Raw genomic sequence first — 57,671 nt, 5'->3', positions numbered from 1 at the left:
TTTCAACTAAATCCCTAGTTAGTTCATCAAATTTTGCTCTAGTAAGTGTCATTTCTAAGTGTAAAGGTCCAGCTTGTCCCATTGTGATAAATGGTAATGAAATTTGCGTAGAAGTCACACCAGAAAGTTCTTTTTTAGCTTTTTCAGCTGCATCTTTTAAGCGTTGTTCTGCCATTTTGTCTTTGGATAAGTCAACGCCATTTTCTCTCTTGAATTCTTGAACCAAGTATTCCATAACTTTGTGGTCAAAGTCATCTCCACCTAGTAAGTTGTCTCCTGCTGTCGATAACACTTCAAATGTACCATCCGCTAAGTGAAGAATAGATACGTCAAATGTTCCTCCACCTAAGTCAAATACTAGTACAGTTTGTTCTTTTTCAAGCTTATCGATACCATATGCTAATGCTGCAGCGGTTGGTTCGTTAATGATACGCATAACTTCTAAACCAGCAATTTTACCTGCATCTTTAGTCGCTTGTCTTTGAGCATCATTAAAGTAAGCTGGTACAGTGATAACAGCTTTTTTAACTTGTGCACCAAGGTAGTCTTCTGCAGTTTTCTTTAAGTTTTGTAGAATCATTGCAGAGATTTCTTGAGGGGTATATTGCTTTCCGTTGATGTTAACACGGTAATTGCCTTCACCCATGTGTCTCTTAATTGAAGATACTGTGTTTGGATTAGTTATAACTTGACGTTTTGCTACTTCACCAACTGAGATTTCTTCCCCTTTAAATGCCACTACTGATGGGGTTGTTCTAGAGCCATCCGCATTTGGGATTACTTTAGCTTCTCCACCTTCCATAATGGATACTACTGAGTTTGTTGTTCCTAAATCGATACCGATAATTTTATTAGTTGTTGCCATTTTCATCACTCCATTCGTTAACTTTGACCATGGCAGGTCTGATAATTCGTTCTTTATACATATAACCGGTTTGTGTTACTTGTACACAAATGCCGTTTGGTTTGTCTTTGTCATTTACCTTATCAATTGCATGATGGTAGTTTGGATCAAATGGTTGATTGAGTGCATCAATCACTTTTAAGCCCTCTTCTTCCAGGATTTGGAACAGTTGGTCATTAATCATTTTAAATCCGATGAGGTAATTTCTTAGTAAGTCATTATCCACTTCCATTCCAGTGACTATTTTAAGTTGGTCAATTGGATTGATTAAAGCTTCAATAACCTTTTGTGAAGCATATTTACGTTCGTTAATGCGTTCTTGATGTGTACGTTTCTTGAAGTTCTCTAATTCAGCACGTTCTCTTAAGAAGTTGTCTTTCAGTTCCTCTTTTTCGGCAGTTAACACTTCAATATCTTTCATCAGTTTTTCTATTTGATCTTTCAATTTTACTTTCTCACTTTTCTTTTTTTCTTTTGACTCTTCAATCTCTACATCCTTTTTGATGTCATCCATACTATTACACCTCTTTATTTTTTATATAATTTCGCGATATTCTTCGCTACATACTCCATGAGTGGTATCACTTTTGAGTAATCCATTCTGGTAGGTCCAATAATCGCAATGGTTCCTTGATCCTCATCAGATACATAATACGGCACTGAGATTATCGTGCACGTATCGGTTGGCATAAATGAAGCTTCACGTCCGATTTTGATCGATAGTTTGTTTGTATGTCCAATGAGTTTGACTAATTCTTTACGGTCAAGCATGTACATCAATTCTTTAATTTGATTGACATCTTGAAACTCTGGTTGAAGTAACATTTGTCCCATGCCTGTTAAGTAGACGTTTTGATCAGCCATGTGTTTAAAAGCGTTCACAAAGGTATCGACAAGTCGTTCTTGGTAATCCATGTATTCAATAATGTTCTCTTCCGTGTAAGCGTTCTTTAAGATACGTTTAGCGTCTTTTACCAATTGGTTTTCTAATAAATCATTTAAAGATGCAATGATTCGTTTAAAATCATCTAAAGACAATTGGTCAGGAATTGAGACTGTTTCGCTTTGAACGTGTCCCTTATCCGTTACAATCAGTACAACCGCTTCGGATGTTGTTAACGGGATAAAATCCACTTTTTTGATTCTAGCAAACATATCGTTCGGTCCTAAAACCATGGATGTGTAATTGGTTAATTCTGAAAGTAGGTTAATCGCTTCTTTAACAGCATATTCTCGATTGTTTTCGTACTCTGAAAACAATTGATCAATCATTGGGAATATTTGCTTAATCTCATCATCTCGCGTGACTAGGTTTTCTACATAATATCTATAGCCCATGTTTGAAGGGATTCTTCCACTAGATGTGTGTGTTTTTTCTAAAAAGCCTAATTCTTCAAGTTTGGCCATATCATATCTAAGGGTGGCTGAACTAAAATTCAGATAGGGTTTATCCGTTAGTGCCTTACTCCCTACTGGGACACCATCCGAAACATAAGCTTCAATAATGGCTTTTAAAATGAGTTTTTGTCTATTTGATAACACAACATCACCTCTTATTAGCACTTACTATCTTTTAGTGCCAACTTTATTTTATCTTATGATTTTAGCACTGTCAAGTCAAATGTGCTAAAAAACAAAAAAAGGCTTTCGCCTTTAGTATTATTTGTTATTTTGAAAGTACTTTTTTGACATAATCGTTGTCTTTTTTTTCTTGGTTTAGCGTTGTTGGTTCATCGTGTCCGGGTAGTATTTTGGTTAGACCTGGTAGTTCCATAAATAGTTTTTTAATCGATTTATTTAAAAGCGCCGTGGAACCACCTATCAAATCCGTTCTACCTACAGAGCCTTTAAATAAAGTGTCTCCAGTATAAAGCATATTTCTATGTAAAAAGCATAACCCGCCTTTAGTATGACCTGGCGTATGAATCACCTTAATCGATTCATCTAAGAAAGCAATCGAATCCTTGTCTTCTACGAAATGAATGTCTAAGTTGTTTTTTTCAAATGTTCTTTTTAACTTGATGTCTTTTGAGCCATTTTGGTCATCATTAAACATTAAATCATAATCTTGTTTATGCATATAGATAGGGACTTTAAACTCATGAATGAGTGCTGTATGATCAATATGACCATGTGTTAATAAAATGGCTTTTAATTGATACCCATTCAAGGCTTGTTGAATTAAAGACAAGCTATGGCTTGGGTCAATTAGAATGGCCTGGTCGAATTTTTTAATGATGTATACATGGGATAAATCACCATTGCCTTTTAATATCATATTTACCTCTAAGTAGAAAAAAAACTATTCTTAGAATAGCTTATTTCTTTTCTCTGTGTACAGTATAAGTACGTGATTTTGGGCAGTACTTTTTCATTTCAAGACGAGTCGGTGTGGTTTTCTTATTTTTAGTTGTATAGTAGTTTTCTTCGCCACATTCTGTACAAACTAACTTGACTAGTTCACGCATGTATAAATCCCTCCAGACATTTCATTTAAAAGTATATCAAACTACGATATAAATATCAAGCATTTTTGATTTATATGATTTTGATTCCGAACTTTAATGCCTTTATAGCCTAACTAAGCCATTACTATAAGTGCTTTACAAAATCTATTTTAACCTCTTTTTTGAGGATATCTTTGTTTGAATAGAACGAACCATCAAACCCATTAAACTCATAACCATTCTTTCTTAAAAAGCATATAGCAGGATAATTTGTCGATGAAACTTCAACAAAAATGGCTCTAGCACCTTTCTTTTTGGCCACAACTTCGATGTGACCTAGTAGTTCAGTGGCATATTTCTTTCTTCTTACTTTGGCATCGACCCATAAGTTTGGAATAACATAGCGGTTATTGATTGTATCCATAGAACCTTCAATGACTGCCATTAAGTTTTTCTTTTCTAACATACCAAATACATCTGAAACGATTAAGTGACTTGCGAAAAGAATAGATTTAAACTTTTTTTCTTGAGCAAATAAGTACTTCTTTTTGTCGATGGACATGCTAATATTCTTTTTGCTTTTTACTTTGATATGATAGTAGTATTTCGTTTTATAACGAGATTCTAAAGGGTAATTTTGATACTCTTGTCTACTTAGTTCTTCTATCTTCATACAATCAGCTCCAATATTGATTTAAACATATTATCGTATAAAAATAAAGGGGTTTTCAGTCTTTTGATTTTATCAAGTCTAATCTCTAAAAAAAATAAATCAGTATGATATAATAAAAATTGGTGATATTATGCAAAGACTAGAGACAAGACCAATCAAAATTGGCAAATTAATAATGGGTGGCAACAATCATGTTTACATCCAAAGTATGACAACGACCTATACTAAGGATGTTGATGCAACCGTAGATCAAATATTAAGACTAGAAAAAGCCGGTTGCGAAATCGTTAGAGTGGCCGTATTAGACAAAGTGGACGCTAAGGCCCTAGGGGAAATTAAGAAACGAATTCATATTCCTTTGGTCGCAGACATTCATTTTGACTATAAACTGGCTTTAGAAGCTATTGAACAGGGTGTTGATAAAATCCGCCTAAATCCAGGAAACATCAAGGACCGCTCAAAAGTTGAGCTGGTTGTTGAAGCATGTAAAGCAAAAAAAGTTCCTATTCGCATTGGTGTTAATAGTGGCTCATTACCTGATAACTTAGAACCAACTGCAGAAAACATGATTAAAGTAGCTAAAGGGCATGTTGAAATCCTTGAATCTATGGACTTTTTTGACATTGCATTATCCTTAAAAGCAACTGATATGAACTTAATGATCGATACGTACCGCTTAGCTGCAAAAACTTTCCCATACCCACTTCACTTAGGGGTCACTGAAGCTGGTACTGCTTTTAGTGGCGCAATTAAAAGCGCAATGGGCATCGGTATCCTTTTACACGAAGGTATCGGTAACACCATTAGAGTATCTTTAACAGATAATCCTGAAATTGAAATTCGTGCAGCAAAAGAAATCTTAAAAAATCTAAACTTAAGAAATGATATACCCAACCTAATTAGCTGCCCTACTTGTGGGAGAATTCAATACGATATGATCGACATCGCAAAACGCATAGAAACCTACTTACAAGGCGTTAACAAGAAAATCAATGTTGCAATCATGGGGTGTAAAGTAAACGGCCCAGGCGAAGCAAAACACGCAGATATAGGGGTTGCAGGTGGCAAGGGTGAAGCAGTTATCTTTAAACACGGTCAAATCTTAAAGAAAATCAAAGAAGACGAAGTCTACGATGAACTTGTCAAAATGATTGATGAATACGAAGTATAACCATTTATTGTGAGTCCGAAAGGATTCACTTTTTTGTATAACAAAAAAGCATTCGCGGTTGCGAATGCTTTAATTTATTAACGTTGTCCTTTATCGTAAGGCACTCCTGAAGCTTTAGGTGCTCTCGATCGCTTAGACGAGAATATTAAAACGATTAGTGTGGCCAAATAAGGTAAAATTTTATAATACGTTTGATTAATGCCCAAGTTATTTAGGAATGGAATAAGTGGAATGGAATATGCAAATGTTCTTAAGAATGCGAAGAACAATGCTGCAAATAAAATTCTAAGTGGTTTCCATTGTCCAAAGATCATAACCGCTAAAGCTAAAAACCCGAACCCTGCAACCCCTGTATGTCCACTGATGTTGCTATCAATGACCCCAACAGAGTAGAAATACCCACCAATACCACCTAATAAACCTGATAAACCAACACCATAATATCTCATTCTAGATACACTGATACCGACGGATTCAACTGCATGCGGATGTTCACCAGTTGCACGTAATCTCAAACCAAATTTGGTCTTATAAAGAATGATTGTTGCAGCAACCAGTATCAATATGCCTATATATACTGTTAAATAAGTGTTTTGGAAGAACAAGTCTCCAATAACAGGAATGTCTCCTAATAGAGGCACTTTTCGAATATATAAAGCGATGTCGGTTGTTACACCATCTGAGTTAAACTTCATTTTTGAGAAAAGCAATATGATTGCAGGAATCAACATATTCATCGATGTCCCTGTAATCGTTTGGTTCGCTTTCATGTTCACTGCAGCGTATGATAACAACATTGAATATATAATACCGCCAAGCCCCGCAATAATCATTGCGACTAGTAATAATAATTGTGGATTAATCCCAGAAGTTTGAAGACTTCTAATTAATAGTGCACCAATGAATGCGCCAACCAACATAATCCCCTCAAGGGCAATGTTAATGACACCACTGCGTTCGCTAAACATACCACCTAAAGCAACAAGTAAAAGTGGAATAGCTACTGGCAACATGTTTTGAACGATGTAATATAGTGTATCCATAATTACTCAGCCTCCTTTGTATTAACAGGCGCTTTTTCAACAACTTCTTCTTTCTTTGCCGACAATTTTTTAACAATGAATTGACTTAATAATAGGGCAAATGCTGAGAAGTAAATAATCACTGAGATTACCACATCAATGATTTCAACTTTAAAGCCAACTAAGTTCGCTAAAGTACCCCCTCTTTGAAGGTGTGAAACAAAGATGGATGAGAATATAATGCCTATTGGATGTGAATTACCCAGTAAGGCAACGGCAATACCATTAAATCCGTTTGCAGCAATAACGTTGATTGGTTCATAAGTCATTGAACTACCAGCAATTGCACTTGGTGAAAGTATGAATAATGCACCACCAAGTCCGGCTAGTCCGCCAGCAATCATCATTGTTAATACTGTGTTTCTCTTATAGTTAATCCCTGCATATTGGCTAGCATTCTTGTTATAACCAGTCGCCTTAAGTTCATAACCAAAAGTCGTGTATTGCATAATAATGTATAAGGTAATTGCTACCAATAATGCGATTATTAACCCAATATTTAAGTTTGAGTTAGCAAATCCAAGTGTTTGAAGTTTGACAGAATCTGGTAAATAACGCGTTCTTGTCATGATTGGATTGTACATTTTTGAGTTGCCTTGTACCCACATATCCACTAAATACATACCAATATAGTTAAGCATAATGGATGAAATAACTTCATTAACGTTAAGGAATGCTTTAAGAATCCCTGGGATAGCTCCCATTAGAGCCCCACCTAAGATACCAGCAAGTAGAGCGACTATCCAGTGAATGCTTGGTGGTAGATCTATCATGAAACCAACATAAATGGCGAAGAATAACCCCATTGTATATTGTCCAGAAGCACCAATATTAAATAACCCCATCTTAAAGGCAAATCCAACCGCTAACCCGGTCATTAGAATAGGTGTAGCGAAGTATAGTACGTCTGAAAATCTAGTAAATCCACCAAATATCATTTCTGTGAATCCATAGAAAGCATCTGCTGGATTAGCAAATAGCATTACCACTAAACCAAAGAGTAATCCAACTAATATAGCCAACAATGCGCCACCAAAACCAGAGCCCATCACAGATATCAACCATTTTTTCGGTTCGAATTTGATTTTCTTAATGTCCATGAGATACACCTACATTTCTTTTGGCACCTGACATGTATAATCCTAACTCTTCAAATGTAGTTTGCTTAGGATTTAACTCACCAACGATCTCTCCTTCATACATAACAAGGATACGATCGCTTAAGTTCATGACTTCTTCAAGTTCTAAGGAAACCAATAATACAGCCTTACCTTCGTCTCTTGCATTTACGATTTGCTTATGGATGAATTCGATTGCACCAACATCCAATCCACGAGTAGGTTGGACAGCGATTAATAATTCACAATCTTTTTCAACTTCTCTAGCAATAATCGCTTTTTGTTGATTACCACCAGACATTTGACGGGTAATGGTGTCAGCTCCTAAGCTACTTCTTACGTCATATTGCTTAATTAATCTTTCAGCATATTCTCTGATTGGTTTTCTTCTCATAAAACCTTTATTTTGAAACTCTTTTTGCCAATATGTCTGTAAGATTAAGTTTTTCTCTAAAGTGTAATCTAGTACTAATCCGTGTTTGTGTCTATCCTCCGGAATGTGACTCATACCAGATTTTGAACGATTACGGATGGATTGTTTGGTTATGTCTTTGTTAGAAAGCATAATAGAACCACTAAGTGTTTTTTCTAAGCCTGTTAAAGCATAAACTAATTCAGTTTGGCCATTGCCTTCAATACCAGCAATACACACAATTTCGCCAGCTTTTACATCGAAAGAAACATTAGATACACTGTGTTTTGTACTGTGCTTAGATGCTACTGAAATGTTATTCACATCTAAAATCACTTCTTTTGGTGCTGCAGGTTTTTTAGATACACTCAAATTGACGTCTCTACCGACCATCATTTTGGAAAGTTCTAGTTTATTTGTTTTGGAAATTTCTACTGTACCTTTGTATTTACCTTTTTGTAAAACTGTACAACGGTCAGCTACTTCCATGATTTCGTTTAATTTATGAGTAATAAATAGAATTGACTTTCCCTCTTTTGCAAATTGCTTCATGATTTTCATCAAGTCTTCAATTTCTTGAGGCGTAAGTACCGCAGTTGGTTCGTCAAAAATCAAGATTTCATTATCACGGTATAGCATTTTTAGGATTTCAACTTTTTGTTGCATACCTACTGTGATGTCTTCGATTTTTGCATCCGGATCAACGAGTAATCCATATTTTTGACTTAAGTCTACGATTTTCTTTCGAGCTTCTTTCATATCAAGAAAACCTTTAGTTGTAGGTTCAACCCCTAATACAATGTTTTCAAGTACACTAAACACTTCTACAAGTTTGAAGTGTTGATGAACCATCCCAATACCATAGTTATTGGCGTCTGTTGGGTTTTTAATGGAGATTAATTCACCATTTTTTTTAATCTCGCCTTTTTCAGGATGATAAAGACCAAATAAAACACTCATCAAAGTAGATTTACCGGCGCCATTTTCCCCTAATAATGCATGAATCTCACCTTTTTTTAATTGGAGTGTTACATCATCATTCGCAATGATTCCAGGAAACTCCTTGGTGATATTAAGCATTTCAATAATATAGTTATTCATCTTTATTCACCGCCTATTTGTATATATTATACAACATAAAATTAAAAATTAAGAGAGATTGATTATCATCTCTCTTAAAATTGATTTAGTTTATTTTTACTTTAATTACTGAACAATAACAGTAACGTTATTTAGATTAAGTCCTTCTTCTAATTCGTCAGCTGTAGCATAACCAGTTTCAGCAGCAACTTCAATTGTACGAATTGGAGTGATTGTGCCAGCAACTAATTTAGCAAATACAACGTCGTATTGTGCTTTGTTGAAAGATGTGAATCTGTCAAATGCATTACCATTTGCATCACCAATAACGATAGTAGGTAGACCTACACCACCGTTAGCGGCATTGAAATAAGTAGTTTTGCCAGAATATGTTGCCCATGTGTCATTATAGATTGCTTCTAATACTTGAACAACTGAAGATGCTAAGCCTTTAGTAGCTGATGTGATAACAGTTGCGCTGTCATATCTTTGGTCAACGTCAACACCGATAACTTTCTTGTTAGTTTCAGCTGCTGCAGCCATTACTGACTTACCAACTGATCCACCACACGCGAAAATTACTTCAGTCATACCTTGATACATAGCTTTAGCAGTTGCTTTGTTAGTGTCGGTTTCATCAAAGTTACCAGTGTAATGGTATTTAACTTCAACTGTAGCACTAAGTTCTTTAGCTGCATCTTCTGCACCTTGTAAGAAACCATATCCGAAAGCTTGAACCGCTGGAACTGCCATACCACCCATGAAACCTAATTTTGTCATGCCGTCTTTAACTGCAGCATAACCAGCTAGGTAACCTGATTGTTCTTCCGCATACATTACGCTTGCAACGTTTGCATCAGTACGGAATGTTTTATAGTCCGCTGTATGAGGAGCGCCATCTAGAAGAATAAATTTAACATCTGGATATTTAGTTTGAGCTTCAAAAATTGGAACTTCAAATAAGAACCCTGGAGTAACGATTACTTTAGCTCCACCTTTAACTGCTAGGTCGATTGATGCTAAATAACCAGCATCTGAAGCTTCTTCAGGTTTGTAGTATTTATGAGAAATTTTGTTTTCTTCAGCAAATTCTACGACACCTTCCCATGAACCTTGGTTGAATGACTTGTCATCGATATTCCCTTTATCGGTAATCAACGCAATTTCATACGTTTTCTTTTCGCACGCAGCTAGCGATACAGCTAAAACTGCAACGAACAATGCAACAATTACTTTTTTCATTTCTTCCTCCTGTGTGAAATAAATTCAATTTCATGATAACATTGAAAACGTTTTTTTTCAAGCGAAAAAGCATTTTAATTATCGTTAATTATAAGGAGTTTATATAGTAAGTTCGTGCGTTGCTAGATTTCTTGCCCATTTACCATCTTTAATTAGATGTATTCCAAAGAGAGCTTTAAATAGCGATACCCCTTCTACAATCGCATATACTAATAGGATTGGAATATCGGTATAAATGCTCAATATAAGCGCGATAGGTACTGCGATCACCCAAGCGAACAAGGCGTCAAATACGAAAGTAATGATGACCATTCCACCAGCTCTTAAGATAAAGAATATTCCTGCATTAAAAGCAAATACCCACATTAATGCTGCTACTACCCACATAAATTGAGTCGCTTGCCATCTTACTGCTGCGGACACATTATATAATAGTGGCGCAAATGGCGCAATTACGGCCAATATAACCCCAAATGAAAGACAAGTTACTAATGCAAAGAATAATAGTTTATATGCATTATCTTTAGCAAGTTCTATTTGATTTGCACCTAATTCATTACCAACCATAACAGATATACCTGTCGCAAGTGCCCCAAATATAATGAAGAATAGGTTTGCAACCGTATTTGAGATGGTAAAGGCTTCAACTACTGAAGTCCCTCTTTGGGAGTATGCAAATAATATAACTGTTGTTGAACTAGACCATAATAACTCATTGGTTAATAATGGGATAGTCTTTTTTAGTATCGTTTTAAAGCGTTGTTTAGAGATTTTGAATTTCTTGTAAATATCTTGTGTAAACACCATTTTTCTTGAATAGGCAATATAAAGCAGTACCCCTAATTCAAACACTCTTGCAATCACAGTCGCAATTGCTGCGCCCCTTACCTCGAGTTTTGGAAACCCTAAGTAACCAAAAATCAAGACAGCATTGAAGGTCATATTAACGACTACTGCCACAATTCCCGCAAACATTGGAACTTTTGTCTCTTTGATTTCTCTAAATGTGGACGCAAACAACTGAATGACTCCAAATATCGGTAATGAGAATATCAGGATTGAAAGATAATCGACGCCATATTTGATAACGCGCTCATTATACACGCCAGAGGCCCCTGAATCACTTTTTGCAAATGCTCTAATGAGAGGTTCTTTGAACACAATCAATAATGACATTGAAACGATTGTTACAAAAATAGTAAGAATCACTTTGACTCTAAAGGCTTCTTTTAATGAATTCTCGTCTTTTGCGCCAAAGTACTGGGAAACAAATATCCCTGGACCTGCTAATCCACCGATAAAACAGATGTTGACGATAAACATGATTTGGTTTGCTATTGCAACCCCACTAATCGCATCGCCGTTTAGTTGTCCGACCATGATGTTATCCAGTAACCCTACAAATGTCGTAATCCCTTGTTGAATCATGATTGGCAATATGATTGCGATGACTTCTCTATAAAATGATTTTGATCCGATAAATTTTCTCATACTATCCCTTTAACTCTAATTCTAGTGCCCCTAATTCATCATGGAACGCCTTATCATGGGAAACAATAATCGCAACCCCAGGAAACTCCATAATGGCTTTTCTTAAAGCGTCTTTTGCGATTTGATCCAAGTGATTGGTTGGTTCATCCAAGATGATGACATTGGACTTACGTTGACTCATTAAAGCGAGTCTTACCTTGGTTTTTTGACCGCCAGAAAGACTAGATAACTTTCGATCAGCCATTTCTCTGGATATGCCAAATCGTGCTAAAAGAGAATAAACTTTCTTATGGTCCATGTCTTGAAGCACTTCAAAACAAAGTTCTGATGCTGTACGTTCTTGATTGAACGTAAACTCTTGTTCAAAATAGGATATATTGGCAGTATCTATCCATTTAAATGACCCACTTATTGGTTTTATAAGACCAAGTACAGTCTTCACTAATGTTGACTTACCTACCCCATTTTTACCAGTAATAATGACTTTTTCATTTTTACGAATGATATAATCAATAGGCTTAAGCAACGCCTTTGTATACCCTATTTCTAAATCACTAATGGTCAGTACATCTCTACCGGTGTCTTTAGCAAATGGAAAATGAAATTTAAGTTCTTTTTGTTTAACTGGTTTCCCAAGTTTCTCGATTTTCTCTAGTTTGGTTCTCACGCTTTGAGCCTGTTTAGTAGTTGAAGCTCTGACGATGTTTTTGGCAATAAATGTTTCTTGTTTTTGAATGAACTTTTGTTGGGCAACAAAGGCTTTTTCGCTCATTTGAAAACGGATTTCTCTTTCTGAGAGATAGTATTCAAAGTTGCCTTTATATCGCGTTAATCCCTTGTTTTCAACAGCGATTACTGTGTCTGCGATGTCTCTTAAAAATGCTTCATCGTGGCTGACTACTAAAAATGCCTTAGGGTAGTTTTGTAAGAACTTAGTAAGCCAATCGATATGCTTAATATCTAAGAAGTTTGTTGGTTCATCGAGTAGTAAAATATCAGATTCATCTAATAATAACTTACCTAAAATAATTTTTGCTCTCATTCCGCCAGACAATTGTTTGATTGGACTATCAAGAATGGACATTTCAAGTCCTAGACCATGAATGATGTTTCCGAGTTTTGACTTAATCGCATAAAAATCTTTTTCAATTAACATATCGCCAATGGCTGCCGCATTGTTAAGGGCACGTTCCATTTGAATGTCTTCTAGTGTCCCTACACTTTGGTAAAGAGTTTCCATTTCAAGTTCTTTATCAAAAAGAGGTTTAAACACAGTCAGTAAGTAATCTCCGACTGTAATGTTCTTATCAATCTTGGCGTATTGGTCTAAATACCCAACTTTAATGTTCGGTAACCAAGTGATTGATCCTTTATCTGGAGACAAGTTTTTGTTTAACAGGTTCATCAATGTAGTTTTACCTGCACCATTTGGACCAACTAAAACTGCATGATCACCTAAAAAAAGACGCACATTGGCATCTATTAATAAATCGTTATTGTCATAACGAAAACTTAAATTGCTAACTTCTAATAAACTCATACTCTAATTCTATCTCCGATACTGGTTTTTGATCTTCTATATACTGCCATCCTGGCATGTGATGCTCGCCAATGATATCTTTTACGCTTTGTTTATAAAAAGTCCCTGAAGCTTCTGCTAAAACGGTCTTTCTATCTTTATCTAAAATAACCCCTTCACCTTTAAATGTGAGGCCCTTGTTTTTTGTAATCCACCCACAAACAATGATTGGTTCGTCTAGAGGAACAGGTTTACGGTAGGTGACTTCTAGTTTGATCGTCACACCCCAAGTTTCTGGTTCATCGATGTTAATCGCTCTACCAACAGTTTCATCTAATAGAGCGGAAATGATGCCACCATGCATACGGTTAGGGTAGCTTTGATGATGGTTAAACCCCTTAGTTTCAGCAACCACTACTTTGTTTTCAAGCTCATAAAAACTTGCATTTAAGCCCGTCTTATTATGAAGCCCACAAATGAAACAATCATGTGAATTAAATTGCTTTCTTAATACTTTATATTTCATATAACCACCACCTTGAAAAATTATAACACATTTAAAGGCACAATCCAAAAAAATAAAGGAAAAATTCTCCTTTATTTTTGATTGAAGTATGATTCAATTTGATCACTATGGATCACATTCATCCCAAAAACATCCATTTGTGGGGTAACAAACACAATTTCATTTTCATTAATGTATCTGACTATTTTTCCTGGATTTGGGTATATAACTAAGAGTTTCTTACCCTCTAAATCATAAAACCCATTCGTCTCTGCCATTTTTCTATTGGATGTTGTGAATATTTGCCAATGTCTTTTTGAGTTAAATGAAACCTCAACTGCACCTGGTGCATATAATAGCTTAATCTTATACTCTTGACCTTCATAGGTTATTTCAAAATCATGGGTACGGCTCTTAACTTCTTTAATAGACCCTAAAGAATTAAGTTTCCCAACAACCATCTTTTTGTGTTTCGTAGCAATCAAAGTAAATGCAACGATAAAAGCAAAACCTGTTATCGCCAATAAGATTAATACCGTATATAAAAATGTCATTTAATCACCTTTTCTTTTGTAACATCTAATAAAGTATCTTCATCGAATATGCAATGATAATCGTATAGATCTTCCTCAAATAAAACAGACTCAATGAAAAATGGAATATTATGAGCAACACCTAAATTATGACCCATAATCCAGTCTAGCGACTTGTAATCCAAAATACCTTCTCTTGTTTTAACAGGGGTATTAATGAGTGTATCGGTATAACAAATAAATATATGCAAATAATCACTAGAGGTATTCCAGGTGAGCTTGCCTTTGTAGATAACGTTTTTTTCTAAAACATCTAATCCAGTCTCTTCTTTAAGCTCTCTAATTGTGGATTCAACAACCGTCTCATTGGCTTCAATCTTACCACCTAATCCGTTCCAACACCCTTTCCAAGGCGATTTCTCGCGGTTAATGAGTAGGATTTTATTTTCTGTTAAGACAAATATCAGCGTGTATACCATTTTATCACCTAAAAGTATGATAACACATTTTCAATTATATCTAGAAAAAAATCCCCAAGTTTTCACTTAGGGATTTTGATTTAGAATGAGATTCCTGCCTTTAAATCAGTAACAAGTTTCTCACGTTTGATTCGGTTAGCCGGATTATCATCAACGTAATCAGTAGGTGTTAAGAAGAATGTATAAGCTGGGTTAGCAGATAATTCATCTTCGATTATGTAGTAGATAATCGTATAATCCGGATCAAACATAATGTCGATTGTTTCATCACTGAATGTAGAAACCATGTTTGCATTTAATGAAGCGATATCTGCAATGGTTGTTGATGCACCCATAGATGTTAAGGCTTCGGCAAGTCCTACCATTTCAATGTATTTAACTTCGCCATTTCTTGGTGAATTAATGTCGTTTACAATGGCATCTATGTTACCACTGGTTAATCCAGCGGTAATAATTGCAGTTGAAATTTGACGATTAACAATGACTGAGTTGTCTGTTAATAAGTTTGTCAATAACTGACCATTAATAGCGTTAGCGGATAGGCTAGATACAGAATCCAATGTGCCACCTAAATGGCCTAGCGCTAAGGCCACTGCTGATAACTCTGTTGATGTTAAGTCAACACTTGATCCTAATACGTATGCGTCGGTTGGGATTGTTAATCCAGATGCAATAACTGCACTTGAGATTTGTCTATTGACAATCACTGAGTTGGCACTTAGTAGATCAGATAATAAATCACTGTCAATTGTGCTTGCATTCAATGAAGATACAGATGCAATCGAGCCTGTTCCTAAGTAACCTAATGCAGTTGCTAGAGCGCTAAGTTCAGCAGACGTAATGTCTTCTGTTGAACCTATCACATAAGCTTCACTTGGGATTGATAATCCTGAACTAATAACTGCGCTTGAGATTTGTCTATTAACAATCACTGAGTTGGCACTTAGTAAGTTAGTTAATAATGTGGAATCAATAGCATCAGCGTCTAATGTTGAAACAGATGCGATTGAACCAGTTCCTAAATAACCTAATGCAGTTGCTAGAGCGCTAAGTTCAGTAGACTTAATGTCTTCTGTTGAACCTAACACGTAAGCGTCTGTTGGGATCGATAATCCTGAACTAATGACTGCGCTTGAGATTTGTCTATTAACGATTAATGAGTTTTCACTCAATAGGGTAGTTAACAATGTGCTGTTTATAGCATCCGCATCAAGTGTACTGATTGATGCAATCGAACCTGTTCCTAAGTGTCCTAATGCTTGAGTTAATGCTTCTAATTCCTCAGGCGTAATATCTTTAGTAGATCCTTCTACAAAAGCATCATCTGGAATTGATAAGCCAGAATTAATAATTGCTGTAGAGATTTGTCGATTAACGATCAACGAATCGGCTGCCAATAGGTTCGCTAGAAGTGTCGCATTAATGGAGTTTTGATCCAATGAAGATACGCCATTGACTGATCCATCTCCAATGAAACCTAATGCTGTAGCTAAGTTTTGTAATTCGGTTGCGTAAATATCTTCTGACGTTTCTTTTGCTTCATCTGGAATATCTAATCCTGCCGAAGGGTTCAAAATAGCGTTCGAGATTTGTCTGTTAACGATTAATGAGTTTGCACTCAATAGGTCATTAATTAATTGAGCATCAATGGTTGATGAATCTAGGTTAGATACTTCATCTACTGAACCAACATGTTGTAACGCTAATACGATAGCATCGAGTTCTTCAGGCTTGATGTCCTTAGTTGAACCTACGACATATGCGCTAGTTGGAATACTTAATCCGCTATCAATAATAGCTTTAGAGATTTGTCTGTTAACAATCACTGAATCTGCTGCTAATAGACCAGTTAATGTAGCCGCATCAATGGTTGAAGCATTCATTGTCGATACTTCTTCAACGGAACCTAAAGTACCTAATGCGGTAACAATAGCATTCAGCTCTGTTGGAGTGATATCTTTCTGAGTCTCATCCACAAATGCACTTTCTGGAATTTCAAGTCCGCTATCAATAATAGCCTTGGAAATCTGTCTGTTAACAATCACTGAATTTGCAGCTAGTAATGCGGTTAATTTAGCCGCATTAATGCTTGAAGCATCCATGGTTGAAACATCATTAACGGTTCCTACTGCATCAAGTGCAACGGCAACAGCTCTTAATTCAGATTCTTTAATTTCGGTTGTTGATCCTGTTTCAAATGCTGAATCTGGGATTTCAATACCTGTATCAACAATGGCTTTAGAGATTTGTGTTCTTACAATACTTGAACCTGCATCAATTAAATCCACTAATAAATCAGATGTAATTGCATTGGCATCAAGATCGTTCGAACCTAATAGTTTAACAGATCTTAATAACTTGATTAATTCACCATCTTCTGTCTCAGTGCCATTCCAGAATGTTGGATTTGACTTGTTGTCAAGTGTAACAGCGAATCCTGCATTGCTGTTTAAGATAGATGTGAACATCTTATCAAGTGAGTTATGGATAATTCTAGAAGATAATAGCGTATCATTGATGGATTGAACACTTTGTTCATCAGACAATGCTGTTGTTAATGAAGTGTAATCAAATGTCGTTAATGAAACACCTTGATTATCTAAGGTTTGAATAGCTTTAAGTAATGGGATTAAATCGCCATCAGGATAGGTTTCATCTGTGTCTTGGTACCACACATAGTCTGTATCATCAGGTAACTTAGGTTCGATATAACCAGATAATTCACCTGTTAAAATCATTGGTTTAACGGTTTCTACTGCCGTATGTTCGATGACTTTCGAGGCCATTAATACAGTAATATCGGCACCCATTAACGCATCAAAATCAATGTTTGCTGCTGCTAAGTCTCCACCAGGAACGAGTGCTTTGAGCGCTACAAGTAAGTGTTCGAGTTCGCCCTTTGTATCCCCTTCAGAGTGCCATGTAATGGCTTCTGGAATATATATTTGACCGTGTAAATCGTTACCTTCGCTACTCATATCCATAAGAATACTTTCAAATACGTTAGCGATAATATGGGATTTCGCGATTAAACTGATATTGGCTTCAGATAACCCTAATAATGTATTCGCATTGAGGTCGGATGATCCAAATACGCTTACGGCATCGAGTAATCTAGGAAGTTCATTATCCCAGAAAGTTGGGTTAGCCTTATTATCAATCGTAATCGATAATCCAGCTTGAGTAGTTAAAATTGATGTGAATAACTTATCTAAAGAGTTCTTAAGAATTCTTGATGATAATAATGACTCACCCAATGCAGCTTTATTTTCTGGATTTTCAAGTGCAGTTGTAATCACTGAATAGCTGACTTGATCTAAGGCAACGCCTAAGCCACTCAAGTTTTGAACAGCAAGTAATAATGGGATTAAATCGCCATCAGGATACGTTTGGTCTGTATCTTGATACCAGACATAATCTGTATCATCTGGCAACTTAGGTTCGATATAACTTGATAAGTCCCCTGTTGTAATCATTGACTTAATGGTTTCTACCAATGTCATCTCAACAGTCTTAGATCTAAGTATTTTTGGAATATCCACGCCATTTAGCGTGCTTAAATTGATTGTAAAATCATTGATGTTCGTGCCTTCAGGTACAATTTCAATTAATGCGAGTAACATGTATTCTAACTCACCAATTGAGTCGCCTTCTGAATACCACGTCAATTCTTCTGGAACGAACAACATGCCGGATAACTCTCCGCCTTCAGCAACCATATCCAAGAATACGCCTTCAAATGTATTCGAAAGTACCTTAGATAAGGCCAGTGTGTGGATTTGAGCTTCTGTAAGTCCTAATAAAGCATCCGTGTTTGTGCCTGCTTCCATTAGGATGATTGTGCCTTTCAATAATGAATTAAGTTCTGTTTCTGTCCAATCGTTTGGTGTTTCAGGAAGCACAATTTCGATGTCACCTAAATTGGTTTCAGATGTTAATTTATTGAAAATAGCATTTAAGTTATGTTTGATTACGAGTGAGTTAGATAGGTAAAGCGATAATCTGTCCACATCGTTATCGGTTAAGTTAGATAAATTGCCACCCAAGATGTCCGCAGCCAGTATTTCTCTTGCCGCATTCAATAGGGCTGTAAGTTCGTCTTTACCAGATTGTTCAGACCAAATGATGGTTTCTGGAATTTCTAGCGTAACGCCTAGATTAAACTGAGCTAATAGAACTTCAACAACGTCATTCATCTTCGTGCTGATTAAATTCGACCCGCTGATTTTTTCAACGATTGAATCAATATTAGCCGTACTTAGGATTCCTGCGTAATCTGGGTTTTCACCACCAGTTAAATCAAGGATACCAGTAGACATAACAACTTTAGCTAATAAGATCAAGTTGGTCATTTCAGTGGCATTAAGGTTTGTAGTGATGTCGTCTTTGGTTAGTAAATCTTTGTACTCCGTTGGAAGACTTTCTGTTAATAAATCAAACAATACGCCACCCACTGCGTCTTTATTATCGTTAATTAAGTTAAAACTGAATAATGCATCAAATACATCAGAAATAGCTTGATCATTAATGCTCTCTAAGAATTCTTTATCCTTGAATCGGTCAAAATCACTGAATGAGGTAATTCCTAATCCTTGAATTGCCACATACATATCAGCGATTGATTCGAAGTCTTCATTAAGTTTCGTGCCATCAGGAAGTACTAAATCTTCTTTAGTTAAACCTTGTTTAGTTAACATTTCTTCAACGCCATCAAGGCCTAATGCATAGTTTAAGGCAACTGGTAAGCCGTATTGAAGCAATTCTAAATCGCCTAGACTATCAAAAATATCTTTGACTATGTCTCCATCAAATTCAAAATAGTTGATGTCTTTAAGTGGAACGCCTTCTTGGGCTTGAATAAGTGTTAGTGCATTCGCAAACACATCGCCAAGAACGCCAATGTCTGAAGCAATATTAATTGCCTTTAAATCTTCTAGTACAAATATGTCTTCATAGCCTTCAAGCATTTCATCAAAATCACCACTATTGACCAAGTACTCTAGTCCAACTGGGACAATGACATCGATTAAATCTAACTCTGAGATAAGGTTCATAATCTCAGTAACATCATCAGGAGAGAGCTTTTCAATGATGGTATCATCAATTTGTGTTGAACCATCATTGGCTTCAATAATAATCTTAACGGCTTCTAATGCTCTTGCTAACTCAGCTCTGAATTTCAATTCGGTATCGAGGTTATCAGATTTAACTTTGACTGAGAGAATAGAGTCAAAAACGTAAGTATCCAACTCAACATCGTTGATCTTCACAAATCCTGCAATCGATCCAACATAGCTGGTACGATAGTTAGTCAAGAATTCTCTTACTTGATTTAACATCTCTTGTTCGGAGGATTGTTGATCCAATGGTTGTTGCTCAACTAGCATCACTTCGTCATTTCTTATGTATAACTGATATCTTGGGGCGCTTGCCTCCGATTGAGTCATGGCCAAATCAAGTGCACCAGACATTGAAGCAATCGCTGCGATTGGCATGGATATTAAAAGAATTAAAAATGCACCTCTTAATAAGCCAACCCCACTACCAAGCAAACGTGAAGTCATTTTCTTTTTTCTCTTCTTACCAGAGGCATCACGTTTTTTAGGTTTAACGATTAAGTATATTATCCAACCGATGAGTTTAAATACCGTTAGGTTTAAAACAAACACAATTACCATAAATACAATGTTTACAACCATTTGCGTGATTCCATAAACCAAGGCAAGTGCATCGGATCCATCTACTAGCACATCCGCTAATCCTGGTTTTGTATGAATCAAATAAGCAACTACTGTATCTTCTATATTAGTGATTGGTACGCCAATATCAACAAAAGATAATAGTGACCCTACATTTTGTTTCATCAAGATTGAAGACACAGAATTCATCATTAAAAAAGCCAGGACTAATATACCTGCAGTCCATATGAAAAAGAATGTCGACTTGAAGAAACCGTGCCAAAACCCCCTTAAGGCAGCAATTACCAGTATCCCTATCGCTGCATAATTTAAGTATTGTATCATTTCTGAAGCTTGTATTGCCATAGTCCCACCTCTTCATTTGAAATTCAAAATTGTTATACTTTATTCTATCACTCATATGCATAAATATCTATTTATAGAGCTCAGCAATTTCATTTTTTTTATTCTATTATATTTTTCCTATCAAAAATGGCCATTTTTATGAAAAAAATTAGATAAAGGAAGTCAACACTAGTTTAAGTTTTATTTATCCCTATTTATGAACACACTTAAAAACCAGATTTGAAATCTAGTATTCTAAGTAGTATAATGAAATTGAAATTTATTTGTGGAAGTTCTTTCCACTCTTGTACATGCCAAAGATTATTCTGAGTAATTTATTGGCACAGGCAATTAAGGCAGCTTTATAAACGAGAGGGTTCGTTTGTTGCCTTTTTTTGTTGTAAAAATTTAAAATTATGTTTGTTTTTCCAATTCTCACATTACTCGACATAGCCAAGAATAATAACGTCCTTAGGTGTTTATTACCTTTCTTCGTAATGTGTAGATGTTCACCTGTCATTTGACCAGATTGATACACTCTAGGATCGATACCAGCATAGGCGACTAATTGTTCACTACGTTCAAACCGGTCTAAATTTCCTAATTCTCCTATCAGTCTGATTGCGAGATTGTCTCCGATGCCTGGAATACTCATCAATTGATGATAAAGCGGTACTTCACTCACTAATTCTCTCATTTCATCCAAACATAACTCGATTTCAACTTCTTGATCACTGATCTTATTAACCATAGTCTTTAGAATGGTTACTTCAAAGGAACTACTACGACAACCTGAAGACACATTGTCAATATAACCTTTGAGTTTCTTAGCTTCATCCATTGCTTTTGGTTCTCTATGTTTGGTATCTTTCATGATATACTTCACAATTGTTTCGAAGCGCTTATTCTTTAGTTCGTAAGGATGAGCATATCGCTTTAAGATTGACATGGGAATGTCCAAATAAGGATTTGGATAAACTACATCGAACCTTGGATACACGATGTCTAAAGCATTTCTAAAATGGACCTTCATTTCTCTTAACTGCTGAATAAGAAAAGTGTAATGTCCATTCATACTATGAAGTTTCTCATAGAGTTCATCTTTTTGATCGTGCAATCTAAAGTCTTTCATGAAGTATGCCTTAGCGATACTCTTACAGTCCCTAGCGTCTGTCTTAGTCGATCTTAAGTCTGTTTTTCTTATCTTTGAAGCCTCTAAAGGATTTAGAATAATACACTTTTCATCATGATTCATAAGAAATGTTTCTAACGCTTTATGATAGATCCCAGTTGATTCAAATACGTAGACGACATCGCTATACGTTTCCTTCAATGTTTGACCTAATTCATACACAGACTTAAACCCCTCTAATTCGTTTTGAATAGGTGTCGCTTTGTTAGCTGGTTTATCTATTTCAATAAACCCTTGATAATAACTCTTTCCCTTGGATACGTCCACTGCTACACATGGACTCTTCACAGTACTTACCACCTTTCTTTGTTAGATGATACGGTTCGTTTCAGTTTAAATACACTTACTTTTTTTCGTTGTTCATACGTGTTCATTGACACCATTAGATCTAAACTAGTTTCGTGTATAAACTGAAATTTTGGACATTTTTTTCGCGAACTCGAGGTTCAAAGGCCCGCACGTCCTTCCTTTCAAACTTTCTTTTCTATATGCCTATAAAAAAGAAAAGCCAAGAGTCATCTCTCTTAGCTCGTAGTAAATCATAGGAAGGCGTAGACTATCATAAATACTCAAAGGTATACTAGTTTTTACGAACTCGAAGTTCAAATTGTTTAACTACGCCTTCGCCCTCATTTTACTACCAATTATATAAAAATAAAAGACTAAGAGAATAACTCCTAGTCTTAGTATACGAAAAGCCCGAAACGGGCTCTCATTATTGCGTTTTAACTTTAAGTACGAGTGATTCGTACGGTCTAAGCGTTAATGACTCGAGATTAACGTCTTCGGATTCATAGTTAGAAAGTAATACTTCTTCTACACTAAATCCATCCACTGAAACTGTCTTTGTTATGTCAAAGAAGTTTGTAATAACTAAAATCGTGTCTTTGTTCTTTCGAACATAGCCATAAATTTCTTCATCGTCTCTTAAGACTTGTTTATAAGTCCCGTAGACAAAAGTATCTTTATAGGAACTGTGTTTACGAAGGTTCAAGACTTTCTTGTAATAATGCCATAATGAGTTTGGATCCTTCATTTCATCCTCTACATTAATCGTTGGGTAGTTTGGGTTAACATGGAACCAAGGCACAACGTTAGAAAATCCGCCATATGGTGCATTTTTCCATTGAACTGGAGTTCTCGCATTGTCTCTACTTCTATGAGCAGTGAATCCAATGTATCTATCTTTATCTTCATTACCTTCCACACAAACTAAATGATAACTATTTTTTACAGATACATCGTTGAAATCCTCGATCGTTTTAAATGGATAATTGGTCATGCCGATTTCTTCACCTTGATAGATGAATGGGGTACCCCACATGAAATAAAGTGCTGTGGCTAGCATGCTACCGGATAACACACGCTTCTCAACATTGCCATATTGGCTCATTACGCGTGGTTGGTCATGGTTTAACCAATATATTGGATTCCAAGCTTTTCCGTAAAGGTTAGTTTGCCATTTTTCAAACATGTCTTTTAAGTGTGGTAAGTTGGTCACTACTTTTTCATTTGGATCTCTTAAATTCCAAACGTTATTACACCAGTTATGGTCGAAGTTAAATACCATGTTTAACTCATCGCGGTTTAAACCAGCATAGTCAATAGCTTCCATAGGTAATGCACCACCACCAACTTCCCCAACGGTCATGACATCGTAATCCTTTAGTACAGCTTGATTAAACTCTTTTAAGTAATCATGAAGTTCTGGTAGGTTCGAAAATTTACGCCAGTCTGGTTTGTATTTGTCGTTTGACTCCATGGTCGAATCTTCGAATGTCTTTGATCTAGCAATATGGGCTACGGCATCGACTCTAAATCCGTCAATCCCCAAATCAAGCCAGAACTTAGCCATATCAAACATGCTTTTTCTCACATTCGGATTCGCCCAGTTTAAATCAGGCATTTTTTTAGAGAAAATCTTCATGTAATATTCGCCAGTGATTTCGTCTTTTTGCCAACAGGATCCACCAAAGAATGAAGCCCAGTTAGTAGGTTCTACTTCCTTCCCATCGACGATTTTGCCTTTTTGCCAAATATAATAATCTCTATACGGATTGTCTACAGATTTTCTAGATTCCATAAACCACTCGTGTTCATCAGAGGTTTGATTCATAACCAAATCGGCAATAATGCGAATGCCTCTTTTTTTAGCTTCACTTATTAATCTTTTCGCATCATCCATTGTGCCATAGTCTGGACTAATGTCATAAAAATCGGATACGTCATATCCGTTATCATCCATAGGTGATTTATAAAATGGACAAATCCATAACAAATCGACCCCTAAATCTTTTAAATAATCTAATTTTTCGATGATACCATTGATATCACCAATGCCATCGCCATTCGAATCGTAAAAACTTCTTAAGTAAATCTGATACCCAATGGCTTCTTTCCACCATTTGCGTTCCAAAAATGACATGTAATCACTCCTTATCAACTATGTTTATGATACCATAACTTAAAAGTAAAGTGGCAGGTTATCGAGTTGTAATCCGTTACATTTAATATTGCGATGAAAGCGCTATATATTTTTAGTATAATGATATTGAATGCTACGAAAGGAGCACAATAAAAATGAACAAACATGCCTTACTACACAAGTCTAAATCAGAAATGGCCTATGCCTATGATAAAAATACCTTACATATCTGGTTAAGAACACAAGCAAATGACTTTAAATCAGTGAAACTTCTTTATGGGGATCCCTTCAGATATGAACCCGTTGATGATGATCATATCCACTGGGTTTGGGTCCAAGAAAATGCCAATGATGAAGAAATGGTTAAGCGTTTCACTGATAAAGAATATGACTACTACTTCTTAAGCATCAAGCCAGAACACTTAAGGGTTAAGTATGCTTTCTTACTAGATGAAAGATACCTTTATGGGGTTAGAGAAATCTACGATCTAAAAGATGGTGATGCCACGAAAAAGTTCAATCTTTTTAATTACTTTAACTACCCATTCTTAAATGAAGCAGATATTATTAGTATCCCTAGTTGGGTAAAAGATACCGTGTGGTATGAAATATTCCCTGAACGTTTCAGACGTGGGAAAAACTCTGTTAATCCAGTGACGAACGCTTGGGGCGTTCCAAGTGAAAATGTCACAAACCATATGTTTTTCGGTGGAGACATTCCTGGGATTATTGAATCCCTAGATTACATAAAAGATCTAGGTATCACTGGAATCTATTTCACACCGTTATTCGAAAGTCCAAGTGCCCATAAGTACGATACCACAAACTATTTTAAGATTGATCCTGCCTTCGGAACCAATGAAGACTTTAAAGTACTGGTTCAGGAATCTCACAAACGTGGAATTAAAGTGGTCTTAGATGCAGTATTCAACCACTGTGGTTATGACCATCCATTTTTCCAAGATGTTGTAAAACATGGTAAAGCCTCTAAATACTACAACAGTTTCTTCGTTAAAGATGAACCCATGTTAAACTTCAAATTGAACGAACATGGTAAGCCAATATACTCAAGAGGCCTAATTCCTAATTATCACACCTTCGCATTTACACCATATATGCCTAAGTGGAATACTGAAGACCCACTTGCAAGACAACACTTACTAGAGGTTGCAGAATATTGGATTAAAGAGTACGACATCGATGGTTGGCGATTAGACGTATCTAACGAAGTCTCTCATGACTTTTGGAAAGCATTCAGACAGACGGTAAAAAAGGCTAAAAAAGATGCCTTTATCTTTGGTGAAAACTGGGATTATTCCATGCCGTGGTTAGGTGGAGACCAAATTGATACAGTGATGAACTATGAACTTGTTTATTTAATTTGGCAGTTCTTCGGACATGATCCAAACATCCCAACGATTGAAGCCAGTGAACTAGTAAGACTTTCAAATAAGCTTCTCGCTTCTTACCCACAACAAATCACCGAAAACATGTTTAACTTAGTGGATTCACATGATACGGCAAGAATCCTTGATCGTTCTTTAGAAAACCGTGACTTAGCTTTCTTGACGTATTTGTTTATGTTTAGCTTCCCTGGAACCCCAACCATTTACTATGGAGGAGAAATCGGAATCACAGGCAAACATGACCCTGACAATAGACGTTGCATGATTTGGGATGAGTCTAAACAAGACTTAGCCTTTAAAGACAGAATCAAAACGTTAATCTCATGGCGTAAAACCCATGAAGCATTTAAGTCTTCAGATTTAAGATGGATCCATCACGATGATTCAAAACGTGTGATTGTATATGAAAAGTTAGCTGGTGAAACATTTGTTTTCCTTATCAATTCTAGCAATCAAGATCAAACTATTTCCATAAAGGGATTAGAGGGTATCAACCTAGAGACTAATGAGTCTATCAAAGACACATTCACTCTAAGCCCTTATGGCTATATCATTCTAAAGAAATAATCCAAACCCAAGCGATAACCATCTCTTTATGAGGTGGTTTTTCGTTAAAAAAGACCTTATCAACAGGTGATAAGGTCTATTCTCATAGTATTTTTTTAATATCTAGTGGGTTTGATACAATAAACTCAGGTTTTAAAGGTGCGATTTCTTTCATGTCTCTAAATCCCCACAGACATGCAATGACATCCACATTCGCATTCTTACCCGTCATAATATCTACTTCTGAATCACCAATTAATATGGTATTTTCCCTTGTGGCATTGAGTTCTTTTAATACCAATTCAATCATTCTTGGGTCTGGCTTTTTAATCTGATCGGCTTTGACACCTACAGAAAGTTCAAACAGGTTAGGAAACAAAAGATCAACCAATGCCTTGACTGCAGCATCCTGCTTATTAGATATAACTGCCATTTGGTAACCTTTGGAACTTAAATAACTAAGAAGTTCAAGAATCCCATTATAAGGCTTCGTGTATACCATACTATGTGCCTGATAGTATGCGTCATAATAATCATAGACTTCTTTAAGTGCTTCTTTAGTTAAAGCTTCACCGTAAGATAGTTCGATTAGTTTCATCGCACCATTTCCAAGAAAAGATCTGACTTCTTGTTCAGTTCTATGTGGTCTATTATAGTGTGTTAACATGTAATTCACCGCGATGGTAAGGTCCTTTAATGTGTCTAATAAGGTACCATCTAAATCAAAGAGTATGGTTTTTTTCAAAATCTCTCCCCCTTTTTATCAGTTTTTCATAGATTGGCATCATTTCAGGTTCACTTACAAAGGAAGTGATTTCTTCAATCGGAATCCACTTACAGCCATTGGTTTCTTCTTCATTTACACTTAATGTATCTAGTTCATCCGCAATCAATAAGTAAGAAGCATTCAAATGTAAATGGGAAGAGATGGCTTGGTTCTTCTTAACATGAAACCATACAGGTAGTACCTCTATGCTCATCGGTTCTTCTGTTAAAAACTTAAAGTTTTCTAGCCCGGTTTCTTCCTTAGCTTCCTTTAAGGCAACTGCTTTAAAATCCTTGTTGCCATCAAGATGTCCACCAGTCCATCCCCATGAATCATATAGCTTGTGATAGATCATCAACGTCTTAGAAAAGTCTTTGTTGAAAATCATCGCTGATGCAGAAAAATGCATCATATAGTGTCTTTCATAAAGTAAGTCACCATAATGTTTAATTGCATCTTTAATGTAGATTAAGTCTTGTACTTCAAATGGATCTTTTGGGTTATAAATATCAAATAGTGTCATATACTCACCGTTCTTTCAGTTAATTTCTATTATACTCTAACTCTTCTAAACTATCTACAACCCTTTTTTTAGATTTGTTCACTAAAAGGCTTGTTTTATAAAAAAAAGTGTGTTATCATAACAATGCTTTGAAAAAAAGATGCATCCGTAGCTCAGTCGGTAGAGCAACTGACTCTTAATCAGTGGGTCCACGGTTCGAGCCCGTGCGGGTGTACCATTTTAAAACAAATCGGCTTGATTAAGCCGTTTTTTTTTATACATTAACACCTTTTTTAGTTATAACCAAATTGATCTTTTGTCACTAAAATATACTTATAACCCATATTACACAAATATATTTATTTATTTTTCAACATTTTATTGTTTACTTATCACAATGAAGTGGTAAAATAATAACAAATACATACTAGTTCTGTTCAATTATCCAAACATGGGAAATGTTTAATAAATACTTTTAGTAAAATTCATATTGTTGATTCAGGTCAAACATAGAGGGGAATGTTTGACTTATCTAAGACTTTTATTCTGTAGATAAGTAATATTCTCTTTTTTTGATTATTACTTGATACACTTTTATAACAGTAGTTGACATAAAGAATGAATCAAATCAAAAAGGGAAAGGTGATAGAAATGATTTTGATTAAGGTAGTTTGCGTTTTGAATGCAGCTGAAAAAAGGAGATTAATCTCGAAAATAGGAGAAATTGCTGTTTCCAGAAATAAACTTTCTTCTTCTTGTATCAAGAATGATATGTATAAAAATGGTCTAACTTATCTTAAAAAAAGATGGCATTTGAGCACCCGTTCAATTAGGAACTCAATCTCTTTTCCTAGGGTTCTCGGAAATAATTATCGAATTGATAAGAAGGACCATATTTGGTTTTTTCAGAGACTCGTTGATTTCTCTCTTAGTTTACGAGATGAAAACATGGATCTAATCCTAAGAGACTATATAAAAGAGGGTATAATCTATAATGTTTATCGCTGTGAATACCATTCTGTTAGTATTGAGCATAGTGGCCTTAAACAATACGTAGAAAATACCCCGATACCGCAGAGAACCAAGGATAGATACCAAGTAATTTACTCGTTGTTATCTCGTATGAACGTTTTGAATAATGCATTTAGAGGAAGGCTAAACCATGAGTCTATTAAAGAAAGCCTACAATAATAAATTCATCGAGAGCATTACTTATTCTTTATTAGTCATTCTCTTCAATGAACTACTCTCAGGTATCTCTAGGAAATGGATGAAATACACTCTATTGTTTTTGATAATGTTCACAGTTATATTGACGTGCGAATACATACGAATGAAACTGGAAAATATACTAAAATCTCCTAAATTGTCAGATGATCAAAAAAGATCCATTTTTCTTGCCTGGAGGGATGATTTTTCTTCGATGTTGGTACTTGATGTTTCAAATATAACCAAAGAACAAATTAATGGTTTCAGTAAAAGCACCTCAACACTAATCCATATTCTAATCGATGGTTCTGAAAAAAATACATTTGTATTGAACTTCGGAAAAAATGAATTTGAAACCGTCGTGAGAAAACTAGAAACTTATGGAGCTTTAAACATTGAGTATATTGGCGAGATTAAATCACTCATTAGTTTGATTGAAATCGTAATGATTCGCTTACTATAAATCTTGTTCATCTTATAAAAGAAAAAGGCTATTGATTTAGCCTTTTATTGTATAAACGTATTATGGAAAGATAAAACTCTAAATCCTTGGTGATAAGTAGTCAAATCCTCTACAGGTTTTGTTAGTTCATCAATCGTTTTGTTTTCCCAGATTAAATGAACGAATTCAGGACGATCAATGTATGGGTTTCTATTGCCCTGTGCCCCATATATCACTTGGTTACGGTTCTTCTCAAACTCATCAACTGGATCTTCTTTATGCCATTCTAATAAGAGCGATAATTTACCCATGGTAACCATACTCATCGAATAGGTTTCGCCTTCATCAATGTTAGTATCTGAAAGGTTTAAATGATCATACATCGTTACCATGTAAAATAATATACGTGCAACATCTCCTTTATGGTCATCACCAGGATAGAAACCCTCGCCTGTTTTGACTCCAGAACCAGAACCTTCAACATAATATAGGTTACTTCTTACGCTATTAATACGGTCTTCAATTACTCTTAAGTTATGTAAGTCAGTCCCAATATTCTTGGTAGACTCAGAGACCCTAGGAATACCTAAGCGTGAATTTGGCCAGACGTGTTCGCGGTTCCAAACATTACCATTCCAAACGTTATCGATTAATGTACTGTCATAAATCCCTAATAACTTATTTGGATTATTTGGATCTAAATCAGATTCTAATAAAACTGTTTTTGCGTCTTGATAGCTTCTTGGGGTGAAATTATCATTTAGAATGTCATTAAGTTCTTCTTTTAATGATACCCCTATTAGGTTTTGTGTGGTTTGATAGTACCCATCACTTGTGGTTTGATAATAATAAAACCCTTCACTGTTTTGTTCACTACTATACGAATTTTGATCCGTTTGGTTTAATGAATCATAATACAAGTAAATTCCCACAGCTAACACAATAACGATTAATAAAACATTAATCCATTTGTGTTTTTTTCTTGCTTTATTGACTTTCTTCTTAACGTGTTTAGTAAGTTTTTTTGTTGGCATAATATACTCCTAATTTTTAATGATGATTAATGGTACAAGCATTTCTTTTTTGGACAATCCCGCATGATGGGCTTTAAAACAGTTCTCTTCTGTTCTGGTAAAGAAATATCTCTTTTTTGTGATGGCCATATAGTCTCCAATGAAATCATCCAATAACGGATGTTTTTCACCGTATCCCAGTAAACCTGTTTTGTAAATATCTTGTTTCCTATATAGTTTGAATTTACTTCCGAAGTGTTTCTTAAACCTTTTTTTAAACGTTTCTTGAACCCCATCTTTAAGAAAGAAAGCCGTTGAGCGTGGTTCAATCGATGGCATTCTTTTTAGAAGTTCAAGTAAGTCTTTTTGATCATAAAGAGGCACTGGTTCAACATCGATTAATCCGTGGTCGGCAATGATAATAAGAATACTATCCTTTGAGAGAATCTCTTTAAGTCTTAAAATCTCAGTCTCTAAAGACAATAATAATGACTTAACGGTATCATTTCTAACCCCATATTCATGAATGGTTGAATCAGGTTCAGTATGATAAGTATAACTAAATGATGATTCTTCTTTGTTTAATGAGATTAACGCATCTACTTGTGCTTGAAAAGATGGATATCCACCTACTGCAAAAGATGGCATTAACTGTTTGGTAATGAGCGTAGGATTCACTTGCTTTATTTTATCAAGAATGGTTTCAAAGGCTAAATGCTTTTCTCTAAAGTTTTCTTTTAGAGGTAAGGATTCATTATCCGCATTTTCATTGGTGAAAACCGTCACGTTTGTCGCTTCAAAACGGCTATATTGTGTCCAACCAACATGGCCGTGAACGTAGGGGGCGACCCCCGATAAAACAGAGGTGGTTGCAGCTACCGTTGTTGGTGGGTAAACAGAGGTTAGTATCTGTTTAACATTTTGTCTAAGTATGCTTTTTTTATCAATATTTTTTAAGATGTTCATGCCCATGCCATCTAGTAACATAAGCATAATGTGTTTCTTTCCAATTAACTGTTTGGATAAGTCTTTTAGAACTGGATAATCATGCTTAACCCCATAGTGAGCTAGGATGGTATTAGAAACATTCAAAATCGATTTTTTATAGTTTGGTTTCATATTGACTTCCTCATTGATCTATTTACACAATTAAAAAAATAATCCGTGAAGGATTATTTATTTACACTGTATTTAAGTGTTAGATAGTTTTGTTCAAATGCTTCAGGGTATGGATAGGCAACTTCGCGCATTTTCTTGAAAAGTACGTAAACTAAGTTACGATCTTTATCAATGCGGGTAACCACGCCTAATTCCTTTTCGCCGATGACAACGACTTTTTCCCCTATAATTCTAGTTTCATTTCCCCACGACATAATGATACCTTCCTTCAAATATAATTATAACACAGATTTACTATTTGTAAGGTCTTAATTACGGATAAAAGTGCTTACAGTGTACTTATATGGTACTTACACGGTATGAATTCGTGTTTTATAGAGTTTAAAGAACATCGTAGAAATGATAATTATGACTGAGATATAGACTATAAGGCTAATAGAATCAATCGATGTTTGGTTCTTTAAGATGACAACAGGGTCAGCGAATGTAAATGGTGAAGCGTATTTTAAACCTTTGATGATGTCATTGTCTGTTAAAGATGAGACAAAGGTTAAAACGTAAAGGGGTAGCGGCAAAATGATTGAAGTCATTACTTTTGAAGTACTCTTTAGAAGTAAACACATGCCAAACCCTAAATAGGCAAATACGACTAATAAAAGCGTGTCGATCAAATGAAAATAAATATAATCTAGGTGGTTAACGTTCTCTTTAATAATCGCGAAACCAAGTAATCCAAAAAGATACTGGACAATAGAGAATAAAATAATCAATGTCACCATTAAGAGTTGTTTAGAAATATAAAATGTGCGTTTTGGCGTGCCTTGTACATAAAGAACTTCTGCTGTTTTTTCTGATTCGAAGAGGTTTATCATCGTAAACCCTAGCATTGCAGCATAGATGCTACCAAATAATTGTGTCATCATCGCACCTTCAGTTGCATAATACTCAAGCGCATTGGATGGGATCCCTCCGAACTGTTCCATAATCGCCATGACTTCTGGTGGCATCACAGTATACATATCTTTGACATACGGGTATAATACAACAACCACAAGCGTCATTAAGGCGACAGATACTGACCAAACGAGGTTTCCTTTTAACTGTCTTTTAAAAAGCATATTATATAGTGTTCTCATATTATTCACCGTAGTAATCCATAAATAGTTCTTCAAGATGTGGTTTTTCAATCAGTAAGTCTTTAAGCGGATACTTAGATAGCTTAACCAGTAGTGATTGGATATCCCCTCTGTACATATAAAAGGCACCATTTGGTTTATTGACCACTTCTAGTCCAGGTAAACTTAAATGAATCATTGGGTTAAGCGTAACTTTAACATACATTTTTGCTTTGATGGTTTTCATTTCTTCAGAGAATAAAATCTGTCCTTCTTTAATTAAAGTAACACGATCACACACTTTTTCTACTTCCGACAAAACATGTGAAGAAAGTAAAATCGTTGTGCCTCTTTCTTTTTCCTTTAAGAGTAAATCTAAGAACTTCTTTTGTAAAAGTGGATCTAGTCCAGTTGTTGGTTCATCTAAGATGAGTAAAGGGGCTCTTTTCATTAAAGTCACCACTAAAGCAACTTTCTTTTTATTCCCTAATGAGAGTTCTTTGACGCGTTTGGTTACATCTAGTTCAAAGTACGTTACAAGCTCATCAATATAGTTTTGATCAGCGTGATTCATATGTTTGAAGAATTTCAAGATGTCTTTGACATAATACTCATTGAAAAAGGTAGGTTCACTTGGTAAGTATCCAATGGCCTTGTTGACATCATATTGGTCAAAATGTGTCTCGATACCATTGATTTTAGCTGAGCCTGAGTCTCGTTCGAGAAGTCCTAAAAGAATACGAATCACTGTGGTTTTACCGGCGCCATTAGGCCCAACAAACCCCATGATTTCACCTTTTCTTACAGACATTGAAATAGACTCAACGCCTCTTTTGGTTCCATAATACTTTTTTAAATTGTTTACTTCGATGTAATCCATATCATCACACCCTTCTCATACATTGTATCAAAAAAATCAATTTTTATAAATAGCATTATAAATAAACTTTTAAATAAGGAAAAAAGATTAAAAAAGACCTGTTTCTATAGGTCTTATGTTAGTTATTTCTTTAGTTTTTCTTAACCCATGGAATAAACTTTGACGTCTCTTTCATGTAAGTTCTGTATTCAGGTCTTGTTTTTAGAATCTTCGTTTCCATCATCGGAATGGAAATAACTAAAAATAGTAAAGTCATTACGATTGGGGCCATAATCAAGTAATCCAGTTTTTGACTAACGGATAGATAAAAGCCATACACGCCCCACCAAACCATCACTTCACCAAAGTAATTAGGGTGTCTTGAATACTTCCATAGACCCACATCAATGACACGTTTATTAGAGTTTGAAGCCTTAAACTCACGCATTTGCTTATCTGATATAAACTGGATAAGGGTTGCGCTAATGATGATCAATCCTGAGAGGATTGAACCGATATTCAATGGTTTATTTTCGCTTATGGTTGTTACTGCTACATAAATTTGTAAGTAAACTACAAAAGTTGGCATGAGTTGAATTCCAAATAGATTAGCAAGAGGATATAACTTCTTAGTCTTACTTCTTATTAAGTCATATCGCCAGTCTTGATGGCTAAACGATGTCCAGTTGACTGCCCAGTTATAGGTAAGTCTAATAGCCCAAACCATGATGCTAATCCACAATACCCAGTTCAGTAAACTATAACTCTTTTGGGTAATCATCGCATACATAATAAGTACAGGTGGAATAACGCTCCAGTAAGGGTCATACAAACTTGCATTCTTAACAATCAAGCTACATAAGTAAATCACAAGTGTGGTGATTATATCGATAATCAATATTTTTGATAATAAGTTCACATCAAAAAAATCTCCACTAATGAGGCCAATGCTAATGCTGATTGCATATATTAGTGTAATTAAAATAAAATCTCTGCGTTTATTCATGTCATAGTCTCCTAAATGATTGATTCAATCCAAAGTAATATAGATCTAATCCAATTCGGGGTATTTTCAAGTAACAGTTTATAAACCAAAATAGGATCATATATGTAACTATCCGTTCCAGATAATGCTTGATATATACTGCCTTCTGCATACTGCTTTCCAATTGCAATCATGCCATGGGCATGATACCCAACTGCTAGGTACTTCCCCATAGCTGCTCCACCAAAACTAAAGAGGCCAAATGATACACCACCTAAGCTTAATAATCCAAATGCTACACCGCCTAGTGAAATCCCTCCCAATGATATTGCGCCTAAGGCCAGCAAGCCAAGTGAAAAGGAGCCTATAGACAAAAGTCCGATTGATAAAACGCCAAATGATAATAATCCTCTAGCTACCAAACCAATGGCTATTACCCCTCTGGCTTCCATACCAATCGCAATTATCCCTCTTGCCTTAGTTTTATTACCTAAGTTAATATGGACAAGTGGTCTTCCTAAAAAGGTTCTTTTACTCTTATATTCTTTTATAATCACGGGTTCATGTCTTTTTTTCTTGATACTACCAGGGAAGAAATTATCAACCATGATATTATAGGTTCTAGCCAAAATCAATAAGTCATCCGCCGATGGTTGTTCGATATCAGACTCGTAATTCATGATTGTTTCAAGACTTACCCCTAATATATCTGCGATATCTAGTTGTGAATAATCATAAAGGACGCGGTAATACTGTAGTTTTTCTCCAGTTGTCATAAACCCTCCTAGTGATGTCTTCTTTGGTAAGCCTCGTGTATTTTATTTGCGATAGACTCCAAAGAGACTACTTCATTATAGATATGTAAATCAATTCTCATAAAATGCTTTAAATCAAAGGTTTCTCTGTCACCTTCAATGCGTTTTTGAATCATAAGTGGGTCATCGTTACGTTCTTCCATTCGTCTTTTTCTTAAAGCTTCACTGGCTTCAATGTAGACTACGAACACATCAGATCCACATTCTACAAGTTTATTTGCCCCATTAGGGTCAACAATGACTAGCCCATTTTCATTAACATCCTTTTTTTGAATGCCATAATAATGGTTTTGATAAGAAGTCACTTCGTAAAATGCGCCTTCAGAGATTTTAGTTTCAAATACTTCTTTGGTTAAAAAATGATAATCAACGCCTTGTTGTTCGTTATCACGCATAACACGAGTGGTGGTTGTAATACATTTTTTATAGCCATACTCTTTAAATAATATTTTTGATAATTCAGTTTTTCCACTGGCACTCGCGCCAACCAATACGATCATAATAGACACCTCGTTTCGATTATAACATGAACTGATTTCTTTTTGACCCCCAAAGATGGGCTTTAGAGTGTAAAAATAGTCAGTGATGTGATATTCTAAAAGTGGTGATACTATGCGATTATTTATAGGATTGGATTTGCCTTACACAATTAAAGAAAAACTCAATTCAGTTAGTCTATATTTAGTCTCACTAATGAAAGACAAAGAGCTCCCTTTGATTGACAATTATCATATTACATTAGAGTTTATTGGTGAGTCATTAGACCCAAATTACTATATTGAAGTACTAAAGATGCTTTCCATTAAACCCTTTAGAGTCAAAATCACCGACTTATCTGCCTTCGACAAGAAAAACCGTAAGGTCATTCATTTTAGAGTTGAATCGGATGAACTATACAATCTTCAAAAAGAAGTATACTTTAAGTTACATGGCACGTCCAATGAGTCCTATACCCCACATATTACTTTAATAAGAAATGCATTTTATAAAGACCCACTACCCATTATCACTTTAGATGAGGAAATAGAAATCAATCATATTGAACTTTTTGAGTCCAAAAGGGTAGATGGTATCTTGAAATATGAAGTAATATACTCGCACAAATTAAAAGAAATCCGCTAAAAATAGCGGATTTCTTTTACTTGTATAAGGATTTTTGAATTTCTTTTGTACGAGGATGAGATAAATACTCATCTAATGTTCCATTAAACTGATAAGCCCCTAAATCACCAATCTCGATGATTTTATTACATACCGTGTCAATAAGTTTATGGTCATGTGTGAATAAAATGATTGCGCCATCAAAAGCTTGTAACCCGTTATTGACGGATTGAATGGCTTCTAAGTCTAAGTGAATGGTTGGTGAGTCAATTAATAATGTATTCGCACTACTCAACATTAGTTTCGAATAAAGTAAACGCATCTTCTCGCCACCAGATAAGTATTTAACATCTTTAAGTGGTTGATCGCCAGAGAATAACATTCTACCTAAGAATCCTCTAATATAAGATTCTGCTTGATCTTTCGTTGAATACTGTCTTAACCAGTCAATCAAGTTCATGTCTGAACCTTCAAAGTATCTGTCGATATCCGATGAGAAATAATTGGTTGAAGCCGTTTGTCCCCATTTGATTCTGCCGTCAAGTGGTTCTTTTTCACCTGCTAGAACAGCAAGCAAGTATTGTTTAAGTAAGTCATTTTTACCAATTAATGCGACTTTTTCACCGCGATTGATCGTGAATGATACATTTTTAAACCCGATTTGATCATCTACTTGAAAAGCAAGGTTTTCTACTTCTAAGACATCTTTACCTAGTGGTTTTTCGATATCAAAACCAATGAATGGGTATTTCCTTAATGAAGGAACGATGTTCTCAAGTTCAATCTTTTCTAAGGATTTCTTTCTAGAAGTAGCTTGTCTACTCTTAGATAAGTTCGCACTAAATCTCGCAATGAAGGCTTTTAATTCCTCCATACGTTCTTCTTTTTTCTTGTTGCGGTCATTCATGAGTTTTTGAATGAGCGCACTAGATTCTAACCAGAAATCATAGTTTCCTGGGAATAGTTTAGCCTGATAGTAGTCGATGTCTACCATGTGTGTACAGACGTTATTTAAGAAATGTCTGTCATGGGATACTGTTATAACGGTGTTATCATAGTCGATTAAGAAGTCTTCTAACCAACGGATGGCCTCATAGTCAAGGTTATTGGTTGGTTCATCTAGTAAGAGTATATCCGGATTGCCAAAAAGCGCTTGAGCTAAAAGGATTTTAACCTTTTCTTTTGGAACGATGTCTTTCATAGACATATAGAAGTTTTCTTTTGGAACGTTTAAGCCGTTTAACAACTTTTCAGCATTGTATTCTGCTTCCCATCCATCAAGTTCAGCAAACTCAACTTCTAAATCAGCCAACTCGTAGCCTTCTTTTTCGGTAAGGTCTGTTTTCGCATAATAGACTTCTTTTTCTTTTAGAACTTCAAAAAGACGCTTATGACCCATAATCACTGTTTCTACAGCTGTATAATCGTCAAAGGCGTTTTGATCTTGTTTTAATGTAGCGATACGTTTGTTTTTTTCGACAATGATATCGCCTTTGGTTGGTTCTTTCTCAAAAGACAATAACTTTAAGAATGTGGATTTACCTGCTCCATTCGCACCGATGATGCCATAGCAGTTTCCTTTTGTGAATTTTATGTTAACATCTTCAAACAATTTTTTGTCTGAAAACACTAAACTGACATTGGATACATGAATCAATCTAAAAACCTACTTTCTAATGCAACTTTATATAGTTTAAGAGATTCTACTTGATTTGTCAATTTGATAACGCTATTAAAGATTTAATCCCACTATTTTACAAGATAGCAGGATTCTTCATTATAGATATGCTTTGATTTTCTTAATTTCTTTGGCTGGGTCTAAATAATAGTTTGAATGGAACACATGATAGATTTGCCAACCTCTAGACTTCAAGTATTTATCTTGATGAATGAGTTCTAGTCTTGCGTTGATTGGCGTGTCCATATTACATAAAATACCGAGTTTAAATGTCTCTGTCTTCGAATCAAATAATGCAATATCAATGCTAAATCCACCGATACCAAAGTTGGTTTTAATCTCATAACCTAGTTTATCGAGTTTCTGACAAATGTCTTTGACCATTTGAGTTTGATAGTTTTGATCACTAACAGAGGCTTTTTCACCAAGGCTTAATAAGACCTGTCTTGCCATATCTAGATTCTCACTAGAAACATAGTAACAATACCTCATAAAGTCTTTTAGAAGTTTTGGACCAACCCCAGATAAATCATCGACTCTAAAGGATTCTGGATAAAGTGATGAAACGAAGTAAATCTTCTTCTTGGCTCTTGTAATCGCAACATTCAGTCTGTTTTGACCACCATCGTGGTTTAGCCAACCAAATCGTCTTTTTAACACCCCTGTTGAATCGTTAGCATATCCCATTGAGAATATGATGATGTCTCTTTCATCGCCTTGAACGTTTTCAATATTCTTAACAAATAAAGAGTGGTCGCCATCACTGGTAACTTTATAAAGTTCCTCTTCTAAGGATTTTTGGAATACCCCTTTTTGATAACTCACTTCATCGAGCAAGTTAAGTATCGTATCTCTTTGAGTACTATTAAACGTAATGATTCCCACGGATTCACTAGGATCTTTTTCTTTAAGTATTTTCTTTAATAGCTTAACCACCGCTTCAGCCTCAGGAATATTTCGCTTTTGGTCATAGGTTCCCTCTTTTACATACACATATTCAATGGGTGGCGTTAACGGTTTGGATACGTTTGGTGAAACGACTAGTTTTCCATCGTAAAACGCATAGTTTGAAAATGCGATTAATTCTTCATACCTACTTCGGTAGTGATAGTTTAAAAGGGTTTCTTTATAACGGTATCTCGCAAGGTCTAGTAGACTCTTGGCATCTAAGTTTAAGTCACTTTCGATTAAATCTGTCAGTTCTTCCTCTTCAATTCGACCTACCCCTAAAGCAGATGGTCTTAGTTGTTTAGGATCGCCTGCAATAACTACTTTTTTCGCTCTATAGATTGCTGGTATTCCCTTTTCAACATAAAGCTGGGATGCTTCATCGAATATCACCAAATCAAACATTTGTGTTTCAAGTGGCAGTACCGCACTAATTGATTCTGGTGTCATTAAGAAGATTTTGACGTTACTGATAACCTCTAAATAAAAGTGGTCGAAAAAGGCTTTAATACTCGGTTTTCTGTCAGATTCTAACACGCGTTTGATGTCCATAATTCGCTTGGTGTTAGATAAGTTTAAAGCATTTTGGAAAAGCATCATTTCAAATGATTCTTCACTAATTTGACGTTTATGGTTCATTTGCTCATTGATCTTATCTGAGTACTTTTCATAGTCTTCTAATATGTATAAGTACTTTTGATGTTTCGCAATAAAGTTTTCGATGAAACCTGTATAGTATCCATCAAACAAGTAACTTCTTAACTTGTAGTTCTCTTCTTTTAATACGGGTTCGATAATGAATAAATCAATATAAGAAATTGCAAGTTTATTGAGAGCTAGGTAGTTTGTTTTGGTTTTGTCCAATCTAGTGAGTTCCTTATTTAAGTACTCTTTAAAGGCTTCATTAAAGAACAACGTTCTTAATAGATTCTTATGAATGCTCTTTTTGGTTGTAAGAAAGTTAAGGGTATTCTCATGTGCCTGATAATAACGTTTTAGGGTACTTCTTTTTCCAAAGAACCCTTTTTTGAGATAACTTGAGCGGTAATGCTCAAGTTCTACTAAAAACTCGTTAAACGCAAGTCTGCCACTTCTTGACACCTTCGTTTCAATGCGTTTGAACCATGGGTATTTCTCTATATAGGTCTGATAATCGATAAATTTTAAGAGTTTATCATCTTTATCAAATGTAGTTTCTAGATACTTGATATGGGCAAAGGTTGGTTTACGAAGTTTAAGTTCAAACAACTTCAAGACATCCTTAGGTTTAAGATACGGTTTAATATCTTTGTCTTTGAGATAACGCTCCATGATCTCAAAGACTCTTACACCTTCGATTTTTCTTCCGTAATATAATTCCAATGCTTCATCTAAGGTATCTGATAGTTTTTGAATGGTTTCTTCAAGTTGATAAGCATCATTATTTAATGTACGCTTTGGAGGTGTTTGGTCGAGTAATTGACCTAGTTGTTGATAAAAAGATTGCTTGTTAGTTGCGTCATCTAAGAAAAGGGCATACTTCTTTTGATTCAAAAGACGTGCATAAATGACATCCAGTGCAACTTTCTTCTCACTGACTACCAAGACATTCTCACCTTTTAAGACTGAGCTTGCAATTAAAGAGGTAATCGTTTGGCTTTTTCCCGTTCCAGGAGGCCCCCAAATCACAATCTTTTTTTCTTTATTTAACGCTTCAATGACTTTTTCTTGTGAGTAGTTTAGGTCATTGACATAGGAGATTTCCGATTCTTTTAGCCTTGTTTTGGAGACATTAACCGATAATGGTTTTTCTTTTGAAAATAGGTTTTTCTCATCGATTAGCCCTTCGAGTAAGTCATTATACTTATTTAAAGATAGAATTTTTTGCATGTCTTTTTGTATCATCGATGAATATAGCTTAAACCTTGCCATTACACAGAATGATTCATAAGTGAATGGTTTTTTCTCTTTCTTAACATTCACCATTAATGTATTTTCAAATGGGACAATCGCTTGGTTTTCAAATTTAATATCTAACCCGTATTTTGCATAATACGGTAAAAGGGTATTTTGAATCGTTGCAGACGATAAATCATCTAGATAAGGCATATCTGTATCAAGTTGACTCTTTTCAATTTTGGATAGTGTAACAAGTAGGTCTCGGTTGAATGTTATGTCTTTATCTAAGTCTTTTTCAATAGAGAAAGATTTCTTATTACGGATCAGTTTGACTGGAATGAATGCTAAAGGCGCTTTAATGAAAAAGTCTTCTTTCTTAAACGTTCCTGTTACAAATGGGTAAGCGACATATAAGTCATATACACCAGTTTCTTTATGGTCTTTGTTGGTTTCTCTATAGAGTTCTGTTAAGTGTCTAAACGATAATTCGGATAGCTTATCCAGCTTTAAAACCTTTTGATTGCTTCTTAAGAAATTAATCAAGGCTAGTTCTAATTCTAGTTTAGCTAAATCTATACCAGTTTGACGGTCTAATCTACCGACATATAAGTTCTTATTACTTCTGGATATGTTTGAAAGTCTGTCTTTATAGTGATCTAATACTTTATAAGCGTCTTTTGAAAGCTTGACCGGTTTCTCTTCTAAAAAGCGATAATCATTAATGCACTCTAAAAAAAGCTTGCCATAATGGGTTGAAAAGTCACTGTCCAAGCCACTGATGGCATCAAAATCTGTTATTTTATAGGGGTTTAAAGAAACCATTTTCTTTAAAGCCTCATCGCTACAAATGTTTTCACCTATATGGGATTCTCTAAGTGATTGTCTTAGATCTGTTAAGGCTTTTAATAATTCTTTCTCCATTTGATCCTCCTCAAAAAATATATAACTTAATGATATGATTGCAAATCATTTCCACTAATTGCCGACTACATACATTTTACCATTTATAGCCTATCGATAAAACCATTTATATCTAAAAAAAAGAACACACTCATTTTGTGTGTTCATTATAAAAATTCGCCATCAAGTTCAACGCTTCATTTGAGAAACTATGACCTTCTTTACCAAAATGTGCTTTTACAAGTGCATTTTGTGTTTTAAACGTTTCAATGAGTTTTTGAGTCATTGAAACTGGAACTAAAGGATCATTAAGTCCAGCAGCGATAAACACGTCTGCTTTGATATCAAATGGAATATCAATGGCTTTATAAGGCATCATCGGATGCGCCAGTAACGCGACTCTAAATATACCTTCATAGAGGAATAATAAACTGGTTGCAATATTCGCGCCATTTGAATAACCAAATAGTGACAACTTATCTAAGTCAAATCCGTATTTCTTTGATGACTCAGTGATAAAATCATAGAGTTTCTTAGATTGAATTCTTAAATCCTCTTCATCTAATACGCCTACAGCTAAACGCTTAAAGAATCTGTTTTGTCCAAACTCATTAACTTCTCCTCTAACGCTTAAAACATTGGCGTTTGGGTCAATGTATTTCCCAATTTCTAATAAATCATATTCGTCTCCACCAGTACCGTGGAGTAATAACAATGTTTTGTCGTTATTGCCTTTTTTGTATATATGTATCATATTAACACCTCGAGTTAATCATACCCTAACGAGCACATAATATCAAAGATAATGCTTCGAATTCGAAATAATACCATTATAAAAAATAAGCGCAAGACTTGCGCTTATACTCTTTTATATGGGGTGTAACTCTTTTCTCTTAGTGTATTAGGTTTAAATACAATATAACTGTGAGCTTTCATTTTTAATCTAGATAATCCTGCTAATAAGGATAAGTCCATGTGTTCTCCGAAGACAATCTTAAACTGAGAGAAATTCATAAGTCTTGAGTCTTTCAATAAGACGGTCTCAGCGACTTCATAGTCATTTGGATTAATCGCGATAATACAAGTATCTTCTACCCTTTCAGTCACCCTCATGAACACAAATAAGTCATCTGCTTCGACGGGAATATAGTCGCCAATTCTAAGGGCTCGTTCTTGTTTGTTTAAGGCAATCAACGACTTAGTCCATTGTAAGGTTGGGTTAGTTTCATTGTTTAACTCCCAACGCATTGGTGCCCGGTTTTGTGGGTCAGAATCTCCATCCATACCCAGTTCAGTTCCATAATATAGATTAGGTGACCCTGGTAGCGTAAACTGTAGGACTTGTGCAAGTTTTTGATTGAACTCATCTTTAAGTAAGTGCTTTAGTCTTTGGACATCGTGGTTATCTAAAAGATTCCAGGATTTTAAGATAGGTTCAATGCCTGAAGACATAATCACATCGGTAATCATGTTTTGAGCTTTCTTTGGACTGAGTTCTTTTCTTAATAAGCGAAGCGTAATCTCTCTAAATGTAAAGTTCATAACCCCATCTATCGATTTCAACCATTTTTCTGGATAATTCCAAATCTCACCAACTACCATGACATCTTCTTTTTCCAGTCTTGCATGATCTTCTAAATCTTTTAAGATGTCGAATCCAATGTCAAAGGCAACGTCTAAACGCCAACCATCAATACCATCTTTCAAGTAGCTTCTAATGACTGAGTCTTCCTTACGATAGATATAGTCCTTTACAGCATCGTTTTCTAGGTTTAATTCAGGTAGGCTCTTAGCATCTGCCCAAAGTCTAACGCCTTCTGGATAATCTTCATTGAAGTCAAACCAGTCACGGTATTTTTCATTTTTCAGTGCTTTTTGGAAAATAGGGTTAGATACACCGACGTGGTTAAATACACCATCTAGCATGATTTTCATCTTATTGTCATGGACGCTTTGAATGAGCTTTTTCAAGTCTTCTCTTGTGCCATATTCACTTGAGATTTTTAAGTAATCCGATGCGTCATATTTATGGTTGGATAACGATTCTACAATTGGGTTTAGGTATAATACATCCACACCAAGTGCCTTAATGTAATCGAGTTTTTCGGATAAACTCTTCAAGTCTCCACCCCAGTAATCGAGTTCATGTGACCAATATTTAACATCTTCTAGAAACGTTCCTGGTTTTGGGGGTTTATCCCATGCGTTTAATTTTTTTGGATAGGCGTATAAGTGTTTTTTCTTTTCTAAGTCGGCAGATGGGTTAAATCTATCAACCAATACTTGATAGACAATCGCGCCATTACGCCAATCAGCTTCTCTTTTTTTAAACTTGTTAGACATAGCATCACTCCTTGATTTAATTATACTAGATTCGTGTTTTATAGTATTAATTAGATGGTTGGTACCGCTTCCATAATCAATAATATATATGAAAACACCAAAGCTTGAGGGCTTTGGTGCTAGATTATTTTTTAATCACTCTAATCGAGTAAATACGGTTCCCTCTGATTTGTTCAGGAATCAAGATGTATTTTTCAATGTCAACTTGAGCTTTATCTTCTTTTTTAGGAATAAATCCAAGCGTTTCAATGATATAGCCTGTGATGGTATCATAGTGTTCACAATCTAATTCCATTTCAAACAAGTGGTTAAAGTCACTTAAACTCAACCCACCCTTAACGATGAATGTATTCTCGTCAATGACTTGATAATGTTTGGTTACCTCATCGTATTCATCGTCGATTTCACCAACGATTTCTTCAACAAGGTCTTCTAAAGTCACAATACCTGCTAGACCGCTAAATTCATCAATGACAATTGCCATGAGTTGTTTAGATTGTTTAAACTTAACGAGCAAGTCGTCAACACGGCTAGACTCTAAGACAACAATCGCATTACGTTTGATGTCTAATAACGAAATCTCTTTCTTCTTTAGCTTATCTATATTTAAAAGGACATCCTTGATGGTTACAAATCCTAAGATGTTATCTTTTTCATTTTCATAAATTGGGATTCTTGAATACGATTCATCAATGATTCGTTTGATGTTATAATCTATGTTATCTAGAATGTTGATCATGAATGCATCCACACGTGGTACCATGATTTCTTTGACCACTTTGGAATCTAGGGATAAAACCCCACGCATCATATTGAATTCATCGCTATCGATGACGCCATCATTTCGAGAATTTTTAAGTAAAGCTTTCATTTCCGCTCTCGTAATGCGTTCTTCTTTTCGTTCAAACTTGATTGGGGTAATCTTCTTTAATAACCCGGTTGAAATGGTTAATAACCATATAAAGGGTCTAAATAAAGTCTTCATCACCGAAATCACGCCTGCAGAAGCGAGTGCGTAACGTTCTGGTATTTGTAAGGCTAATTGCTTTGGATATAATTCTCCAAGTACTAACGTAACATAAGATAATACTAATGTAACGAGTATTGTAGCAATCGTTTCACCAGCAGGAATGCCTGCAAGGTAAGGGGCAATTCTTCCAACAAAGGCTTGTGAAGCACTTGCTGAGTTTAAGAATCCAGCCACAGTAATACCTACTTGAATAGCAGATAAAAACGCATCTGAATCATCTAGTAAAGAAAGAACTTTCTTCGCACGTTTGTTATTCTTTTCTGCTAAATCCTTAATTTTGTTTTGATTAAGGGAAACAAATGCCATTTCAGCACCGGCTAAAAAGGCGTTAATAAGTGTTAACACACCCATTAAAATAAGTGAACCTACTAAGTTTTGACTCAAGGGGTCGTCCATAATATAAAATCATCTCCTTATATAATTATGCGAAATCTATTATAACATATTTTTATAATTTGCGAATTAAGCGTTGTTTAGCCCATATGTTTTTATCAATTAACAGCATTTATAAATTTCAACTCTGAATTATAGAAAATATAGTCCACGAAGGACTATATCATTTTCATATATTTAAGTTCAGTGATTATAGGCAAATCTGCAGCAGCGAAATCATACTCATTCATTTCATTCAAAGTGAGCCATTTAGCATCAAGATGCTCCATAATTGAAAGACTACCTTCGATGATATCACATAAATACGCATGCATTATAAGATCGAATGATTCGTATTCATGATTAACGGTTATTAAAAAGGAGCTAATGGAAATCTTTGTGTTCAACTCTTCTTGTATTTCTCTGATAAGGGCCTCTTGATGGGTTTCACCCTGTTCGATCTTCCCTCCAGGAAACTCCCATTTTTTGGCTAATTCCCCATAATCTTTACGTTGCGCGCAGAAGTATCTGTCACCTTTTTTTATTACAGCAGCTACTACTTCAATTCTTTTCTTCATCATTCTGATACTCCGTTGTTAGTTTAAAATATACATCTTCAGGTACTTCATTATGAAGTCTAAACTTAAAAGTAATCGGTTTTTCTTCTTTATGTGATAAAACATCCACTTTACCAATATATATGAATTTCTTACTATAAAAATCGGTTCTACTTCCACCTTTTTTAATAAATAGATGGATGTTAATCCCTAACCCCTTATGGTTAATCAAACTGCTACCGGTCTTGGAATTATTAGTAGTGTTATTTGGAGACTGCCACTGAAATTCTTTTCTGTTTATGAATTCATCTTTGAATTTAAGACTTTCACGTGCGTTTGATTTATCGAGAGTTACAAATAAGAAGTAATCATTTTTCTTACTGGATACACCGCTCTGGATTACATAAATACTATCATATCTAGCAATCTGGCTAATTTCTCTATTCTCATATTGATAATAGAGCTTAAAAGCTGGATAGGACCGTGTTTTTCGACCAAACTCATGTTGATATCTTCTGATTCCATATTCGATACTGTTAGTATAGTATTGTTTAAACATTTGGTCATCGAATAGGGTTATAAAATGATCAGTGAGATTTACATATCCATTTTTCTTCTCAACAGGTAATATGAATCTCTTTTTATCCTGTTCATTTAAGAGATCACCAGTTAGATGATCTATCGCATGGTTTAAATCATTATAATCAACACGTTCAATGTGTTTTTCGATTTCTGTAACCATATCTGAATAGGATACAGAGTGATGTCTAATAACTTGTTCTAGAATAGCGAATTCATATATACGCTTAGCTGGAAGCAGAGAATCAATAAATCGAATGCTTCTAATTATGTCCTCACCTAAAGTATGAGCAAAATCATTATCTACTCTTTTTACGAACTCCAAGTACGATTTTGATTTATCGATGAAACGTACCGGATCTAATCCATCAAATCCATAATCAAGAAGTGAAGGGATTCTATTGATTTCTCTTTTTACCTCATAATATATTTCTTTTAAATTTTTCATGTCATCGAAGTTGTAACGTTCAAGTTGACTTAATATTTGAGTCATTGTTTTCTCTTCTAATCTGATAAATGTATCCCCAGGAATTGAAGAAAAACTTGACTTTGTTTCAAGCATAATATCATCTTTATCGTAATTAGATTGACCTGATAATGCGATAGGAATCATAAATGTCTTGTTATGATTTCCAATAAAGTCTAGTACAGTTAAATAGTCTTTGAGTGGATGAAGACGTAGTCCTCTACCGAGTTGTTGTGTGAAAACAATTGGTGATTGTGTAGGTCTAAGCATTAATACTAAATTAACACTTGGAATATCGATACCTTCGTTAAAAATATCTACAGTAAATATGTATGACAAAGGATCATTTTCATCCTCAAGTTTTTCGATATATATTTCTCTATCATATTCTGAAGTGAGAGCCGATAAAGACACAGAGTTCATACCTCTTTCGTTAAACATTGCTGACATGTATTCAGCTTGTTTTACGTTTAAACAGAATCCTAAGGCTTTTGTTTTATTTCCACTATGTCCATATTTCAATATATTTTCAATAATCAAGTCTACTCTGGCTTTGATATTTAGTCTATCCGCAACGATATCTATTTCTTTTGATACGTCAATATCACTTAAATCTGTAGTGGCATCTTCAATACCAAAATAGTGAAAAGGAACCACTAGATTCTCTTTTAACGCGTCTCTAAGTCTTATCTCAGCCGCTACTTGATTATCAAATATCTCAAAAATGCTATTAGTATCCGTTCTTTCTGGTGTTGCAGTTAAACCTAGTAAGAACTTAGGTTTAAAATGATTCAATACTCTATTGTAGGTTGGGGTTGCAGAACGATGTGCCTCATCAATGATAATGTAGTCAAAAGTATCTTCCGCAAGTTTAAATAGATTCTTCTCTCTACTAAGGGTTTGGATCGACGCGAACACGTAATCTGCATTGATACTTTTTTCTGTTCCTGTGTAAAGTCCCATACTAGCGTTATGAATAGTCTTAAAAGTCTTCATTGCATCTTTTAGGATTTTCTCTCTGTGGACAACAAATAATAACCTCTTTGGACTGACTTGAAGTACATCAAAAGCAGCTAAAAATGTTTTACCTGTTCCAGTTGCAGCAATCACTAAACCCTTGTTTTGACCTTTACTACGTAGGTCTTGTAAGGATTCTAGAGCTATTTCTTGCATGTAGTTAGGTCTAAGTTCAGAACCTTTCATTTGCTCATCGACATATTCTATGACCTCTTCAGTTTCTATGTCAAAGATATCCGCAATGCGCGTAATCATATCTGTATCCGTATTGTCTTTTAAAAACTCAACTAATTGTTTGATCAAGATCTGTTGATTCGACTTTGAATATTTTTCATGGTTGTATTGCTTTTCATATTGATCGATATATTCGTTTGTAAGTGGAATTACGTCGTTATCATTCCACAACTCATCAAACTCTGAATACAATGTATTAATAAGTCTAGGATTCTCTTTTGAAAAATATGATAAGTTCCACTCATGATTATGTTTTAATGCTTTTTCGGTCAAATTAGATGAACCAACAGTCAACTGTACTCTATCATCAAACTCAAAAATATATCCTTTTGTGTGAAAACCACGCGTATTTTTATTGAGTGTCGAAAACACCCTTACTTCTATGTTAGGAAAACGCATTAACCTTCTTAATGCAGCTGGACTAGTACCAAACATATAATCCGTTGTTAGAATTTTTCCGGAAACACCTCGTAACTGTGCATTTCTGAAAGAATCGACTAAGAGCTGAATCGCAGCATCTGATATAAATGCAACAGAAAAAGAAAAACCTTTACAGTTCATTATTGATGATTCAATGTGATTATAGAAATTGTATGTCCTACCATTTTTAACTAGCTGAATATTCTCCATAGCATAGATATCCGATCATTTAGAATATTAGAAAAACAATAATATTTATATTAGTTTAATTATATCATCATTTTATACGTTTTTAGTAATCAATCTAAATGTTACGATAGAAAAAAAACCGGACTCTAGTCTGGTTCTTTGTTCTTAATTCTGGATTAGATTATTGTTTTGACTTATCTTGAATAATTTCATCTATAATTGAGGATATCTCATCGATGACTTCATTAAGTGGTCCGTCTGTTGATAAGTCTACATTGACCATCTTAGCGAGTTCAAGTGGGGTTTTAGTGCCACCCGCTTTTAATACTTCTATCCAAGCCTCAGGTTTAAGTTCTCCTGTTTCAATCATTTTAGATACTTTAGTACCTAGTGTTAAGCCTGCTGAGTAAGTATATGGATATAAGCCCATAAAGTAATGAGGTTGTCTCATCCAAGTTAAGCCTGCATAATCAGGTATTTCTACTGTATCTCCCCAGAACTTTCTTAAGACTTCTAGTTTTAAGCTATTTAATAGATTTGCAGATAGAGGTTGTTTTTGATCGACTCTATCATAGACTTCTCTTTGGAAGGCTGCTTCGAGTAAGTGTGTAACAAAGTTATGGTAGTAAGTTCTAGAAATCTTCACTGACTTTAACCAAGTCTTTTCTCTTTCAGTCTTAGCTTTTCTAATTAAATGATTGGCCATTAATAGTTCATTGGTAGTAGATGGGGCTTCAATAAAGTACATAGAAGGTCTTGTGTTTAAAATGGTTTGATGACTATTGGCATATTGGAAATGTCCAGCATGCCCTAGTTCATGCGCCAATACCATTGCTTCGTCCATTTGACCATTCCAGTTTAATAAGATGTAAGATGGTATTCCATATGGGGATGAGCAGAACCCGCCCGTTGATTTACCAACGTTTTGAGGGAAATCAATCCATCTTTCATCAAATGCACGGCTAACGATTTTGCCGTATTCAGGCCCTAAGATAGATAAGCCTTCCATGAGTAATGCTTTAGATTCTTCAATCGTTACTTTTGGTTCATAACTAGGGTCTACTGCTAGTTTTAAATCGGCATATGTCATTTTATCTAGATTATGAATGTCTTTTAATAGACGTGCATAACGTCTCATGGCCGGGGCTAATCTCTCCATGATCAAGTCGATTTGACGGTCCATAAAGTCTTTGGTTACTTTATGGTCGTCTAATAAGTAATCATAGACATTCTTATAGCCTCTAAGTTCACTCATGATTTTCTCTTTTTGAACATGATTTTGATAGTTATTCGCAAACCCATGTTGGTATTCTTTTAACTTAGCATAAAAAGTTTCATAGGCTTTTCTTCTTACTTCGGTGTTTTCTTCATATTCATACTCATTTTCGAAAAGGGTGAATGAGTTTGCATAAGTCTTACCATCTACTATAAAGTCATTAAATGCCATATCAGCAAGTTTAAAACGGTTGTATAGACCGTAAGAGGTATTAATCACTGGTGATAAAGCTACTAATGTCTTTTCAACTTCTCTTGAAAGGGTATGTTTCTTATCTTCAATGATTTCTTTTAAAGTGTAGCTGTTATCTAGGTTCATGGACGCTGCTTCATTAAGAAGGTCATCGGATTGATCTTTAAGTTCATTATTATAAAATGCCAGTTTCTTAGAAATAGCTTGGAAACGCATCATCGCTTTCCCTTGACGCATTTGGTTCTCTTCATTAATAGAATCTGTACTAGTTTGTAGGCTGCCATAAGCCCCAAGCCTTGAAAAATAGCCTTGGATGGTTTGATACTTAGTTAAAGATTCGTTGATAAGTTCTATAGTGTTAAGCTTATTTTCAAACTCTAACACAAAATCATCTACCATCCTTTCAACTTCATCAAAAGCTTCTTTGTATAAATCTTCAGTTTTGAAGATGTTTGTCATATCCCAGGTATAGTTGATATTAAGTTCTTCTCTTTTTGGTAATTGTTTTTTCATTAAAAATCACTCCTTTTAACGATTATAACACACCACAATAACTAAATAGATATTTGCTTATGTGTTTTTTAATAATGACTTAAAAGATATAGTACTTGTCCTTGATGCTCTGTTAACTTTTTTCAAAAAAATAATATGTAATTATTGTAAAACGATAATTTTATGCTAGAATAGAGTTGAAGAGGTGTTCCGTTATGAGAAAAAGATTGATTTTATATGTTTTAGTTTTGATCCTTGGGATTGTACTGTCCAATACCTATGACTCTAAAGATATTGGGTTCTTAGCTGTGTTGTATAGTCCATTTTCATTAGTGGTTAATATCCTATCCTCGCTATCCGAAGAGTCAGGCTTTGGAAATGTCCTAGCTTGGGGCTTATTGATCATCATAAGTTTATTACCGCTTTTGCTTGGATATGTCACTCTAAGGAAGAATACTTCTTTGTTTGACTTAATTGGATTGTCTATACTGTCTATCGTGTTAGGCATCACTTTTTATATAAGTATAAATTTAGGGGCCGAAGGCATATTTAGAAGTGTGATTATATTCTTTAGGGATTTGGAAGATGCCAAACTTATTCTATCTATTGGATTATACAATGTTTGGTTATCTTTATGCTTGCTATACTTATTAGCTAGACAAATCTTATTTGTGAAGTCATTACTAAAATCTTTAAAATATATACTGCCTTTCTTCGTAAGCTATGCGATATTACTTGCTACATATGTATTATCGATGTCAAAAATTAGTTTCAATTCTTATCAGACTACCCTTTCTAGTTATGATTCTTTATTTGGGTTTGTTGAAAGCTTATTAGCGGTTGTGTTAATCGAATTCATATTGATGTTTGTTGAATATATCCTAGATGGGTCTTTCAAAGAAAAGCTCATTACGCTAACCAAACTGATTAAAGGGGCTTCGATTGGATTACTGTCAGTGAGTCTCATTAAAGTATGCTTCGTAAATCTTTTCCAACTTGCGTATATAACAAAGTTGAGTAATACCAACTTCACATTCAAAATTGACATCTTTTACTGGGTTTTAGTCTTCTTCTTTTATGGGTTATACGAGTATATTGTTCTTGCCAATCAAGCAGTACTAGATCAGGAGTTGACGATTTAATGTCAATTAAAATCGTACTAGAAGACATTTTAAAACAAAGACAAATGACCTCAAAAGAACTGGCTCAAAAAATCGATATTACCGAAGCAAACCTATCCATATTAAGAAGTGGTAAGGCAAAAGCGATTCGTTTTGAAACGCTTGATAAGATCTGTTATCACTTAAACTGTGAACCCAAAGACATCATCATTTATGAAGGAGACGACAAATGAAAAAGTTATTAAGCTTAGTGGTCCTTATTGTTGGTATATTTTTACTATCCGGATGTGAACTTAAGAAGGATACATCCATTGACCTAGATAATGAGACGCCCCCAATTGAAATAGAACCATTAATGGTTGGTTTTTACATTCAAATTCAAGACAAAAAAGACTACACAAATCTATTGCCTGTATATGGCAATGAAGAGGCAGTATTTTACTATTCTCATCGAGTAGATAACACATTTAATACTGCATCAGGTTATGGATTAAATAAGATGCATGTTTCTGTAAGAAGTCTTGAAGATACCATAAATGGCGTAAAAACTCATATCGATGAAACCGAAATCGAAGTGACCATTTTGGTATCCAATGAACTGGATGGCAGCTACATGAATGTTTATCCGATTTATGAGGGAGATTATTCGTTAGGAGAAACCTTTAACGGAACAATGATTCAAGGTGGCATAAGCTCAACGCTTACCTATAAAAACGAAGTAAAAATAGATAATAAGATCGTACGTAAACAGTTTAAAATAACTGTAAATGTTCAAAATACGCTTGAACAAGTAGAAATTATTGAAATGAGTTCTGTTGAGGAAGTTCTAAAAAGAACCGTTATTACAGAACCCATAAACACTTATGACACTTTAGCCTTAACCAGTTATGTGATCATTAAAGAGACATTCCGTGATTCACAAGGTTCTACCTACGTTAAGACCTCTATATACGATAAGTATAATCGAAATGCCCAGCTTAATTTTCTTGGCAAATTCGGTTTGATTAAAACAGAATACTTAAATATCAACTTCATTTAACCAAAAAGAAAGAATCCTCCGCATGATTGCCGAGGATTCTTTTTAGTTAAAGAGATTATTTTTTGTGTAGGTCTTGATAAGCTTTAGCTAGTTTACCACCAACAACGGCATTGTTATAAACAAGTGCTAGGTTTGCTTGAAGGCTCTTACCCTTCGTTTCTTCTACGATCTTCTTAAGTAGATATGGGGTAACGTCTTTACCTTGAACATGGTCTTTTACACTTTGTTTAACCGCTCTATCGATGATGTCATTCATGTATGCCCCATCTAGAGAGTCTTTTTCAGGGATTGGGTTAGCGACTAATAATCCACCTTTTAAGTTTAGTTGTTCCTTAGTGTAGACAATCTTTGCTAAGTCTTCAATCTTGTCAACGTGAAGTCTTAGTTCAATGTCGGAAGTTCTTGTGTAGAATGCTGGTAATACTTTAGTTTGATACCCAACCACTGATACTCCTTTAGTTTCTAAGTATTCCATGGTTCTTGGTAAGTCAAGAATGGCTTTCGCACCTGCACAGATGACTGTAACGTTGGTTTGTGCAAGTTCTTCTAGGTCAGCAGAAACGTCTAGCGTTTCTTCATAACCTTTATGAACTCCACCGATACCACCAGTTACGAAGAATTTGATGTTAGCCATTTCAGCGCAGATCATTGTAGATGCGACAGTTGTAGCGCCCATTTCTTTTAACGCAATAACTGAAGCCATATCGCGTCTTGATACTTTAACGACATGTTTAGATTTTGCTAATGTCTCTAAGTCTTCGTCTGTTAGACCTACTTTGATTCTTCCGTCCATGATTGCGATGGTCGCAGGTACTGCGCCTTGTTCTCTAATGAGTTGTTCAACTTTTTTCGCCATTACAACGTTATCTGGATAAGGCATACCGTGGGAGATAATTGTAGATTCAAGGGCTACAACTGGTAAATTATTCTTAAGTGCTTCTTTTACTTCTTGTTTAATATCTAAAAATTGTTCAAATGTTTTCATGCTTTTTTAGCTCCTTTTTTAGTAGATTGATTGATAATTTTGGATTTACTGCAAATTTGGATTGAATGGTTAAGCTTGAACTGATTGCGCCATAGAGTATGCTTTGTTTCATCGTCTCACCGTTGATAAGTCCGTGTAATAAAGCACTCGAGAAGGAATCTCCAGCCCCAGTAACATCCACCACTTTGTCGTCACTCACCAAGAAGGCTTTTTGACGATTCATCTCTTTGCCATCGTAATAGATAGCCCCTTTTTTGCCTTGAGTGACAACGACTTTATTTAAGCCTCTAGAAAGCCATAATCTAACGATTTCTTCTAAGTCATCACTGGTTGTTTTAAAATAACTTTGAGACTCATCCAAATTACATATTAGAATCTCAACCCCGGTTAGGTCTTCAGGGACGTGTTTCATCTTTGGACCAGATACGCCAATGATTGCTAGTTTCTTATCTTCAGTTCTAGCATACTCAATTAAGGCTTCTACTGCGTCTTTTGTGATATTCGTATCTGCGATTAACCATTTACTCGAGTTCAAATGTCTTTTGTGTTCTAAGATCCAATTACGGTTCATGTGGTCATTGATTGACATGTCGGCGAACCCAACATCCATATTGCCCTCTTTGTTAATTACGGCATAATACCCACCTGTATTTTCATGCTTGATTTTATCACATGCAAATACTTCCATGGTTTTCTTAGAATACGCAAGAAGTTCATCTCCCGCACGGTCATCTCCTAAGACGGTCATCAATGAAACTTGATGATTTAGTCTAGTTAAATTATCGGCAACGTTTCTAATGACACCACCATATGAGATGGATGAGTTTACTGGGTTCGATGTTCCGAGCAGTAAGTTTTCTTCCAATCTAAAGGTATAGTCCAAATTAGCTCCACCTATACATGTGACATAATCCTCTGTTTTTAAAACATATGGTTTGCCAAGTATATACCCTTTTTCTTGTAGACCAGAGATTAAATTCGCTATGGCTGGTCTAGATAAGTTCATTTGATCCGCAATAAACTGCTGACTTACATACGGGTCTTCTCTTAAAATAGCTAGTACCTTCTTTTCATTCTCGTTAAGTCTCATACGTCACCAACCTATTTTTGTTTATTTCAAAACTTTTGTTTACACATTCATCTTATCTCAAACCAAATCATTTGTAAAGTCTTTTTGTAATAATTATTTTTTTAGAGCGGTCTTTAATCATAACCAAAAAAAAACTAGGATTTTTATCCTAGTTAATGATTCTTGACTGGTTTATAGTGATTGATGCACTCTTCTATAACATGTCTTGATTCTCCAGATACAACCAATTTATCTCCTGGATGTAAAACTGTACTACCTCTTGGGGTGATGACTTTATTCTGACGTTTGATCATAATAATTAACACATTTTCTGGTAGTTTTAAGTCCATGATGTGTTTTTCAACCACTGGACTATCTTTCTTAAGTTCAATTTCAATTAATGTATCATAAGTATCTTCGACATAGTCTGTAAAAGTCTTCATGACGTTTTCTTCATCACCGATTAAGTTTAATTTCTTAGCTACTAAAGGAATAAAGGACCCTTGAATTAGAACTGAGAATAACGCAATAAAGAATACAGTATTGAAGATTAGGTTAGAGGAATCCAGTTCTGCTTTAAGCGCATAGGTCGCAAACACAACGGATGCTGCACCTCTTAATCCTACCCATGAGATGAAAAGTTGTTGTTTAACTGGAACTTTGAAGAATGATAGAATGCCAAATACTGCAATTGGTCTTGCTACAAAGATTAAGAATAAAGCAATCACTAATCCACTTAATGCAACAGGTAATAATTGTGATGGGAACACTAGTAGCCCTAGTGTATAGAATAAAATAATCTGCATGAGCCATGATAACCCATCAAAGAACCTGACAATACTGTACTTATTCGGTATTGCCGAGTTTCCAAGTATAATCCCTGCAACAAACACAGCTAAATAGCCATTACCACCAATGATTTGGGATAATGAGAAAAGAATAAAGACGATTGCAATGATTAAAATTGGGTATAAACCGTCAATTTCTATCGCTATTTTCTTAAGTAAGAATGAACCAACCAACCCAATGATTGCGCCTAGCCCTAGCCCAAACACGACTTGTTGTAATAGCATTAAGCCAATCGGTACATCATTCGTAAGATTGATCGCACTCACAAAGATGATTGTTAGCATAAATGCGAAAGGGTCATTACTTGCACTTTCCATTTCGAGCATTGGTGCTAAATTATGTTTTAAGTTTAAATTTCTTGAACGTAAAATCGAGAAAATCGCAGCTGCGTCTGTGGATGATACAATCGCACCTAATAGCAGACCTTCTAGAATTGTGATCGGCAATATAAAACTTGCGAAAACGCCTAGAGTTAAAGCTGTGATTACTACACCTATTGAAGATAATAACGATGCCTTAACAGCGATGGGTCTCGCAGTTTTCCAATTAATCCCCATACCTCCAAAGAAAATGATGAAGATCAACCCAAATGATGCAACCATTTCAGCAATATTGTAATCCTCGAATTGAATTCCACCTATGCCCTCTGATCCTACTAACATCCCTAACGATAAAAAGATGATTAAAGTTGGAACCCCAACTCTATAAAGCAACTTACTAGAAAGGACACTAATTAGTAAAATCAATCCCCCAAATATTAATACTGTGTTTAAATCAAAACTCATAACACATCCCCCTTCTATTACACTCTACAAGGATTTAATTGAATCCTCTGAAAACTAAACAAAGATTTAGCAGACTCAATTAATCTATATCGTGTCTTTTACTTATGATGATTTTTCACATATTTATTATAGCATTTTAGAACGCTCTTTCATAGTAAAATAACCTAAAAAAACCAGGGAAAGCAATTACCGTAAACTACTTTTGTTACGCCATTTTGATTATTTTTTCTATTATTGATTAACTATATACTAATCGTATAAAAAGTACGCGCGTTCAAGCTATATGACTTCAATTTAGAATGAACTAGGCTATAATATAGTTGATACTAACCACATTAGAAAAGAGGTCATTTATGAACATAACACATCCCGATATCCTAAAAGTTGTTTTCCATGTTAGTAATCTTGATCAAATCAGCAGAATGGTTAACAATATCAACAATTTGTTGATTGAAGATCCTAAGGCAGAAATCATCTTAGTTGCTAATGGTGAATCTGTTAAAGCATTTACAAAAGATGCTTTGACAAAACTAAACCCTAAAGCAACCTACTATCTATGCGAGAATAGCCTATTATCAAACCAAATTGACCATTTAGCGATTATGGAAGGGACAAAGATTATCCCAAGCAGTGTTCATACACTGGCACAATTACAGTACTCTGGATATGCTTATATTAAGGTATAATGAAATTAAAAAAAAGAGTTTCCGTGAAGTTAACCCAAAAAAGTAGACACGAATAAAAAAGTGAACAGCCTCTTGTCAAGTAGACACGGTAAATAATATAAAATTAGATGGCCATATACCTATATTCTAAAGGTGTATGGCTTTTTAATTTACGTTGAATTCTTTCTTGATTATAGAACTTAATGTAATCTTTAATTGCTTTTGTGAGTTTTTCTGATGAATCAAACGTTTCTAAATAATACATTTCAGATTTGATGATGCCCCATAAGTTCTCGATTGGTCCATTATCAATACACTTACCTACTCTAGACATACTTTGCACCATATTGTGTTTATCTAATAGATTTTTAAATGATCTGCTCGTGTATTGAAATCCCCTGTCACTATGAAAC

At 35.1% G+C, this 57,671-nt stretch carries 48 protein-coding genes and 1 tRNA gene (1 of these 49 running past the window's edge); 9 read left to right on the top strand and 40 right to left on the bottom strand.

Going from position 1 to position 57,671, the window contains the following annotated elements; all coding sequences use genetic code 11:
* The 6 genes from dnaK to JN09_RS05265 form a co-directional block, all read right to left on the bottom strand.
* On the bottom strand, positions 1-865 hold the start of the coding sequence (gene dnaK / locus JN09_RS05290; RefSeq protein WP_204433509.1) for a molecular chaperone DnaK. The gene continues 953 nt to the left of window position 1, outside the view; 865 of the gene's 1,818 nt are visible here — the first part of the coding sequence; the start codon lies at positions 863-865; its stop codon lies off the left edge, out of view.
* Complete coding sequence (locus JN09_RS05285; RefSeq protein WP_204433506.1) at positions 852-1,418, bottom strand: nucleotide exchange factor GrpE; 567 nt, start codon at positions 1,416-1,418, stop codon at positions 852-854. The genes dnaK and JN09_RS05285 overlap by 14 nt, the downstream gene beginning before the upstream one ends.
* A 14-nt stretch (positions 1,419-1,432) precedes the next feature.
* On the bottom strand, positions 1,433-2,446 hold the full coding sequence (gene hrcA / locus JN09_RS05280; RefSeq protein ID WP_204433504.1) for a heat-inducible transcriptional repressor HrcA: 1,014 nt from the start codon (positions 2,444-2,446) through the stop codon (positions 1,433-1,435).
* A 124-nt stretch (positions 2,447-2,570) separates the two neighbouring features.
* Positions 2,571-3,182 (bottom strand): MBL fold metallo-hydrolase, encoded by a 612-nt coding sequence (locus JN09_RS05275; RefSeq protein ID WP_204433496.1) that lies wholly within the window; start codon positions 3,180-3,182, stop codon positions 2,571-2,573.
* A 40-nt stretch (positions 3,183-3,222) separates the two neighbouring features.
* Positions 3,223-3,372 (bottom strand): 50S ribosomal protein L33, encoded by a 150-nt coding sequence (gene rpmG / locus JN09_RS05270; RefSeq protein WP_204433494.1) that lies wholly within the window; start codon positions 3,370-3,372, stop codon positions 3,223-3,225.
* Between the two features lie 124 nt (positions 3,373-3,496).
* Positions 3,497-4,024: a GNAT family N-acetyltransferase gene (locus JN09_RS05265; protein WP_204433492.1), complete on the bottom strand. Its 528-nt coding sequence runs from the start codon at positions 4,022-4,024 to the stop codon at positions 3,497-3,499.
* A gap of 130 nt (positions 4,025-4,154) precedes the next feature.
* On the opposite strand from JN09_RS05265, the gene ispG reads away from it, so the two are divergent.
* Positions 4,155-5,195, top strand: coding sequence for a flavodoxin-dependent (E)-4-hydroxy-3-methylbut-2-enyl-diphosphate synthase (gene ispG, locus JN09_RS05260; RefSeq protein WP_235985201.1), 1,041 nt, complete (start codon positions 4,155-4,157; stop codon positions 5,193-5,195).
* A gap of 77 nt (positions 5,196-5,272) precedes the next feature.
* Here the strand turns inward: ispG and JN09_RS05255 are convergent, their stop codons facing one another.
* The 12 genes from JN09_RS05255 to JN09_RS05200 all read right to left on the bottom strand — a co-directional run bounded on the left by JN09_RS05255 (position 5,273) and on the right by JN09_RS05200 (position 24,296).
* Positions 5,273-6,238, bottom strand: a complete 966-nt coding sequence (locus tag JN09_RS05255; RefSeq protein WP_235985200.1) for an ABC transporter permease — start codon at positions 6,236-6,238, stop codon at positions 5,273-5,275.
* Positions 6,239-6,240: 2 nt separating this feature from the next.
* Entirely contained in the window at positions 6,241-7,377 is a 1,137-nt protein-coding gene (locus tag JN09_RS05250) for an ABC transporter permease (RefSeq protein WP_204433490.1), read from the bottom strand.
* Entirely contained in the window at positions 7,367-8,908 is a 1,542-nt protein-coding gene (locus tag JN09_RS05245) for an ABC transporter ATP-binding protein (protein WP_204433488.1), read from the bottom strand. The genes JN09_RS05250 and JN09_RS05245 overlap by 11 nt, the downstream gene beginning before the upstream one ends.
* A gap of 105 nt (positions 8,909-9,013) precedes the next feature.
* On the bottom strand, positions 9,014-10,129 hold the full coding sequence (locus JN09_RS05240; protein ID WP_204433486.1) for a BMP family lipoprotein: 1,116 nt from the start codon (positions 10,127-10,129) through the stop codon (positions 9,014-9,016).
* A gap of 99 nt (positions 10,130-10,228) precedes the next feature.
* Positions 10,229-11,620, bottom strand: a complete 1,392-nt coding sequence (locus JN09_RS05235) for an MATE family efflux transporter (RefSeq protein WP_204433484.1) — start codon at positions 11,618-11,620, stop codon at positions 10,229-10,231.
* Position 11,621: 1 nt separating this feature from the next.
* Positions 11,622-13,160 carry an ABC-F family ATP-binding cassette domain-containing protein gene (locus JN09_RS05230; protein ID WP_204433482.1) on the bottom strand — a complete coding sequence of 513 codons (1,539 nt, stop codon included), beginning with the start codon at positions 13,158-13,160 and terminating at the stop codon, positions 11,622-11,624.
* Positions 13,141-13,665 carry a PaaI family thioesterase gene (locus tag JN09_RS05225; RefSeq protein ID WP_204433481.1) on the bottom strand — a complete coding sequence of 175 codons (525 nt, stop codon included), beginning with the start codon at positions 13,663-13,665 and terminating at the stop codon, positions 13,141-13,143. Before JN09_RS05225 ends, JN09_RS05230 begins: the two co-directional genes overlap by 20 nt.
* A gap of 71 nt (positions 13,666-13,736) precedes the next feature.
* Positions 13,737-14,198 (bottom strand): hypothetical protein, encoded by a 462-nt coding sequence (locus tag JN09_RS05220; protein WP_204433480.1) that lies wholly within the window; start codon positions 14,196-14,198, stop codon positions 13,737-13,739.
* Positions 14,195-14,656, bottom strand: a complete 462-nt coding sequence (locus tag JN09_RS05215) for an NUDIX hydrolase (RefSeq protein ID WP_204433479.1) — start codon at positions 14,654-14,656, stop codon at positions 14,195-14,197. Before JN09_RS05215 ends, JN09_RS05220 begins: the two co-directional genes overlap by 4 nt.
* 80 nt (positions 14,657-14,736) lie before the next feature.
* Positions 14,737-20,700 (bottom strand): CvpA family protein, encoded by a 5,964-nt coding sequence (locus JN09_RS05210; RefSeq protein ID WP_204433478.1) that lies wholly within the window; start codon positions 20,698-20,700, stop codon positions 14,737-14,739.
* Positions 20,701-20,959: 259 nt separating this feature from the next.
* Entirely contained in the window at positions 20,960-22,159 is a 1,200-nt protein-coding gene (locus JN09_RS05205) for an IS110 family RNA-guided transposase (protein WP_204433477.1), read from the bottom strand.
* A gap of 427 nt (positions 22,160-22,586) precedes the next feature.
* Complete coding sequence (locus JN09_RS05200; protein ID WP_204433476.1) at positions 22,587-24,296, bottom strand: glycoside hydrolase family 13 protein; 1,710 nt, start codon at positions 24,294-24,296, stop codon at positions 22,587-22,589.
* A gap of 155 nt (positions 24,297-24,451) precedes the next feature.
* On the opposite strand from JN09_RS05200, the gene JN09_RS05195 reads away from it, so the two are divergent.
* The gene (locus JN09_RS05195) at positions 24,452-26,269 is read left to right on the top strand and encodes a glycoside hydrolase family 13 protein (RefSeq protein WP_204433474.1); all 1,818 of its coding nucleotides are present in this window, start codon (positions 24,452-24,454) and stop codon (positions 26,267-26,269) included.
* 82 nt (positions 26,270-26,351) lie between these two features.
* Here JN09_RS05195 and JN09_RS05190 read toward each other — a convergent pair whose 3' ends face one another.
* On the bottom strand, positions 26,352-26,993 hold the full coding sequence (locus tag JN09_RS05190; protein WP_204433473.1) for an HAD family hydrolase: 642 nt from the start codon (positions 26,991-26,993) through the stop codon (positions 26,352-26,354).
* On the bottom strand, positions 26,971-27,537 hold the full coding sequence (locus JN09_RS05185) for an NUDIX hydrolase (protein ID WP_204433471.1): 567 nt from the start codon (positions 27,535-27,537) through the stop codon (positions 26,971-26,973). Before JN09_RS05185 ends, JN09_RS05190 begins: the two co-directional genes overlap by 23 nt.
* Before the next feature lie 141 nt (positions 27,538-27,678).
* Here JN09_RS05185 and JN09_RS05180 point away from each other — a divergent pair.
* Together JN09_RS05180 and JN09_RS05175 are read left to right on the top strand one after the other, a co-directional pair.
* Positions 27,679-27,754, top strand: a tRNA-Lys gene (locus JN09_RS05180).
* Between the two features lie 924 nt (positions 27,755-28,678).
* Positions 28,679-29,188 (top strand): hypothetical protein, encoded by a 510-nt coding sequence (locus JN09_RS05175; RefSeq protein ID WP_204433470.1) that lies wholly within the window; start codon positions 28,679-28,681, stop codon positions 29,186-29,188.
* A 44-nt stretch (positions 29,189-29,232) separates the two neighbouring features.
* On the opposite strand, the gene JN09_RS05170 is transcribed toward JN09_RS05175, so the two are convergent.
* The 8 genes from JN09_RS05170 to JN09_RS05135 all read right to left on the bottom strand — a co-directional run bounded on the left by JN09_RS05170 (position 29,233) and on the right by JN09_RS05135 (position 35,573).
* Positions 29,233-30,201, bottom strand: a complete 969-nt coding sequence (locus tag JN09_RS05170; RefSeq protein ID WP_204433469.1) for an endonuclease I family protein — start codon at positions 30,199-30,201, stop codon at positions 29,233-29,235.
* Positions 30,202-30,210: 9 nt separating this feature from the next.
* The gene (locus tag JN09_RS05165; RefSeq protein ID WP_204433464.1) at positions 30,211-31,299 is read right to left on the bottom strand and encodes an alkaline phosphatase family protein; all 1,089 of its coding nucleotides are present in this window, start codon (positions 31,297-31,299) and stop codon (positions 30,211-30,213) included.
* Between the two features lie 53 nt (positions 31,300-31,352).
* Positions 31,353-31,553: a hypothetical protein gene (locus tag JN09_RS05160; protein ID WP_204433459.1), complete on the bottom strand. Its 201-nt coding sequence runs from the start codon at positions 31,551-31,553 to the stop codon at positions 31,353-31,355.
* A gap of 96 nt (positions 31,554-31,649) precedes the next feature.
* Positions 31,650-32,435, bottom strand: coding sequence for an ABC-2 transporter permease (locus JN09_RS05155; protein WP_204433458.1), 786 nt, complete (start codon positions 32,433-32,435; stop codon positions 31,650-31,652).
* A 1-nt stretch (position 32,436) separates the two neighbouring features.
* The gene (locus JN09_RS05150; protein ID WP_204433457.1) at positions 32,437-33,294 is read right to left on the bottom strand and encodes an ABC transporter ATP-binding protein; all 858 of its coding nucleotides are present in this window, start codon (positions 33,292-33,294) and stop codon (positions 32,437-32,439) included.
* A gap of 130 nt (positions 33,295-33,424) precedes the next feature.
* A complete protein-coding gene (locus tag JN09_RS05145) occupies positions 33,425-34,279 on the bottom strand; it encodes a DUF1295 domain-containing protein (protein ID WP_204433455.1) in 855 nt (284 codons plus the stop codon).
* Between the two features lie 11 nt (positions 34,280-34,290).
* Positions 34,291-35,034 (bottom strand): helix-turn-helix transcriptional regulator, encoded by a 744-nt coding sequence (locus tag JN09_RS05140; protein WP_204433453.1) that lies wholly within the window; start codon positions 35,032-35,034, stop codon positions 34,291-34,293.
* An 8-nt stretch (positions 35,035-35,042) separates the two neighbouring features.
* Entirely contained in the window at positions 35,043-35,573 is a 531-nt protein-coding gene (locus JN09_RS05135; RefSeq protein WP_204433451.1) for a nucleoside/nucleotide kinase family protein, read from the bottom strand.
* A 112-nt stretch (positions 35,574-35,685) separates the two neighbouring features.
* Between JN09_RS05135 and thpR the strand changes: the two genes are divergently transcribed.
* Positions 35,686-36,195: an RNA 2',3'-cyclic phosphodiesterase gene (gene thpR / locus JN09_RS05130; protein WP_204433450.1), complete on the top strand. Its 510-nt coding sequence runs from the start codon at positions 35,686-35,688 to the stop codon at positions 36,193-36,195.
* Positions 36,196-36,211: 16 nt separating this feature from the next.
* Here the strand turns inward: thpR and JN09_RS05125 are convergent, their stop codons facing one another.
* The 8 genes from JN09_RS05125 to pepF all read right to left on the bottom strand — a co-directional run bounded on the left by JN09_RS05125 (position 36,212) and on the right by pepF (position 50,766).
* A complete protein-coding gene (locus tag JN09_RS05125; protein ID WP_204433447.1) occupies positions 36,212-37,831 on the bottom strand; it encodes an ABC-F family ATP-binding cassette domain-containing protein in 1,620 nt (539 codons plus the stop codon).
* A 120-nt stretch (positions 37,832-37,951) separates the two neighbouring features.
* Entirely contained in the window at positions 37,952-41,599 is a 3,648-nt protein-coding gene (locus JN09_RS05120) for an AAA domain-containing protein (RefSeq protein ID WP_204433439.1), read from the bottom strand.
* A gap of 130 nt (positions 41,600-41,729) precedes the next feature.
* Entirely contained in the window at positions 41,730-42,332 is a 603-nt protein-coding gene (locus JN09_RS05115) for an alpha/beta hydrolase (RefSeq protein ID WP_204433437.1), read from the bottom strand.
* Between the two features lie 104 nt (positions 42,333-42,436).
* Positions 42,437-43,921, bottom strand: a complete 1,485-nt coding sequence (locus JN09_RS05110) for a glycoside hydrolase family 13 protein (protein ID WP_204433435.1) — start codon at positions 43,919-43,921, stop codon at positions 42,437-42,439.
* 124 nt (positions 43,922-44,045) lie between these two features.
* The gene (locus JN09_RS05105) at positions 44,046-45,347 is read right to left on the bottom strand and encodes a hemolysin family protein (RefSeq protein WP_204433432.1); all 1,302 of its coding nucleotides are present in this window, start codon (positions 45,345-45,347) and stop codon (positions 44,046-44,048) included.
* Between the two features lie 155 nt (positions 45,348-45,502).
* Positions 45,503-45,901 carry a (deoxy)nucleoside triphosphate pyrophosphohydrolase gene (locus JN09_RS05100; RefSeq protein WP_204433430.1) on the bottom strand — a complete coding sequence of 133 codons (399 nt, stop codon included), beginning with the start codon at positions 45,899-45,901 and terminating at the stop codon, positions 45,503-45,505.
* Positions 45,885-48,737 (bottom strand): DUF3427 domain-containing protein, encoded by a 2,853-nt coding sequence (locus JN09_RS05095; RefSeq protein WP_204433427.1) that lies wholly within the window; start codon positions 48,735-48,737, stop codon positions 45,885-45,887. The genes JN09_RS05100 and JN09_RS05095 overlap by 17 nt, the downstream gene beginning before the upstream one ends.
* Before the next feature lie 229 nt (positions 48,738-48,966).
* Positions 48,967-50,766 carry an oligoendopeptidase F gene (gene pepF, locus JN09_RS05090; protein WP_204433426.1) on the bottom strand — a complete coding sequence of 600 codons (1,800 nt, stop codon included), beginning with the start codon at positions 50,764-50,766 and terminating at the stop codon, positions 48,967-48,969.
* 194 nt (positions 50,767-50,960) lie between these two features.
* Between pepF and JN09_RS05085 the strand changes: the two genes are divergently transcribed.
* From JN09_RS05085 to JN09_RS05075, 3 genes are read left to right on the top strand one after another with little or no spacing between them, the layout of a single operon-like run.
* Entirely contained in the window at positions 50,961-51,887 is a 927-nt protein-coding gene (locus JN09_RS05085; protein ID WP_204433418.1) for a hypothetical protein, read from the top strand.
* Positions 51,887-52,099 (top strand): helix-turn-helix domain-containing protein, encoded by a 213-nt coding sequence (locus tag JN09_RS05080; RefSeq protein WP_204433416.1) that lies wholly within the window; start codon positions 51,887-51,889, stop codon positions 52,097-52,099. Before JN09_RS05085 ends, JN09_RS05080 begins: the two co-directional genes overlap by 1 nt.
* Positions 52,096-52,905, top strand: a complete 810-nt coding sequence (locus JN09_RS05075; protein WP_204433414.1) for an LptM family lipoprotein — start codon at positions 52,096-52,098, stop codon at positions 52,903-52,905. Before JN09_RS05080 ends, JN09_RS05075 begins: the two co-directional genes overlap by 4 nt.
* A gap of 55 nt (positions 52,906-52,960) precedes the next feature.
* Here the strand turns inward: JN09_RS05075 and JN09_RS05070 are convergent, their stop codons facing one another.
* The 3 genes from JN09_RS05070 to JN09_RS05060 form a co-directional block, all read right to left on the bottom strand.
* A complete protein-coding gene (locus JN09_RS05070) occupies positions 52,961-53,890 on the bottom strand; it encodes a pseudouridine-5'-phosphate glycosidase (protein WP_204433412.1) in 930 nt (309 codons plus the stop codon).
* Positions 53,877-54,980 carry a carbohydrate kinase gene (locus JN09_RS05065; protein ID WP_204433410.1) on the bottom strand — a complete coding sequence of 368 codons (1,104 nt, stop codon included), beginning with the start codon at positions 54,978-54,980 and terminating at the stop codon, positions 53,877-53,879. The genes JN09_RS05070 and JN09_RS05065 overlap by 14 nt, the downstream gene beginning before the upstream one ends.
* Before the next feature lie 152 nt (positions 54,981-55,132).
* The gene (locus tag JN09_RS05060) at positions 55,133-56,593 is read right to left on the bottom strand and encodes a potassium/proton antiporter (protein WP_204433407.1); all 1,461 of its coding nucleotides are present in this window, start codon (positions 56,591-56,593) and stop codon (positions 55,133-55,135) included.
* A 353-nt stretch (positions 56,594-56,946) separates the two neighbouring features.
* Here JN09_RS05060 and JN09_RS05055 point away from each other — a divergent pair, with 353 nt between their 5' ends.
* Complete coding sequence (locus JN09_RS05055) at positions 56,947-57,279, top strand: DsrE family protein (protein ID WP_204433405.1); 333 nt, start codon at positions 56,947-56,949, stop codon at positions 57,277-57,279.
* Between the two features lie 103 nt (positions 57,280-57,382).
* On the opposite strand, the gene JN09_RS05050 is transcribed toward JN09_RS05055, so the two are convergent.
* Positions 57,383-57,671 (bottom strand): IS3 family transposase (locus JN09_RS05050; protein ID WP_204433403.1); only part of this gene is annotated, 289 nt, incomplete at its 5' end.

Source organism: Paracholeplasma morum, assembly GCF_016907055.1.
Classification (GTDB): domain Bacteria; phylum Bacillota_I; class Bacilli_A; order Acholeplasmatales; family UBA5453; genus Paracholeplasma; species Paracholeplasma morum.
Note: the sequence above shows the minus strand (reverse complement) of the source record. Positions and strands in the feature narration are given on the sequence as shown.

What these genes read in the sequence shown, in the direction of transcription:
- JN09_RS05285 (WP_204433506.1), bottom strand. Translation starts at nt 1,418, where the DNA reads ATGGATGACATCAAAAAGGATGTAGAGATTGAAGAGTCAAAAGAAAAA.
- JN09_RS05275 (WP_204433496.1), bottom strand. Translation starts at nt 3,182, where the DNA reads ATGATATTAAAAGGCAATGGTGATTTATCCCATGTATACATCATTAAA.
- rpmG (WP_204433494.1), bottom strand. Translation starts at nt 3,372, where the DNA reads ATGCGTGAACTAGTCAAGTTAGTTTGTACAGAATGTGGCGAAGAAAAC.
- JN09_RS05265 (WP_204433492.1), bottom strand. Translation starts at nt 4,024, where the DNA reads ATGAAGATAGAAGAACTAAGTAGACAAGAGTATCAAAATTACCCTTTA.
- ispG (WP_235985201.1), top strand. Translation starts at nt 4,155, where the DNA reads ATGCAAAGACTAGAGACAAGACCAATCAAAATTGGCAAATTAATAATG.
- JN09_RS05255 (WP_235985200.1), bottom strand. Translation starts at nt 6,238, where the DNA reads ATGGATACACTATATTACATCGTTCAAAACATGTTGCCAGTAGCTATT.
- JN09_RS05250 (WP_204433490.1), bottom strand. Translation starts at nt 7,377, where the DNA reads ATGGACATTAAGAAAATCAAATTCGAACCGAAAAAATGGTTGATATCT.
- JN09_RS05245 (WP_204433488.1), bottom strand. Translation starts at nt 8,908, where the DNA reads ATGAATAACTATATTATTGAAATGCTTAATATCACCAAGGAGTTTCCT.
- JN09_RS05240 (WP_204433486.1), bottom strand. Translation starts at nt 10,129, where the DNA reads ATGAAAAAAGTAATTGTTGCATTGTTCGTTGCAGTTTTAGCTGTATCG.
- JN09_RS05235 (WP_204433484.1), bottom strand. Translation starts at nt 11,620, where the DNA reads ATGAGAAAATTTATCGGATCAAAATCATTTTATAGAGAAGTCATCGCA.
- JN09_RS05230 (WP_204433482.1), bottom strand. Translation starts at nt 13,160, where the DNA reads ATGAGTTTATTAGAAGTTAGCAATTTAAGTTTTCGTTATGACAATAAC.
- JN09_RS05225 (WP_204433481.1), bottom strand. Translation starts at nt 13,665, where the DNA reads ATGAAATATAAAGTATTAAGAAAGCAATTTAATTCACATGATTGTTTC.
- JN09_RS05220 (WP_204433480.1), bottom strand. Translation starts at nt 14,198, where the DNA reads ATGACATTTTTATATACGGTATTAATCTTATTGGCGATAACAGGTTTT.
- JN09_RS05215 (WP_204433479.1), bottom strand. Translation starts at nt 14,656, where the DNA reads ATGGTATACACGCTGATATTTGTCTTAACAGAAAATAAAATCCTACTC.
- JN09_RS05210 (WP_204433478.1), bottom strand. Translation starts at nt 20,700, where the DNA reads ATGGCAATACAAGCTTCAGAAATGATACAATACTTAAATTATGCAGCG.
- JN09_RS05200 (WP_204433476.1), bottom strand. Translation starts at nt 24,296, where the DNA reads ATGTCATTTTTGGAACGCAAATGGTGGAAAGAAGCCATTGGGTATCAG.
- JN09_RS05195 (WP_204433474.1), top strand. Translation starts at nt 24,452, where the DNA reads ATGAACAAACATGCCTTACTACACAAGTCTAAATCAGAAATGGCCTAT.
- JN09_RS05185 (WP_204433471.1), bottom strand. Translation starts at nt 27,537, where the DNA reads ATGACACTATTTGATATTTATAACCCAAAAGATCCATTTGAAGTACAA.
- JN09_RS05175 (WP_204433470.1), top strand. Translation starts at nt 28,679, where the DNA reads ATGAGTCTATTAAAGAAAGCCTACAATAATAAATTCATCGAGAGCATT.
- JN09_RS05170 (WP_204433469.1), bottom strand. Translation starts at nt 30,201, where the DNA reads ATGCCAACAAAAAAACTTACTAAACACGTTAAGAAGAAAGTCAATAAA.
- JN09_RS05165 (WP_204433464.1), bottom strand. Translation starts at nt 31,299, where the DNA reads ATGAAACCAAACTATAAAAAATCGATTTTGAATGTTTCTAATACCATC.
- JN09_RS05160 (WP_204433459.1), bottom strand. Translation starts at nt 31,553, where the DNA reads ATGTCGTGGGGAAATGAAACTAGAATTATAGGGGAAAAAGTCGTTGTC.
- JN09_RS05155 (WP_204433458.1), bottom strand. Translation starts at nt 32,435, where the DNA reads ATGAGAACACTATATAATATGCTTTTTAAAAGACAGTTAAAAGGAAAC.
- JN09_RS05150 (WP_204433457.1), bottom strand. Translation starts at nt 33,294, where the DNA reads ATGGATTACATCGAAGTAAACAATTTAAAAAAGTATTATGGAACCAAA.
- JN09_RS05145 (WP_204433455.1), bottom strand. Translation starts at nt 34,279, where the DNA reads ATGAATAAACGCAGAGATTTTATTTTAATTACACTAATATATGCAATC.
- JN09_RS05140 (WP_204433453.1), bottom strand. Translation starts at nt 35,034, where the DNA reads ATGACAACTGGAGAAAAACTACAGTATTACCGCGTCCTTTATGATTAT.
- JN09_RS05135 (WP_204433451.1), bottom strand. Translation starts at nt 35,573, where the DNA reads ATGATCGTATTGGTTGGCGCGAGTGCCAGTGGAAAAACTGAATTATCA.
- thpR (WP_204433450.1), top strand. Translation starts at nt 35,686, where the DNA reads ATGCGATTATTTATAGGATTGGATTTGCCTTACACAATTAAAGAAAAA.
- JN09_RS05120 (WP_204433439.1), bottom strand. Translation starts at nt 41,599, where the DNA reads ATGGAGAAAGAATTATTAAAAGCCTTAACAGATCTAAGACAATCACTT.
- JN09_RS05115 (WP_204433437.1), bottom strand. Translation starts at nt 42,332, where the DNA reads ATGATACATATATACAAAAAAGGCAATAACGACAAAACATTGTTATTA.
- JN09_RS05110 (WP_204433435.1), bottom strand. Translation starts at nt 43,921, where the DNA reads ATGTCTAACAAGTTTAAAAAAAGAGAAGCTGATTGGCGTAATGGCGCG.
- JN09_RS05105 (WP_204433432.1), bottom strand. Translation starts at nt 45,347, where the DNA reads ATGGACGACCCCTTGAGTCAAAACTTAGTAGGTTCACTTATTTTAATG.
- JN09_RS05100 (WP_204433430.1), bottom strand. Translation starts at nt 45,901, where the DNA reads ATGAAGAAAAGAATTGAAGTAGTAGCTGCTGTAATAAAAAAAGGTGAC.
- JN09_RS05095 (WP_204433427.1), bottom strand. Translation starts at nt 48,737, where the DNA reads ATGAACTGTAAAGGTTTTTCTTTTTCTGTTGCATTTATATCAGATGCT.
- pepF (WP_204433426.1), bottom strand. Translation starts at nt 50,766, where the DNA reads ATGAAAAAACAATTACCAAAAAGAGAAGAACTTAATATCAACTATACC.
- JN09_RS05085 (WP_204433418.1), top strand. Translation starts at nt 50,961, where the DNA reads ATGAGAAAAAGATTGATTTTATATGTTTTAGTTTTGATCCTTGGGATT.
- JN09_RS05080 (WP_204433416.1), top strand. Translation starts at nt 51,887, where the DNA reads ATGTCAATTAAAATCGTACTAGAAGACATTTTAAAACAAAGACAAATG.
- JN09_RS05075 (WP_204433414.1), top strand. Translation starts at nt 52,096, where the DNA reads ATGAAAAAGTTATTAAGCTTAGTGGTCCTTATTGTTGGTATATTTTTA.
- JN09_RS05070 (WP_204433412.1), bottom strand. Translation starts at nt 53,890, where the DNA reads ATGAAAACATTTGAACAATTTTTAGATATTAAACAAGAAGTAAAAGAA.
- JN09_RS05065 (WP_204433410.1), bottom strand. Translation starts at nt 54,980, where the DNA reads ATGAGACTTAACGAGAATGAAAAGAAGGTACTAGCTATTTTAAGAGAA.
- JN09_RS05060 (WP_204433407.1), bottom strand. Translation starts at nt 56,593, where the DNA reads ATGAGTTTTGATTTAAACACAGTATTAATATTTGGGGGATTGATTTTA.
- JN09_RS05055 (WP_204433405.1), top strand. Translation starts at nt 56,947, where the DNA reads ATGAACATAACACATCCCGATATCCTAAAAGTTGTTTTCCATGTTAGT.